Origin of the sequence: Bradyrhizobium elkanii USDA 76 (assembly GCF_023278185.1) — a bacterium.
GTDB classification, from domain to species: Bacteria; Pseudomonadota; Alphaproteobacteria; order Rhizobiales; family Xanthobacteraceae; genus Bradyrhizobium; species Bradyrhizobium elkanii.
In genome coordinates this window covers 5,972,783-6,028,619 of record NZ_CP066356.1, presented here as the reverse complement: position 1 = coordinate 6,028,619, position 55,837 = coordinate 5,972,783, and the positions used below count along the sequence as shown (strand labels likewise).

General features: G+C 65.5%; 54 protein-coding genes and 1 riboswitch (1 of these 55 only partly in view). Of the genes, 34 read left to right on the top strand and 20 right to left on the bottom strand.

The annotated features are described in order from the left end of the window. The first annotated feature begins 54 nt into the window (after nt 1-54). From chvE to mmsB, 3 genes are all read left to right on the top strand, one after another. Complete coding sequence (chvE, locus tag JEY66_RS29235) at nt 55-1,128, top strand: multiple monosaccharide ABC transporter substrate-binding protein (protein WP_018270798.1); 1,074 nt, start codon at nt 55-57, stop codon at nt 1,126-1,128. A 66-nt stretch (nt 1,129-1,194) separates the two neighbouring features. Continuing rightward, nucleotides 1,195-2,775 carry a multiple monosaccharide ABC transporter ATP-binding protein gene (gene mmsA, locus JEY66_RS29230; RefSeq protein WP_018270799.1) on the top strand — a complete coding sequence of 527 codons (1,581 nt, stop codon included), beginning with the start codon at nt 1,195-1,197 and terminating at the stop codon, nt 2,773-2,775. After that, on the top strand, nt 2,772-3,962 hold the full coding sequence (mmsB, locus tag JEY66_RS29225; protein ID WP_018270800.1) for a multiple monosaccharide ABC transporter permease: 1,191 nt from the start codon (nt 2,772-2,774) through the stop codon (nt 3,960-3,962). The genes mmsA and mmsB overlap by 4 nt, the downstream gene beginning before the upstream one ends. Nucleotides 3,963-4,072: 110 nt before the next feature. On the opposite strand, the gene JEY66_RS29220 is transcribed toward mmsB, so the two are convergent. Both JEY66_RS29220 and JEY66_RS29215 read right to left on the bottom strand, forming a co-directional pair. Next, nucleotides 4,073-5,476, bottom strand: coding sequence for a glycosyltransferase family 87 protein (locus JEY66_RS29220; RefSeq protein WP_157183444.1), 1,404 nt, complete (start codon nt 5,474-5,476; stop codon nt 4,073-4,075). A gap of 397 nt (nt 5,477-5,873) precedes the next feature. Next, a complete protein-coding gene (locus tag JEY66_RS29215; protein WP_018270802.1) occupies nt 5,874-6,800 on the bottom strand; it encodes a GlxA family transcriptional regulator in 927 nt (308 codons plus the stop codon). Between the two features lie 121 nt (nt 6,801-6,921). Between JEY66_RS29215 and JEY66_RS29210 the strand changes: the two genes are divergently transcribed. After that, complete coding sequence (locus JEY66_RS29210; RefSeq protein WP_016845663.1) at nt 6,922-7,749, top strand: dienelactone hydrolase family protein; 828 nt, start codon at nt 6,922-6,924, stop codon at nt 7,747-7,749. On the opposite strand, the gene JEY66_RS29205 is transcribed toward JEY66_RS29210, so the two are convergent. Genes JEY66_RS29205 through cobU form a run of 5 tightly spaced genes read right to left on the bottom strand, consistent with a single transcriptional unit; the run spans nt 7,732 to nt 10,185 of the window. Then, entirely contained in the window at nt 7,732-8,478 is a 747-nt protein-coding gene (locus tag JEY66_RS29205; protein WP_018270803.1) for a CbtA family protein, read from the bottom strand. The two genes, JEY66_RS29210 and JEY66_RS29205, sit on opposite strands and share 18 nt — an antisense overlap. Nucleotides 8,479-8,488: 10 nt before the next feature. Beyond that, complete coding sequence (locus JEY66_RS29200) at nt 8,489-8,698, bottom strand: CbtB domain-containing protein (protein ID WP_038376083.1); 210 nt, start codon at nt 8,696-8,698, stop codon at nt 8,489-8,491. Further along, nucleotides 8,695-9,039, bottom strand: a complete 345-nt coding sequence (locus tag JEY66_RS29195) for a hypothetical protein (RefSeq protein WP_051110090.1) — start codon at nt 9,037-9,039, stop codon at nt 8,695-8,697. Before JEY66_RS29195 ends, JEY66_RS29200 begins: the two co-directional genes overlap by 4 nt. After that, nucleotides 9,017-9,649 carry a 5,6-dimethylbenzimidazole synthase gene (gene bluB / locus JEY66_RS29190; protein ID WP_026192560.1) on the bottom strand — a complete coding sequence of 211 codons (633 nt, stop codon included), beginning with the start codon at nt 9,647-9,649 and terminating at the stop codon, nt 9,017-9,019. Before bluB ends, JEY66_RS29195 begins: the two co-directional genes overlap by 23 nt. A 32-nt stretch (nt 9,650-9,681) precedes the next feature. Next, entirely contained in the window at nt 9,682-10,185 is a 504-nt protein-coding gene (cobU, locus tag JEY66_RS29185) for a bifunctional adenosylcobinamide kinase/adenosylcobinamide-phosphate guanylyltransferase (protein WP_018270805.1), read from the bottom strand. 148 nt (nt 10,186-10,333) lie between these two features. On the opposite strand from cobU, the gene cbiB reads away from it, so the two are divergent. Continuing rightward, nucleotides 10,334-11,275: an adenosylcobinamide-phosphate synthase CbiB gene (cbiB, locus tag JEY66_RS29180; RefSeq protein WP_026192561.1), complete on the top strand. Its 942-nt coding sequence runs from the start codon at nt 10,334-10,336 to the stop codon at nt 11,273-11,275. A gap of 11 nt (nt 11,276-11,286) precedes the next feature. Beyond that, the gene (gene cobD / locus JEY66_RS29175) at nt 11,287-12,252 is read left to right on the top strand and encodes a threonine-phosphate decarboxylase CobD (protein ID WP_018270807.1); all 966 of its coding nucleotides are present in this window, start codon (nt 11,287-11,289) and stop codon (nt 12,250-12,252) included. On the opposite strand, the gene JEY66_RS29170 is transcribed toward cobD, so the two are convergent. Continuing rightward, complete coding sequence (locus JEY66_RS29170) at nt 12,249-13,697, bottom strand: cobyric acid synthase (RefSeq protein WP_018270808.1); 1,449 nt, start codon at nt 13,695-13,697, stop codon at nt 12,249-12,251. The two genes, cobD and JEY66_RS29170, sit on opposite strands and share 4 nt — an antisense overlap. Before the next feature lie 11 nt (nt 13,698-13,708). Further along, nucleotides 13,709-14,362: a cob(I)yrinic acid a,c-diamide adenosyltransferase gene (gene cobO, locus JEY66_RS29165; RefSeq protein WP_018270809.1), complete on the bottom strand. Its 654-nt coding sequence runs from the start codon at nt 14,360-14,362 to the stop codon at nt 13,709-13,711. Between the two features lie 36 nt (nt 14,363-14,398). Continuing rightward, nucleotides 14,399-14,613, top strand: a riboswitch (cobalamin riboswitch). Between the two features lie 93 nt (nt 14,614-14,706). Between cobO and JEY66_RS29160 the strand changes: the two genes are divergently transcribed. Genes JEY66_RS29160 through cobJ form a run of 7 tightly spaced genes read left to right on the top strand, consistent with a single transcriptional unit; the run spans nt 14,707 to nt 22,614 of the window. Next, complete coding sequence (locus tag JEY66_RS29160; protein ID WP_018270810.1) at nt 14,707-15,081, top strand: DUF1636 family protein; 375 nt, start codon at nt 14,707-14,709, stop codon at nt 15,079-15,081. After that, complete coding sequence (cobW, locus tag JEY66_RS29155) at nt 15,078-16,112, top strand: cobalamin biosynthesis protein CobW (protein ID WP_018270811.1); 1,035 nt, start codon at nt 15,078-15,080, stop codon at nt 16,110-16,112. Before JEY66_RS29160 ends, cobW begins: the two co-directional genes overlap by 4 nt. Continuing rightward, a complete protein-coding gene (gene cobN, locus JEY66_RS29150; RefSeq protein ID WP_018270812.1) occupies nt 16,112-19,360 on the top strand; it encodes a cobaltochelatase subunit CobN in 3,249 nt (1,082 codons plus the stop codon). Before cobW ends, cobN begins: the two co-directional genes overlap by 1 nt. Continuing rightward, nucleotides 19,357-20,520: a precorrin-3B synthase gene (gene cobG / locus JEY66_RS29145; RefSeq protein WP_018270813.1), complete on the top strand. Its 1,164-nt coding sequence runs from the start codon at nt 19,357-19,359 to the stop codon at nt 20,518-20,520. The genes cobN and cobG overlap by 4 nt, the downstream gene beginning before the upstream one ends. Next, nucleotides 20,520-21,149 carry a precorrin-8X methylmutase gene (locus JEY66_RS29140; protein WP_018270814.1) on the top strand — a complete coding sequence of 210 codons (630 nt, stop codon included), beginning with the start codon at nt 20,520-20,522 and terminating at the stop codon, nt 21,147-21,149. The genes cobG and JEY66_RS29140 overlap by 1 nt, the downstream gene beginning before the upstream one ends. 2 nt (nt 21,150-21,151) lie before the next feature. Next, nucleotides 21,152-21,883 (top strand): precorrin-2 C(20)-methyltransferase, encoded by a 732-nt coding sequence (locus tag JEY66_RS29135; RefSeq protein WP_018270815.1) that lies wholly within the window; start codon nt 21,152-21,154, stop codon nt 21,881-21,883. Next, entirely contained in the window at nt 21,880-22,614 is a 735-nt protein-coding gene (gene cobJ / locus JEY66_RS29130) for a precorrin-3B C(17)-methyltransferase (protein WP_018270816.1), read from the top strand. The genes JEY66_RS29135 and cobJ overlap by 4 nt, the downstream gene beginning before the upstream one ends. Here the strand turns inward: cobJ and JEY66_RS29125 are convergent. Next, nucleotides 22,590-23,339 (bottom strand): cobalt-precorrin-6A reductase, encoded by a 750-nt coding sequence (locus JEY66_RS29125; protein WP_016845679.1) that lies wholly within the window; start codon nt 23,337-23,339, stop codon nt 22,590-22,592. The genes cobJ and JEY66_RS29125 overlap by 25 nt on opposite strands. Here JEY66_RS29125 and JEY66_RS29120 point away from each other — a divergent pair. Genes JEY66_RS29120 through cobF form a run of 6 tightly spaced genes read left to right on the top strand, consistent with a single transcriptional unit; the run spans nt 23,338 to nt 28,467 of the window. After that, complete coding sequence (locus JEY66_RS29120) at nt 23,338-24,519, top strand: bifunctional cobalt-precorrin-7 (C(5))-methyltransferase/cobalt-precorrin-6B (C(15))-methyltransferase (RefSeq protein ID WP_018270817.1); 1,182 nt, start codon at nt 23,338-23,340, stop codon at nt 24,517-24,519. The two genes, JEY66_RS29125 and JEY66_RS29120, sit on opposite strands and share 2 nt — an antisense overlap. Further along, nucleotides 24,516-24,884 carry a cobalamin biosynthesis protein gene (locus JEY66_RS29115; RefSeq protein ID WP_026192563.1) on the top strand — a complete coding sequence of 123 codons (369 nt, stop codon included), beginning with the start codon at nt 24,516-24,518 and terminating at the stop codon, nt 24,882-24,884. Before JEY66_RS29120 ends, JEY66_RS29115 begins: the two co-directional genes overlap by 4 nt. Further along, nucleotides 24,881-25,678, top strand: coding sequence for a precorrin-4 C(11)-methyltransferase (gene cobM, locus JEY66_RS29110; RefSeq protein ID WP_018270818.1), 798 nt, complete (start codon nt 24,881-24,883; stop codon nt 25,676-25,678). The genes JEY66_RS29115 and cobM overlap by 4 nt, the downstream gene beginning before the upstream one ends. Further along, the gene (locus JEY66_RS29105; protein WP_018270819.1) at nt 25,675-26,985 is read left to right on the top strand and encodes a cobyrinic acid a,c-diamide synthase CobB; all 1,311 of its coding nucleotides are present in this window, start codon (nt 25,675-25,677) and stop codon (nt 26,983-26,985) included. Before cobM ends, JEY66_RS29105 begins: the two co-directional genes overlap by 4 nt. After that, complete coding sequence (gene cobA / locus JEY66_RS29100; protein WP_018270820.1) at nt 26,982-27,710, top strand: uroporphyrinogen-III C-methyltransferase; 729 nt, start codon at nt 26,982-26,984, stop codon at nt 27,708-27,710. Before JEY66_RS29105 ends, cobA begins: the two co-directional genes overlap by 4 nt. A 7-nt stretch (nt 27,711-27,717) precedes the next feature. Further along, nucleotides 27,718-28,467 (top strand): precorrin-6A synthase (deacetylating), encoded by a 750-nt coding sequence (gene cobF / locus JEY66_RS29095; protein WP_026192564.1) that lies wholly within the window; start codon nt 27,718-27,720, stop codon nt 28,465-28,467. A gap of 36 nt (nt 28,468-28,503) precedes the next feature. Here cobF and JEY66_RS29090 read toward each other — a convergent pair whose 3' ends face one another. The 3 genes from JEY66_RS29090 to JEY66_RS29080 form a co-directional block, all read right to left on the bottom strand. Then, on the bottom strand, nt 28,504-28,695 hold the full coding sequence (locus tag JEY66_RS29090; RefSeq protein WP_018270822.1) for a hypothetical protein: 192 nt from the start codon (nt 28,693-28,695) through the stop codon (nt 28,504-28,506). Nucleotides 28,696-29,039: 344 nt separating this feature from the next. Next, nucleotides 29,040-29,546 (bottom strand): YkgB family protein, encoded by a 507-nt coding sequence (locus tag JEY66_RS29085; RefSeq protein WP_026192565.1) that lies wholly within the window; start codon nt 29,544-29,546, stop codon nt 29,040-29,042. Between the two features lie 36 nt (nt 29,547-29,582). Further along, on the bottom strand, nt 29,583-30,119 hold the full coding sequence (locus JEY66_RS29080; RefSeq protein ID WP_016845688.1) for a carboxymuconolactone decarboxylase family protein: 537 nt from the start codon (nt 30,117-30,119) through the stop codon (nt 29,583-29,585). 130 nt (nt 30,120-30,249) lie between these two features. Here JEY66_RS29080 and JEY66_RS29075 point away from each other — a divergent pair, with 130 nt between their 5' ends. After that, nucleotides 30,250-31,245 carry an AraC family transcriptional regulator gene (locus JEY66_RS29075; RefSeq protein ID WP_018270824.1) on the top strand — a complete coding sequence of 332 codons (996 nt, stop codon included), beginning with the start codon at nt 30,250-30,252 and terminating at the stop codon, nt 31,243-31,245. Nucleotides 31,246-31,298: 53 nt separating this feature from the next. Here JEY66_RS29075 and JEY66_RS29070 read toward each other — a convergent pair whose 3' ends face one another. Together JEY66_RS29070 and JEY66_RS29065 are read right to left on the bottom strand one after the other, a co-directional pair. Then, on the bottom strand, nt 31,299-32,225 hold the full coding sequence (locus tag JEY66_RS29070; protein ID WP_018270825.1) for a response regulator: 927 nt from the start codon (nt 32,223-32,225) through the stop codon (nt 31,299-31,301). Continuing rightward, the gene (locus JEY66_RS29065; RefSeq protein WP_026192566.1) at nt 32,215-35,583 is read right to left on the bottom strand and encodes a hybrid sensor histidine kinase/response regulator; all 3,369 of its coding nucleotides are present in this window, start codon (nt 35,581-35,583) and stop codon (nt 32,215-32,217) included. The genes JEY66_RS29070 and JEY66_RS29065 overlap by 11 nt, the downstream gene beginning before the upstream one ends. A gap of 168 nt (nt 35,584-35,751) precedes the next feature. Between JEY66_RS29065 and urtA the strand changes: the two genes are divergently transcribed. The 7 genes from urtA (at nt 35,752) to JEY66_RS29030 (ending at nt 42,578) form a co-directional block, all read left to right on the top strand. After that, nucleotides 35,752-37,014 carry an urea ABC transporter substrate-binding protein gene (urtA, locus tag JEY66_RS29060; protein WP_026192567.1) on the top strand — a complete coding sequence of 421 codons (1,263 nt, stop codon included), beginning with the start codon at nt 35,752-35,754 and terminating at the stop codon, nt 37,012-37,014. Nucleotides 37,015-37,182: 168 nt separating this feature from the next. Continuing rightward, on the top strand, nt 37,183-38,109 hold the full coding sequence (gene urtB, locus JEY66_RS29055; RefSeq protein ID WP_026192568.1) for an urea ABC transporter permease subunit UrtB: 927 nt from the start codon (nt 37,183-37,185) through the stop codon (nt 38,107-38,109). Nucleotides 38,110-38,126: 17 nt separating this feature from the next. Further along, nucleotides 38,127-39,263 (top strand): urea ABC transporter permease subunit UrtC, encoded by a 1,137-nt coding sequence (gene urtC / locus JEY66_RS29050; RefSeq protein ID WP_016845694.1) that lies wholly within the window; start codon nt 38,127-38,129, stop codon nt 39,261-39,263. A 12-nt stretch (nt 39,264-39,275) separates the two neighbouring features. Then, nucleotides 39,276-40,031 (top strand): urea ABC transporter ATP-binding protein UrtD, encoded by a 756-nt coding sequence (gene urtD / locus JEY66_RS29045; RefSeq protein ID WP_016845695.1) that lies wholly within the window; start codon nt 39,276-39,278, stop codon nt 40,029-40,031. 94 nt (nt 40,032-40,125) lie between these two features. After that, entirely contained in the window at nt 40,126-40,815 is a 690-nt protein-coding gene (gene urtE, locus JEY66_RS29040; RefSeq protein WP_016845696.1) for an urea ABC transporter ATP-binding subunit UrtE, read from the top strand. An 87-nt stretch (nt 40,816-40,902) separates the two neighbouring features. Next, nucleotides 40,903-42,132, top strand: coding sequence for a formamidase (gene fmdA, locus JEY66_RS29035; RefSeq protein WP_016845697.1), 1,230 nt, complete (start codon nt 40,903-40,905; stop codon nt 42,130-42,132). 98 nt (nt 42,133-42,230) lie between these two features. Beyond that, entirely contained in the window at nt 42,231-42,578 is a 348-nt protein-coding gene (locus JEY66_RS29030) for an FmdB family zinc ribbon protein (RefSeq protein WP_016845698.1), read from the top strand. 143 nt (nt 42,579-42,721) lie between these two features. Here the strand turns inward: JEY66_RS29030 and JEY66_RS29025 are convergent, their stop codons facing one another. The 5 genes from JEY66_RS29025 to JEY66_RS29005 all read right to left on the bottom strand — a co-directional run bounded on the left by JEY66_RS29025 (nt 42,722) and on the right by JEY66_RS29005 (nt 47,533). Beyond that, nucleotides 42,722-43,507 carry an ABC transporter ATP-binding protein gene (locus JEY66_RS29025; protein ID WP_018270829.1) on the bottom strand — a complete coding sequence of 262 codons (786 nt, stop codon included), beginning with the start codon at nt 43,505-43,507 and terminating at the stop codon, nt 42,722-42,724. After that, nucleotides 43,504-44,277 carry an ABC transporter permease gene (locus tag JEY66_RS29020; protein ID WP_018270830.1) on the bottom strand — a complete coding sequence of 258 codons (774 nt, stop codon included), beginning with the start codon at nt 44,275-44,277 and terminating at the stop codon, nt 43,504-43,506. The genes JEY66_RS29025 and JEY66_RS29020 overlap by 4 nt, the downstream gene beginning before the upstream one ends. A 78-nt stretch (nt 44,278-44,355) precedes the next feature. Continuing rightward, a complete protein-coding gene (locus JEY66_RS29015) occupies nt 44,356-45,300 on the bottom strand; it encodes an ABC transporter substrate-binding protein (RefSeq protein ID WP_026192569.1) in 945 nt (314 codons plus the stop codon). Nucleotides 45,301-45,434: 134 nt separating this feature from the next. Beyond that, nucleotides 45,435-46,178: a histidine utilization repressor gene (hutC, locus tag JEY66_RS29010; protein ID WP_018270832.1), complete on the bottom strand. Its 744-nt coding sequence runs from the start codon at nt 46,176-46,178 to the stop codon at nt 45,435-45,437. Beyond that, complete coding sequence (locus JEY66_RS29005) at nt 46,175-47,533, bottom strand: formimidoylglutamate deiminase (protein WP_018270833.1); 1,359 nt, start codon at nt 47,531-47,533, stop codon at nt 46,175-46,177. Before JEY66_RS29005 ends, hutC begins: the two co-directional genes overlap by 4 nt. An 85-nt stretch (nt 47,534-47,618) precedes the next feature. Between JEY66_RS29005 and hutI the strand changes: the two genes are divergently transcribed. The 7 genes from hutI to urtB (JEY66_RS28970) form a co-directional block, all read left to right on the top strand. Continuing rightward, on the top strand, nt 47,619-48,833 hold the full coding sequence (gene hutI / locus JEY66_RS29000; RefSeq protein WP_018270834.1) for an imidazolonepropionase: 1,215 nt from the start codon (nt 47,619-47,621) through the stop codon (nt 48,831-48,833). Further along, a complete protein-coding gene (gene hutH, locus JEY66_RS28995) occupies nt 48,830-50,389 on the top strand; it encodes a histidine ammonia-lyase (protein WP_018270835.1) in 1,560 nt (519 codons plus the stop codon). Before hutI ends, hutH begins: the two co-directional genes overlap by 4 nt. A gap of 27 nt (nt 50,390-50,416) precedes the next feature. Next, nucleotides 50,417-52,084, top strand: coding sequence for a urocanate hydratase (gene hutU, locus JEY66_RS28990; protein WP_018270836.1), 1,668 nt, complete (start codon nt 50,417-50,419; stop codon nt 52,082-52,084). Nucleotides 52,085-52,458: 374 nt separating this feature from the next. Beyond that, nucleotides 52,459-53,613, top strand: a complete 1,155-nt coding sequence (locus JEY66_RS28985) for a transporter substrate-binding domain-containing protein (protein ID WP_038376092.1) — start codon at nt 52,459-52,461, stop codon at nt 53,611-53,613. Continuing rightward, complete coding sequence (locus JEY66_RS28980) at nt 53,610-54,251, top strand: ANTAR domain-containing response regulator (protein WP_016845707.1); 642 nt, start codon at nt 53,610-53,612, stop codon at nt 54,249-54,251. The genes JEY66_RS28985 and JEY66_RS28980 overlap by 4 nt, the downstream gene beginning before the upstream one ends. A gap of 128 nt (nt 54,252-54,379) precedes the next feature. Beyond that, nucleotides 54,380-55,630: a transporter substrate-binding domain-containing protein gene (locus JEY66_RS28975; protein ID WP_038376091.1), complete on the top strand. Its 1,251-nt coding sequence runs from the start codon at nt 54,380-54,382 to the stop codon at nt 55,628-55,630. A gap of 131 nt (nt 55,631-55,761) precedes the next feature. Continuing rightward, nucleotides 55,762-55,837, top strand: partial view of an urea ABC transporter permease subunit UrtB gene (gene urtB, locus JEY66_RS28970; RefSeq protein WP_016845709.1) — the start only. The gene runs 794 nt beyond the window's last position; 76 of the gene's 870 nt are visible here — the first part of the coding sequence; its start codon is at nt 55,762-55,764; the stop codon falls past the right edge of the window.

Sequence of the window (55,837 nt, the reverse complement as noted above, 5' to 3'; positions counted from 1 at the left end):
GACGCTGTCCACGGCAAACGGAATCGCAACTCAAAGAAAACGAGGGAGTGAAGCATGTTCAAATTGAAGACCAGCTTGTTTGCGCTCGCGCTGGCCGGCCTTGCCGCGACGGTGTCGGATCGCGACGCCATGGCCCAGAGCAAGCCGACCATCGGCATCGCGATGCCGACCAAATCCTCGGCACGCTGGATCGACGACGGCAACAACATGGTCAAGGTGCTGAAGGAGCGCGGCTACGGCACCGATCTGCAATATGCCGAAGACGACATTCCGAACCAGCTCTCCCAGGTCGAGAACATGGTGACCAAGGGTGCCAAGGTGCTGGTCATCGCCGCCATCGACGGCACCACCTTGTCCGATGTCTTGAAGCAGGCCAAGGCCCAGGGCATCACGGTGATTGCCTATGACCGTCTGATCCGCGACACCCCCAATGTCGACTATTACGCGACCTTCGACAATTTCCAGGTCGGCGTGTTGCAGGCCCAGTCGATCGAGAACGCGCTCGGGCTCAAGGAGGGCAAGGGGCCCTTCAACATCGAACTGTTCGGCGGTTCGCCCGACGACAACAATGCGTACTTCTTCTACGACGGCGCGATGTCGGTGTTGAAGCCCTATATCGACAGCGGCAAGCTCGTGGTCGGCAGCGGCCAGACGGGCATGAACAAGGTCGCGACGCTGCGCTGGGACGGCGCGACCGCGCAGGCGCGGATGGACAACCTGCTCAGTGCGTTCTACGGCAAGAAGCGCGTCGATGCGGTGCTGTCGCCCTATGACGGCCTGTCGATCGGCATCATCTCCTCGCTGAAGAGCGTTGGTTACGGCAGCAAGGACCAGCCGATGCCGTACATCAGCGGGCAGGATGCCGAAGTCCCCTCGATCAAGGCGATGCTGCGCGGCGAGCAATATTCGACCATCTTCAAGGATACCCGCGACCTCGCCAAGGTGACGGCCGACATGGTCGACGCCGTGTTGAGCAAGAAGGACGTCAGCGTCAACGATACCAAGACCTACAACAACGGGGTCAAGGTGGTTCCGTCCTATCTCCTCAAGCCGGTCGTGGTGGATAAGACCAATTGGGAGAAAGTCCTGATTGACAGCGGCTATTACAAGCGCTCGCAATTCGACTAGGGCTGACAGGCGGGTGAGCGGCGGCGAACCGCGCCGGGGACGATCGACGCTGCGGGACATGATCCGATGACGGCAATGCTTGAGATGCGCGGCGTCAGCAAGAGCTTTGCCGGCGTGCAGGCGCTGCGCGAGGTCAGCTTCACCGTCGAGGCCGGGCAGATCCATGCGCTGGTCGGCGAAAACGGCGCCGGCAAGTCGACCTTGATGAAGGTGCTGAGCGGGGTCTATCCGGCAGGAAGCTACGATGGATCGATCGTGTTCGACGGCGAGGAGCGGCGCTTCCGCGACATCAACGACAGCGAGGCGCTCGGGATCATCATCATCCATCAGGAGCTGGCGCTGATCCCGCTGATGTCGATTGCCGAGAACATCTTCCTGTCGCATCCGCCGTCGCGGTTCGGCGTCATCGACCGCAACGCGGTGCATAGGCGGACCGCCGAACTGTTGGCGCAGGTCGGCTTGCGGGAACCGCCGGACACGCTGGTCACCGACCTCGGCGTCGGCAAGCAGCAGCTTGTGGAGATCGCCAAGGCGCTGTCCAAGCGGGTGCGCCTCCTGATCCTCGACGAGCCGACCGCAAGCCTCAACGAGGCCGACAGCGCCGCCTTGCTCGAGCGGCTCCTGGCCTTCCGCGAGCAGGGCATTGCCTCGATCCTGATCTCGCACAAGCTGAACGAGGTTGCGCGCGTCGCCGACCGCATCACGGTGCTGCGCGACGGCCGCACCGTCGACAGCATCGACTGCCGGACCGAGCGCATCGAGGAGGACCGCATCATCCGCAGCATGGTCGACCGCGATCTCGCGCACCGCTTCCCCGAGCGGAAGGCGGAGATCGGCGAACCCGTGATGACGGTGGAGAACTGGTCGGTGTATCACCCGCTGCATCCCGAGCGGCAGGTGATCAAAAACGTCGACTTCACGCTACGCCGCGGCGAGGTGGTCGGCATCGCCGGCCTGATGGGCGCCGGCCGCACTGAGTTCGCGATGAGCTTGTTCGGCCGCGCCTGGGGTACCAACGTCTCTGGCAAGGTCCGCCTCGATGGACGCGAGGCCGATCTGTCCAGCGTGCCGGCCGCGATCGATGCCGGCATCGCCTATGTCACGGAAGACCGCAAGCAGCTCGGGCTGATCCTTGCCGCCGACGTCCGCAAGAACGTGACGGTGGCGAGCCTGCGCCAGGTGTCGGAGCGCGGCGTGATCGACGATGTCGCCGAGCTGAAAGCTGCGAGCGACTACCGCACCCGGATGCGGATCCGCTGTTCCGACGTCTACCAGGCGACCAGCGATCTCTCGGGCGGCAACCAGCAGAAGGTGGTGCTGTCGAAATGGCTGATGACCGATCCGAGGGTGCTGCTGCTGGACGAGCCGACGCGCGGGATCGACGTCGGGGCCAAATACGAGATCTACTCCATCATCAACGAGCTGGCGGAGGCCGGCAGGGGCGTCGTGGTGATCTCCTCGGAGATGCCCGAGCTGCTCGGCATCTGCGACCGGATCTGCGTGATGAATGACGGCGCCTTCGTCGGCGAGTTCGCAAGGCACGATGCGACGCAGGAGAAGATCATGCGCGCCATCATGCGCAATGTCAGAATGTCCGAACGCGGCGCCGACGAAGGGGCGGCACGCGCCGGAGGAGGGGCGCCATGACCGACAAGACGGTATCACTTTCCGAGACCCCCAGGCATTCCGGCTTCATCAAGAACAATCTGCGCAACTACGGCATGCTGCTGTCGCTGCTCGCGATCATGCTGTTCTTCGAGATCGTGACCGACGGCACGCTGTTGCAGCCGCTCAACCTCACCAATCTTGTGCTGCAGAACAGCTACATCGTCATCATGGCGCTCGGCATGCTGCTGGTGATCGTCACCGGGCACATCGATCTTTCGGTCGGCTCCGTCGCGGGCTTCGTCGGCGCCGTCGCGGCGGTGCTGATGGTGCGCTACCATGTCAGCTACCCGATCGCCTTCGTCGCCTGCCTTTTGGTCGGCGCCGCGATCGGCGCGGCCCAGGGCTATTGGGTGGCCTATTTCGGCATTCCGTCCTTCATCGTGACGCTGGCGGGCATGCTGGTGTTCAAGGGCCTCGCGCTTGCGGTGCTGCAGGGCCAGTCGGTCGGGCCGTTCCCGCCGACCTTCCAGAAGCTGTCGTCGGGCTTCATCCCCGAGCTGTTCCCGAGCGCCGGCACGCTCTATCCGACGTCGCTCGCGATCGGCATCGTGCTGGCGTTTGTCCTGGTCCTGGCCACCGCCAGGAGCCGGGCGCGCGAGCAGGCGCACGGCATCGCCGTCGAGCCCTACGCATTTTTCATCGTCAAGAGCATCGCGCTGGCGGGCGCGGTGCTCTACTTCACCTATCTGATCGCCTCGCATCGCGGCCTGCCCAACGTGCTCGTGATCATGACCGCCTTGATCGCGCTCTATGGCTTCGTCACGCGGCGGACGGTGATCGGGCGGCAGATCTACGCGGTGGGCGGCAATGCCAAGGCGGCGAAACTGTCGGGCGTCAAGACCGAACGGCTCACCTTCTTCACCTTCGTCAACATGGGCGTGCTGGCCGCGCTCGCCGGGCTGGTGTTCGCAGCCCGGCTCAACACCGCGACGCCGAAGGCCGGTCTCGGCTTCGAGCTCGATGTGATCGCCGCCTGCTTCATTGGCGGTGCGTCGGCCTATGGCGGTGTCGGCCGGGTCGGCGGCGCGGTGGTCGGTGCCATGATCATGGGCGTCATGAACAACGGCATGTCGATCCTCGGTATCGGCATCGATTATCAGCAAGTGATCAAGGGTCTCGTCCTGCTTGGCGCCGTCTGCATCGATGTCTACAACCAGCGCCGCTGACCGCCACGCAGTCACAATACCAGGGCAGGATGCCGGCGCATGTCAAACGGCTTGTTCGCTGTCGTCCTGGCTTTCGCCGGGACGACACTGACTCTCCCCACGGAGTTGCGCTATTTTTGCTGGGGGGCTTGCGCCGTCGGGCAAATCAGGGGTTGGCCGATTTCGGCCGGAGCATCGAGGAATGGCAGATGCCTGATGCGGCGCACGACGAGGATGGCAACTGCCGCAGCGGCGATCGGTGCCAGTTGCAGGCCGTTGGCGCCCGCAGGCACCATCGCGAACGGCGTCAAATAAAGCGCAGCGAGAGCGATGCGTTCGTAGGGCAGCCAGCCCTGCGCAAGCGCCTGCGCGATCAGCCACGCGCCCGGGATCGCCAGGATCACGACCTCATAGTTGCCGAGCGACGGCACGCACAGGCCGGTCATCGCCACCATCAGCGCGATCTCGGCGGCGCCGCCGGGACGTTTTCGCAGCACCAGGATCAGGACGGTGATCGCGATCGCGGCCGCGGTCACCTGGACGAACCAGGCCGTGCTGCTGGATCCGCCGGCCAGCCTGATCGCGGCATAGGGACTGGCGAACTTCTCGAAACCGGGGCCGCCGCCGAGGCTCCAGGCGCTCGCCTCCGGCAGAACCGCAACGAACTTGATCCACGGGTCGATCCCGAAGACGGCGGTGGCCGCCAGCACAAGCACGAGCGTCGTTGCGGCCGCTGCAGCGAGCGCGTGCCAGCGCCGCGCCAGGATCAGCACCAGCGGCGCAAGCAGGGCGATCTGCGGCTTGTAGCTGAAGCAGCCGAGCAGCACGCCGGCGATCACCGGATAGCGGTCCAGCGTGGCGGCCGATCCGCCGAGCAGGGCCGCCGAGAACAGCGAATTCTGTCCGAACAGCGCGCACACCCACACGGCGGGAAAGGCGAGCGCGGGAACGACGGAGCCGCGCTCGAGCATGGCTCTCACCGCGGCTGCATAGGCGGCGCCGGTCGTGACAATCCAGATGACGGCGGCCGTTGCAAAGGGAACCAGTGCGAAGGGCAGCCAGAACAGCAGCGACGTCGGCGGGTAGAAGAACGGTGCGTAGGTGTTCTGACCGAGCACGGCGGCTACGGCGGCGCGGCCCGTGTCGCCATAGGCGTCGCCGGCGCGGCCTTCGAGCGCGAGCTTTGCCGCCGTCCAGAACGCCGCGAAATCATGGCCGACATCCATCGTCGGCGCAGCCCATGGGATGATCGCGATGCAGCCGATGAACAGGACGAGAAATACGCGGGTGAAGGCGGTGACACGGTCAGCCGTGAGCCAGTCGGCCTCACGCAGCGCGGAGACCAGCGCGCCCGCGCCGGTCCGCGGTGAATGCGCGATTGCCGTTTGCGGCTGACTTGCGGACGCGCTTGACATCCGGCCGATAGTTGCGCGCGGCATCACAGCGCCACGATCCGCGTCATTCGCCGCGAGGTGACGCGCGGCGTCATCAGCGAAGGCCAGCCTGTGTCCCTCGAGGTCCGACTTCTGCGACATCGGCCGCTTCATCCCAATCGCGTCGTGCACGCGCAACATTTGGATCAAATCGTCTAAGGTTGCGTAAACCCGATCGTTGCAATTGGCCGCGGCGCGATCGGAACCGATGATCGACATTGCCCTTGTCCGCGGCCTGTCACGCCGGGCATGGTAAATGAACCCGCAACGCCGGCGGAGCGCGCGGCGTTGGATGCGGCGCCCGACGGTCAAGTTCCGCGTTGCCTTCACGGGCCGCCGCGCCGCGCGCGGCCTTGCAAAGGATTCTGGCGTGGCCCGCCGAAAAGGTGCTGATGGCCCATGGAACGCCAGTCGAAAAGGATGCGCCGGCATTCTTGCGCCGCGCATTCGCGTGGCTCTCGGCGTGATGATTTCATCGCGGATGCGGCATCGTTGCGGATCAACCGGCTGAGCGGAAATGCCGCGGCGAATGCCGCGTTTCGCGCCGGATCAGCCGGCGGAGGGTCGATGGCTCGGCATATCCAACCTTGCCCGCGATCTCTTCGACGGAAAGCCGCGTGGTCTCGAGCAGCGACCGCGCCGTCTCGATCCTGATGCGTTGCACGAATTGAATGGGCGACACGCCGCAGATCGACTCGAGCCGTCTGGCAAATGTCCGTGGCGCCAGCGCGACGGCAGCGGCGACGTCCCCGATCGTGAAGTCGCGCGCTATGTTGCTGCGCACCCATTTCTCGGCCCTGGCGACCTTGGGGTCCTGGCTGGCAAGATAATTGATCGCCATGAATGGCGCCTGCGAATGCCGCTCGCCGAGCAGCAGGTAATTGGCGCAGCCCTTGGCGAGCGCCGGGCTGCCGAAACGCGTGATCACCGCTAGCATCAGGTCCATCTGCGCCATCGCCGCGCCGGCGGTTGCGATCGGCCAGTCGGCCACCACCATCCGCTCCGTCATCAGCTCGACACTCGGATAGCGTTGCCGAAACAGCGGCGCGAACCACCATGTGGTTGTCGCTCGCTTGCCGTCGAGCAGGCCGGTCTCCGCCAGCAGGAAGCTGCTGGCGCATGACGCGGCGAGCATCGCGCCGTTCGCGAACGCCGTGACCAGCATGTCGCGGGCGTGCCGACATGCCGGTGTCGCCAGCTTCCGCTCCAGTTCGCTGGCCGATGCCGAGCCGAGTCCGGGAACGATGACGAGGTCGGCGCCGCGCAATCGGCCGGCGTGCCGCCTCGGCCCATAACGCAGCGTTGTCACCTCAAAGCGCGCGCGCTTCGTCGTGCTGATCCGGTTGGCGATGGCCAGCACGTCGTGGGTGATGGCGGCCGCCGACGCGAGGCAGCCGTCGATCTCGACAACCGCGACCTTGGTCATGTCGTAAAATTGGTCATGTCATAAAATCCGCGATCAATGTCATTTTTGACACTAGCTGCCGGGCCGGAAAATCGCAACTCTGACGCCGAGACGCTGCCGATCACGATCAGGAGGACCGCCGATGCCGAACCGGCCGATGACCCAGGACGATCCGCTCGAGGATTTCGAGCGCCGCCAGATTACCCTCGATGGTGCCGGCAAGACCGTCCATGTTGGCGGCGCAGGTCCTGCGGTGATCGTGATGGCGGAGATGCCGGGCATCAGCCCGCATGTGGCCCGCTTCGCCCGCTGGGTTCGCGATGCCGGATTCACCGTCTATATGCCGTCGCTGTTCGGCCGTGACGGCGCTATTGCAAGCGCGGAGGAGGGGGCCGCGGTGTTTCAGCGCGCCTGCGTCAGCGCGGAGTTTCGTGCGATGGCCGCAAACCAGTCGAGTCCCGTGACGCAATGGCTGCGTGCGCTGGCGCGATTTGCCCATGGCGAATGCGGCGGTCCCGGCGTCGGGGCCATCGGGATGTGCTTTACCGGCAATTTCGCGCTCACCATGATGCTGGAGCCGTCGATGCTGGCGCCGGTGCTTTCGCAGCCGTCATTGCCGTTGAACGATCCGGCGGGCATCGAGATCGCGCCGGAGCAGGTCAAAGCGGTGCGCGAGCGGCTGGAGCGCGAAGACCTGACCGTGCTGGCGTATCGCTTTGAGGGTGACAAGTTCTGCATGGCGCAGCGCTTTGCGGCCTATCGCGAGGCGCTCGGCGACCGATTCATCGGGCGAGTGCTTCCCGACAGCGCGGCAAACCGCGATGTGCCGCCGTTCTTCCGGCATTTCGTCACGACACCGCACAGCGTCGTGACGGTGCATCTGATTGACGAGGCCGGCCAGCCGACCATCGCGGCCCGCGATGAGATAACGGCGTTTTTCAGGCAGCGGCTGTCAACCGCGAGCGGATGAGCCCGGCCGATCGAAATAGGCGAATGCGGCGCTCGTCAGGCTGCCCAGCAGGGACCAGAACACCAGGCTGGTCAGCGTGACGGCGACCACGAACTGATGCGACAGGGACGAAGGCACGTTGGTCTCGACATGCTGCAGCTCGGGCGCGCCGATCAGATGCGGTAGCATGATCAGGACCACGCCGGCGATGGCGGCCGGCATCGAACGCCGGAACACGATCAGTCCGAGGCCGGCTGCGGTCGCCAGCACCGCCGTCACCCACCAGATCTGACGCGAGAGCAGCGGAGCGGTGGGGACGCCCGGCAATTCAGGCGGCAGTCCGAGGCCCGGAGCGATGGTGAAGACGGCAAAACCCGCAAGGCCCCACATCAAGCCTTCATGCCACGAGATCTGCTCGCCGGTCGCGCCGCTGCGAACCGCGAGGAAGCCGCCGAGCAGAAGCGCAAAGCCGATCGCGGTCAGGATGTTTGCCCCCGCGGTATAGACGTTGCGTTCCAGACCGTCGCGCGGCTCCCAGGCCTCCGCAGCATGATCATGATCCGCATGATCATGGACGAGGATCGCCTGCGGTGGCGCGGCGGCTTCGTGCTTGTGCGCGGCCGTCTTCTCATAGACCTCGGCCCTGAGGATCAGGGGAACGGTGCCGAATTGCTGGACCGCGGTGACGATCAGGCCGACGATGAACCCGGCAATGACTGACGAGAAGACGATCGAGCGAAACGTGCTCATGCAAAGGCGGTCAGTGGCAGGGGAAGGCGTTGGAATGGCGCACGTCATGCGCGGCGTTGTGGATCACGTCGATGTGCGAGAAGCCGACCACGCCGACGATGAACAGGCCGAGCGTCATGGCCATCAACGACTGCGCAAGCCGTCCGACCTGTCGGGTAGCGATCGGCAGCGTGACCTGAGCTTGAGTAACCTGGGTTTGCGCGGTCTGGGACTGGCTCATGGTCGTTCTCCACATTCGATTTGATCGGCTTCTAGCAGCTTTCGGGTGATGTCGCGACTGGTAAGATGCAAATTTGTTCCAAGGGGAATGCGCTTGCGCTCGATCTTGGCGCGTGCGGCTGCCTTGAAGGCTTGTTCAAATCGCCTGAAATGGGCGAGACATGCGTCCGCCGTCGGATCGGTGCCAAGCAGCGTGCGAAAGGCGCCCCGATGCACCGCGCAGATGGCGCGGTGCTCCGGGACGGGAAAGACCAGCGAGGCGATGTCGGCGCGCCAGTGCGCGTCACAGCTTGAGGTGCGGTCGCCGGCAGGGGCCCGGTCAGCGTCGGATGGTGAATTCATCCGGACCTCGCCGCGATTCCCACTTGGCCTGTTCGAGCTCCGGACGGTCGCATTCGGTCTGGGGGTAACCGATGCAGAGATAGCCGATAAATTTCCAGGAGTGCGGGATTTCCAGAACGTCATGAATGCGTTCTGGATTGAGGATCGATACCCAGCCGATGCCGATGCCTTCGGCGCGCGCGGCAAGCCACATCGAGCAGATCGCGGCCACCACGGAATATTCCGACGTCTCCGGCATCGTCGCGCGGCCGAGACCGGCGCCGATCTGGTCGGTCTTCTCGGCAAACACGGCGAGATGGCCCGGCGCTTCCTCCAGGCCTGATAATTTCAACGCGGCATATTTGGCGGCACGCTCGCCCGAATAGGACCGCAGCGCATCGGCGTTGCAGGCCCTGAAGTCGTCGATGACGGCGCGGCGTCGTGCCTCGTCGTCGACAATGACGAACCGCCAGGGCTGGCTCAGGCCGACCGAAGGCGACAGGCAGGCGATCTCGATCAGCCGCTCGATCGTGCCATCCGGCAGCGGATCGGCCCGGAACCGCCGCACGTCGCGCCGCCACACGAACAGTTCGTGCAGTTGGCGGCGAAACGTATCGTCGAATGAGACCATCGCGGGGCCTTTGGCAGGATCGATCTCGGACTTCATTTAAGCTTCATTGGCAGGCCCGCAACGACGAACTCGACCTCGTCCGCGATGCCGGCGATAGTCTGGTTCATGATTCCCGCGGCGTCGCGGAAAGTCCGCGCCAATGCATTGTCCGGCACGATGCCGAGACCGACCTCGTTGGTGACCAGTACGACCGGGCCGTGCTGGCGCGACAGCGCATCCGCCAGCCGCGTCACTTCCTGCGACCAGTCGCGCCCGGCATGCAGCAGATTGGATAGCCAGAGCGTCAGACAATCGACCAGCCTCGCGCCGCCGCCATCGGTCTCGGACAGCACTTCAACGAGATCGAGCGGCACCTCGCGCTCGATCCAGTCGCTGCCGCGCCGCGCGCGATGCTTGGCGATCCGCTCATTCATTTCCGCATCGAGTGCCTCGGCGGTCGCGATATAGACCGGCTGTCCCGGAAAGCTGCGCGCACGAAGTTCGGCGCGTCGGCTTTTGCCGGACCGGGCTCCCCCCGTGATCAGAATGACGGCCATATCATCTCCTGTGCGACCGGTACGCACGTCGTTCACAAACGCTCTAACCACCAATCGCGGAGAAAGACAAAGCCGAAATCCGTCCCGGAGGGCTTGCGCTCGGCCGATGTCTTGCGCATCAGGGGGATCGCGGCGAGGAGAGGGTTGCGTGGGTTTTGCGGGAGCGATGGCGGTGGCGATGGCGGTGGATGCCTTGATCGGCTGGCCGGCGTGGCTGTTTGCCCGCATCGGCCATCCCGTGAGCTGGCTCGGCCGGCTGATCCATCTTGTCGACAGCGCATGGAACCGCGCCTCCGATCCGCCGGCGTTTCGGCGCGGGGCTGGCATTGCGGCTGCGATCCTCGTGATCGCGCTGGTGATCGCGCTCGGTTGGACCGTTCAGTCCGTGCTCGCATCCGGATGGGTTCGCGTTGTCCTCGTCGGTGTCCTGGCATGGCCGCTGGTTGCCGCGCGTTCGCTGCATGACCATGTCGCCGCGGTGGCAAATCCTCTTCTATCCGGCGACATCACAGCCGCGCGTTCGGCGGTCGCGCAAATTGTCGGGCGTGATCCGGCGACGCTCGACGACGCCGGCATCGCGCGCGCCACCATCGAGAGCCTCGCCGAGAATGCATCCGACGGCATCGTGGCGCCGGTGTTCTGGGGCGCGCTGTTCGGCCTGCCGGGGATCCTTGGCTACAAGGCGATCAACACACTGGACTCCATGATCGGTCATCGCACCGAGCGGCACGAAGCCTTTGGCTGGGCGGCCGCCCGGATCGACGATCTCGCCAATCTCGTTCCAGCGCGGTTGACGGGTCTTCTGTTCGTGCTGCTCGCGCCGAACCGTTCGCAGGCGTGGTCATGCATGTTGCGCGATGCGCGGCGGCATCGCTCGCCGAATGCCGGCTGGCCGGAAGCCGCGATGGCCGGCGCGCTCGGCGTCCGGCTCAGCGGTCCCCGCATCTATCACGGTCACATCGCCGATGAGCCCTGGCTGAACGAGGGGGCGCGCGATCCGGCTGGTGCTGACGTCCTCACCGGGCTGAAACTCTATCGCTACGCCATGGTGCTGTTGGCTGCGGCGTTCGTCGCCCTGGCGCTGGCGTGAAGGAGCGACGCATGCGGGAGCACGGCGGGAATCTTGATGTCGCCCAGCAGCGCTTCGGCGGCGCCGCGGACGACTGGATCGACCTGTCGACCGGGATTAATCGGGTGCCGTATCCCCTGGTCGATGTCGAGCCGCGGCACTGGAGCGCGTTGCCGTCGCGATCCGATCTTGAATCGCTGCACGCCGCCGCGCGGCAGCCCTACGGCACCGACGCACCGATGGTGGCGATGGGCGGTGCGCAGGCCGCCATTCAGTTGCTGCCGCATCTGGCGCTCAAGGGGCGGGCGCGGATCCTGGCGCCGACCTACAATGAGTATGCCGCGGTGTTGTCGGCCGCCGGCTGGGACGTCGCCGAGATGTCCGATCTCGCCGCGCTCGCGGGAGCGGACATTGCCGTCGTCGTCAATCCGAACAATCCCGATGGACGACGCCACGACCGGCAGGAGTTGCTGGCGCTGTTGCCGCGCGTTGGCCGGCTCGTCATCGACGAGAGTTTTGTGGACGCCGTTCCTGACCTGTCTCTTGCACCGGAAGCAGGACGCGCCGGGCTCCTGATCCTGCGCTCATTCGGCAAGTTTTACGGACTTGCCGGCTTGCGGCTCGGCTTCGCTGTCGGCAGCGAGGCAGACATCGCCGCGCTTGCCGCGATGGCGGGCCCATGGCCGGTTTCGGGCGCCGCGATTGCGATCGGACGGCGCGCGTTGCTCGATCGCGACTGGGCCAAGGCCACGGCCGCGCGGCTCGCGGACGACTGCGTCAGGCTCGACGCGGCGGCGCGATCGCAGGGCTGGACGCTGCTCGGCGGCACGCTGTTGTTCCGGCTCTACGAGACCGGCGATGCGTTGGCCGCGCAGGCGAAGCTTGCGCGTGCACAGATCTGGTCGCGGGTTTTCCAGCAGAAACCGGGATGGCTGCGCCTCGGCTTGCCGGGCAGCGAGGCCGAATGGTCTCGTCTTTCCGCCGTGCTGCCCGTTTAACGCACCAGCGCGAGCAGGCCGTCGACATCGAGATGGGTCTCGATGTGCTTGGCAAGCGCATCGAGTGCGGTCTCGACCCTGGCGCCGTAGGGCTGATCAGCCGCCGCGATGTCGAGTTGCGCGAGGAAAGCCTTGCGAAATTCGTCCGAGGCGAACAGGCCGTGCAGATAGCTGCCGTGAACGCGCCCGTTGGCAGAAACCGCGCCCTCAGCCGTACCGTCGAGTGATGCAAAAGGCCGCGCGCGATCGGGGCCATCGGTGCGGCCGATATGGATCTCGTAGGCGCTGATCGGCTGGCTGGTCGCGGCATGCACCGCGCTGACGCGCGTCAGCGTCTTCTGTTCGGTCATGGTGGTCGTGACATCGAGCAGCCCGAGACCGCGCGTTTCGCCGGCAGGACCTTCGATCCCATCGGGATCGGCGACGCTGTGTCCGAGCATCTGGTAGCCGCCGCACAGGCCGAGGACATGGCCGCCGCGGCGATGATGCGCCAGGAGGTCGATGTCCCAGCCCTGCGCGCGCAGGAAGGCGAGATCGCCGCGGGTCGATTTCGAGCCGGGCAGGATGACGAGCTTCGCATCACCCGGGATGGCTTCGCCTGGACGTACCATCACGAGATCGACGCCGGGCTCGAGCTTCAGCGGATCGAGGTCGTCGAAATTGGCGATCCGCGACAGCGCCAGGAACGCGATCTTGCACTGACCGGGCTTGCGTGCCTCGCCGAGCCCGAGCGCATCTTCGGCCGGAAGTTCGCCGGCACGGACGAACCAGGGCAGCACGCCAAAGCCGCGCCAGGCGGTGCGGGCTTCGATCAGGCGGTAGCCGTCGTCGAACAATGTCGGATCGCCGCGGAATTTGTTGATGACAAAGCCCTGGATCATCGCGGCATCATCAGGATCGATCACCGTCTTGATGCCGACGAGCTGCGCGATCACGCCGCCGCGGTCGATGTCGCCGACCAGCACCACCGGCACGTCGGCCCGGCGTGCAAAGCCCATATTGGCGATGTCGGCTTTGCGTAAGTTGACCTCGGCGGGGCTGCCGGCGCCCTCCACCAGCACCAGATCGGCGCGCTGCTTCAGGCGCGCAAAACTCTCCAGCACCGCGCCCATCAGCGACGGTTTCATGCCGGCATATTCGCGCGCGCGTGCGGTGGCGATCCGTTTGCCGTGCACGATGATCTGGGCGCCGACATCGCTCTCGGGCTTGAGCAGCACCGGGTTCATGTCGGTGTGCGGCTCGACGCCGGCGGCAAGCGCCTGCACGGCCTGCGCGCGGCCGATCTCGCCGCCGTCGACGGTCACGGCCGCATTGTTCGACATGTTCTGCGGCTTGAACGGCAGCACGCGCAGGCCGCGCCGTCTGGCCGCGCGCGCAAGGCCGGCGACGATGAGCGATTTGCCCACGTCCGAGCCGGCTCCCTGGATCATCAATGCGCGCCCCATGGTGCTGTCTGTCAGAACTCGACGCCTGGCTGGGCCTTGATGCCGGAGCGGAACGGATGCTTCACCAGCGTCATCTCGGTGACGAGATCGGCGATCTCGATCAGTTCGTCCTTGGCGTTGCGCCCGGTGAGCACGACATGGGTCATCGGCGGCTTCGACGTCGTCAGGAAGTCGACGACATCGGCGATCGCGAGATAATCGTAGCGTAGCGCGATGTTGATCTCGTCGAGCACGACCATGCGCAGGCTCGGGTCTGCGATCAGCTGCTTGGCCTTCTCCCAGCCCGCTTGCGCTGCCGCGATGTCGCGGGCGCGATCCTGCGTCTCCCAGGTAAAGCCTTCGCCCATCGCGTGAAACTGACAGAGATCGCCGAAATGCCCGGTAAGCAGGCGGCGCTCGCCGGTATCCCAGGCGCCCTTGATGAACTGCACCACGGCGCAGGGAAAGCCGTGCGCCACGCAGCGCACGATCATGCCGAAGGCGGAGGAGGATTTTCCTTTGCCGGCGCCGGTATGGACGATGATCAGACCCTTTTCGCCGCTCTTGGTCGCCATGATGCGGTCGCGGGCGGCCTTCTTTTTCGCCATCTTGTCCGCGTGGCGCGCATCCAGCGAAGAATCGGTGCCGATGGCGCCGTCCGCAGCGTCGTTTCCATCTGAAGTCATTACGTTCCTTCGGCTTGACAAGTGCGAGGCTTGGACGAATGGTGGTCCTGCGTTGGTTCCTGTCCTACGACAGGCGAAGAGGGAATGCGATAGGGCGATGACCGCAAGGTTCGCCCGAAGCGCAGCCGCCCCCGCGACCGTGACCGGAGAGATGCCCAAGCCACTGATTCCATATGGAGTCGGGAAGGCGGGCATCGAAGGGTAAAACCTGCTCCGCAAGCCGGGAGACCTGCCAACGCAGCATGTTGTGAGACCGGCGGACGGGGTGTTCCGCGACGGGGAACGAACCTGTCCAAAATCGGTTCGTGTGCCTCATCGCTCCCGCCGTCAATCCAGGAAGGGCGATGAGCGTTACACTCCATGTCTGCATCACCTGCCGCGCCGGCCAGACGCCGGCGGAAGGTGAGCTCGCGCCCGGTGCGCGCCTGCATGCCGCGCTCGTCGAGGCCGGCGTGCCCGATGACGTCAATCTGGTTCCCGTCGCATGCCTGTCGGCCTGCAGCCAGGGTTGCTCGGTCGCGCTCAGCGCGCCGGGGCGATGGTCCTATGTCTACGGCCGACTGTCCGCTGATAATGCCGCGGATGTGATCGCCGGTGCCTCCGCCTATGCGGCGGCGCCTGACGGCATCGTGCCGTGGCGCAGCCGTCCGGATATCTTCCGCAAGCAATCGCTCGCCCGCATTCCACCTCTTCCCGTCGTGCCGGAGGCCGCAGAATGACCACGCTCGCCAAAATTCCGGTCACCGTCGTGACCGGCTTTCTCGGCTCCGGCAAGACGACGCTGATCCAGCATCTGATCCGCAATGCCAACGGCAAGAAACTCGCAGTGCTGGTCAACGAATTCGGCAGCGAAGGCGTCGATGGCGACATCCTGAAGTCGTGCGCCGACGCCAATTGCCCGGCCGAGAACATCGTCGAGCTCGCCAATGGCTGCATCTGCTGCACGGTCGCCGACGATTTCATCCCGGCGATGGAGCAGTTGCTGGCGCGGAACGTGAAGCCCGATCATATCGTGATCGAGACCTCGGGGCTCGCCCTGCCGAAGCCGCTGTTGAAAGCGTTCGACTGGCCGGAGATCCGCTCGCGGATCACGGTCGACGGCGTGATCGCGCTGGCCGATGCGGAGGCTGTCGCCGCCGGCCGGTTTGCGCCTGATCCGGCCGCGGTGGACGCGCAGCGCGCAGCGGACGACAATCTCGACCACGAGACGCCGCTGTCCGAAGTGTTCGAGGACCAGATTGCCTGCGCCGATCTCGTGCTGCTGACCAAGGCCGACCTTGCCGGGGCGGAGGGGATCAAGGCAGCGAAAGCGGTGATCGGGGCCGAGATGCCGCGCGAGGTGCCGATGCTGCCCGTCGTCGACGGCACGATCGACGCGCGCGTGATCCTCGGCCTCGAGGCGGCGGCGGAAAACGATCTCGCGGCGCGGCCGTCGCATCACGATGGCGAGGAGGAACACGAGCACGACGATTTCAATTCCGTCGTGATCGATCTTCCGGAAGTTTCGGATGTCGACGCGCTGGTCGCCTCGATCAAGGGACTGGCGCGTGAGCAGAACGTGCTGCGCGCCAAGGGCTACATCGCGGTCGAAGGCAAGCCGATGCGGCTGCTGGTGCAATCGGTCGGCGAACGGGTGCGGCATCAGTTCGACATGCCCTGGGGCGCACGGGCGCGGCAGTCGAAGCTCGTCGTGATCGGCGAACATGCGGACATCGATGAAGCCGCGATCAGGGCACGGCTTGGTGTCTGATGCACGTCGTCTTCCGCGAGAGCCGCGGCCTTGAGGAGACCGCGACGCCTAGGGACCTCGGCCAGGATCCGGCCGATCTCGTGGTGTTGTCGTTTTCCGACAGCGATCTTGCTGCCTTCGCGGCCGGCTGGCGGCGCGGCCGCGCTGCGTTGCCGTCGCTGCGGCTCGCCAATCTCGCGGAGCTGCGCCATCCGCTGTCGGTCGATACCTATATCGAGCGGACGCTCTCGCACGCCCGCGGCATTTTGGTGCGGCTGATCGGCGGCGAGCCCTATTGGTCATACGGGCTGGCTGCGGTGCATCGGCTGGCGAAGGAGCGCGGCATTGCCTTGGTCGTGCTGCCGGCCGATGGTCGCGACGATTTGCGGCTGGATGGATTCTCGACCTTGCCGGTCTCGACGCTGCGCCGTCTCAAGGTGCTGTGCGACAAGGGCGGCCCCGTTGCCGCGCAGGCCGTGATCGCGCAACTGGCGCTGGCGTCCGGACTTTATGCCGGGCCTGTGGTCGGCGAGATCGATCTTCCGGAGATCGGCGTCTACGATTCCCGGCGCGGTGCCATCGCGGCGTTGCCGGCACCGGACGGCCGGCCGCGCGTGCTGGTGACGTTTTATCGTTCTTATCTCGCGGCCGGCGACACGGCGCCGGTCGATGCCTTGATCGATGCACTGCGCGACAGGGGTTTTGATGCGCACGGCGTGTTCGTCACCTCGCTGAAGGCGGCGGGCGTGGCCGATTGGCTGCGTGTCCAGTTCGCGCAATGCGTTCCAGCGGCCATCGTCAATGCGACCGCGTTCTCCGCGGCCGGTGACGACGGCACGACGCCGTTCGACGCTGCATCGTGCCCGGTGTTCCAGGTCGCTTTGTCGACGGCGCGGCGCGAGGACTGGGCCTTGTCGCTCCGCGGGCTCTCGCCCGGCGATCTCGCGATGCATGTGGTGCTGCCGGAGGTCGACGGCCGCCTGTTCGCGGGCGTCGTGAGCTTCAAATCGCCTGGTGAGCGCGATCCCGAGCTGCAATTCGCGCATCTTGCGCATCGACCGGACGCCGAGCGCGTCGCTGCAATTGCCGCGCGCGTCGCAGCCTGGCATCGGCTTGCCAGCAAACCGGCGCAAAAGAAGCAGCTTGCGCTGGTGCTCTCGAACTACCCGGGCCGTCCGCATCAGATCGCGCATGCCGTCGGCCTCGATGCGCTGGCTTCGGTCGAGGCGCTGCTGGCCGATCTCGCGGGCGCGGGGTTTGATCTGGCGCCGGTGAGGTCGCTTGGCGACGTCCTTCTGCACCGGAGGCTGACATGGGACGTAGCCGAGTATCGCACGGCGCTCTCCAGTCTTCCGCTGCAGCTCCAGGACGATCTTGCGCGCGCATGGGGCACCCCGGAGGACGATCCCGAATGCCGTGACGGCGCGTTTCATTTCTCGGCGGTTCAAAGCGGCAAGTCGATCATCGCCGTTCAGCCGGAGCGCGGCGAGGTCACTCATCGCGATGCCGACTATCACGATCTGTCGCGCACGCCGCGCCATGCCTATGTCGCGTTCTATCTGTGGCTCAGGCAGCAGGGCATCGATGCCGTGGTCCACATGGGCGCGCACGGAACGCTGGAATGGCTGCCCGGCAAGTCGGTTGCGCTATCGTCAGCATGCTGGCCGGAAGCGCTGACCGGCGATCTGCCCGTCGTCTATCCCTTCATCGTCAACGATCCCGGCGAGGCGGCTCAGGCCAAGCGCCGGATCGGTGCCGTGACGATCGGCCATCTGCCGCCGCCGCTGGCGCAGGCCGCGGTGCCGGAAGGCCTGCGCAGTCTCGAACGCTTGCTCGATGAGTATTCGACTGCCGACGGCCTCGATCCGGCGCGGCGGCAGCGCCTGATCGCCGCGATCCGCGACGAAGCCCGCATCGCCGGGCTGGAAGACGATCTCGGTCTCGCCGCGTCGGTCTCCGCGGCCGAGGCCATTCCGCAGATCGATCGTTTCGTCTGCGATCTCAAGGAAAGCCAGTTCGGCGACGGCCTGCATATATTCGGGCAGGGCGCCTGCGGCGAGGCGGAGAGGGCGGCGCTGCGCGATGCGCTCGCGGGGCGGCGCGTCGCGCCGGGGCCGTCGGGCTCGCCCTGGCGTGGACGGGGCGACGTGCTGCCGACCGGACGCAATCTGTTTGCGGTCGATCCGCGCGCGGTGCCAACGCCGTCGGCACATGCGCAGGGTGTGAAGCTCGCCGAGGAGCTGCTGCGCCGTCATTTGCAGGATCACGGCGACTGGCCGAAGGGACTCGTGGTCGACCTCTGGGGCTCCTCGACGATGCGCACTGCCGGCGAGGACTTTGCGATGGCCCTGCACCTCGCGGGCATCGCGCCGCGCTGGGATCACGGATCGGGGCGGGTGTCGGGCTACGACATCATCGCGCCCGCGGAGCTCGGCCGGCCGCGCATCGACGTGACGTTGCGCGTGTCGGGGCTGTTCCGCGACGTCTTCTCAGGGCTGGCCCAGTTGTTCGAAGCGGCGGCGGAGGCGTTGTCCGAACGCTGTGATGAGGCGGACGAGAATCCTTACCGAGAGCGCATCTCGCGCGTGTTCGGTCCTCGCCCCGGATATTATGGCGTTGGCATTGCGTCGATGCCGGATGTCTTCACCGAGGCGGCACGTGAGGCAGCCGGCGAAGCCTGGCTGTCTGCATCGTCATGGGCTCTCGCAGCCGACGGCGAGATGCGGCCCGATCGCGCCGGCATCGAGGCGCGGCTCGCGGCCGCGGACAGTTTTGTTCACACCCAGGATCTGCCGGAGACCGATCTGCTGCTGGCGGCGGACTATGCCGCGCACGAGGCCGGCATCGCGGCGGCGGCCCGGCGCCTTGGCACAAAAATCCCGGCGCTCTATCACCTCGATGCGACGCGGCCGGATCGGCCGCATGCCCGCGCGTTGACCGAGGAAATCTCGCGAGTGGTGCGGGTGCGCGCGGTCAACCCTGCATGGATCGCGGGCATGATGCGCCATGGCTTCCGTGGTGCCGCCGAGATCTCGGCGACGCTGGAGCACATGGCGGCGTTCGCCCATCTCGCCGGCGCGGTGCCGCCGCACCTGTTCGATCTCTACTACGATGCGACGCTCGGCAATGACGAGGTTCGCTGCTTCATGGCGCGCGAGAATCCGGCGGCACTGGCGGCGATCGAGACCTGCTTCACGAGATTGCATGAAGCCTCGCTCTGGCAGACGCGGCGCAATTCGATTGCGGCTGCGTTGCAGGAGGCCTCATGAGCGCGGTTGCGGTCAAGGGCTGGTGTCCCGGCGCGCTGCGGCCGATGCTATCGGGCGACGGCCTCGTGGTGCGCATTCGCCCGCGCGCCGGACGGCTGGACGCCGCGCAGGCGGCGGGAATCGCCGAGCTGGCGGCGCGATACGGCAACGGCCTGATCGACCTGACCAGCCGCGCCAATCTCCAGATCCGCGGCGTCAGCGATGAAGGTTATCCGCCCCTGGTCGACGGGCTCGCTGAGCTCGGGTTGCTGGACGCAGACTCGAATGCCGAGGCACAGCGCAACATTCTGGTGACGCCGTTCTGGACTGCCGCCGACGAGACGCGCTCGCTTGCGACCGAGCTTGAGCAGGGGCTTGCCAGTGCCTCGCTTGATCTTCCAACCAAGTTCGGCTTCGCAATCGATGACGGCAATGCGCGGATGCTGGCGGGTGCATCCGCCGATATCAGGATCGAGCGCGATCGCAGCGGCGGACTGCTGGTACGTGCCGATGGCGCACAGCGCGGGCTTTCGGTCAGGCGGAGCGAGGTTGTGCAGGCGGCGCTGGCACTGGCCGAGTGGTTCGTCGCCTCCGGCGGAGTCAGGGGTGAAAAACGGCGGATGGCGGCTCATCTGGCCGGCGGTGCGAGCGTTCCCGAGACACTTCGCGGCGATGCCGAGCCCGTGGTCCGATCGGCGGACCCTGCGCCTGGCCTCTATCCGGCGGGCGCGATGGTTGGCGTCGTCTTCGGGCAGATGCCGCACCAGACGCTCGGCGATCTTGCCGGGTGCGCGCAGGCTCTTCGCATGACGCCGTGGCGGATGATGCTGGTGGAGGGGATGTGCGAGATGCCCCGTGGGACGGACCTCGTGACTGATGCCGGCGACCCCAGGCTGCGCGTGGTCGCCTGCAGCGGTGCGCCGCGCTGCGGCGAGGCGCATGCGGATACGCGTATGCTGGCATCGGCGCTCGCGCGGCATATCCCACCCGATGCGCGGCTTCACGTCTCCGGCTGCGCCAAGGGCTGCGCCCATTCCGGTTCTGCGGATGTTACCCTCGTTGCAACAGACGACGGCTTTGATCTGATCCGCCGCGGCACGACGCGGGATGCGCCGGTCATCCGAGGGCTGGCCAGTTCGTACCTCGTCGCAAATCCCTCCGTGCTGACGGGAGGCCATTGATGCCGCACGTCTACGAGACCGACGGCGCGGCGATCTATCGCCAGTCCTTTGCCACCATTCGCTCCGAGGCCGACCTTGCCCGCTTCACGCCAGACGAAGAGCCGGTGGTCGTGCGCATGATCCATGCCGCCGGCATGGTGGGCCTGGAAGCGCATGTCCGCTTCACATCAGGCATGGCTGCGCGCGCGCGAGCCGCCTTGCAGGAGGGCGCGCCGATCCTCTGCGACGCGCGCATGGTGTCGGAAGGAATTACGCGCGCGCGGCTGCCGGCCGGCAATGCCGTCCTCTGCACGCTTGGTGACGTCAAGGTACCTGCACTCGCGCGATCGATGCGCAACACGCGGTCCGCGGCGGCGCTCGAACTGTGGCGGCCGCATCTGGGCGGCGCCATCGTCGCGATCGGCAATGCGCCGACGGCGCTGTTTCATCTGCTCAACATGCTGGAAGACGCCAATTGCCCAAGGCCGGCGGCGATCATCGGCTGTCCGGTCGGCTTTGTCGGCGCGGCGGAATCCAAGGCGGCATTGATGGCTGAGCCCCCGGTGCCGGCGCTGACGATCGAGGGACGGCTCGGTGGTTCGGCGATCACGGTTGCCGCCGTCAATGCGCTGGCGAGCCGGAGCGAATAGCGATGGGACGTATCATCTGCTGCGGCCTCGGCCCAGGCGATCCGGATCTGATGAGCGTGCGCGCTGGCCGCATGGTGCGTGCCGCGAAGCATGTCGCCTATTTCCGCAAAAAAGGGCAGCCGGGGCAGGCGCGCCGCATCGTCGAAGGCTTGCTCGCCGCTGACGTCAGCGAATATCCGATGGAATATCCGGTCACCACGGAAATCGCGTTCGATAGTCCGGACTACGCGCGGCTGCTGGCTGACTTCTATGACGAATGGGCCGAGCGCCTGGCGCGATTTGCGCGCGCGATCGACATCGTCGTGCTCTGCGAGGGCGATCCCTATTTCTATGGCTCGTTCATGCATCTGCATGCGCGGCTGCAGGGACGTGTCGAGATCGAGGTGATCGCCGGCATTCCCGGCATGGTCGGCTGCTGGAATTCGGTGGGCCAGCCGATTGCGCTGGCCGACGATGTGACGACTGTTCTGATGGGGACGCTGCCGGAGCCGGAACTCGCCGAGCGGATGCGCAGCTCCGACGCGCTGGTCGTGATGAAGACCGGTCGCAATCTTCCGAAGATCCGCCGCGCGCTGGCTTCCGCGGGGCGCCTCGATGATGCGTGGCTCGTCGAACGCGGCACCATGCCGGATCAGCGCGTCGCCCGGCTTGCGGATATCGGCGAGGCCGAGTGTCCGTATTTTGCGATCGTGCTGGTGCATGGGCAGGGGCGGCGCAGGGAGGCCGCGCAATGACCGGCACGCTGACCATCGCGGGGCTCGGACCGGGCGATGAGGCGCTGATCACGCCGGAGGTCTCTGCTGCGCTCGCGGCTGCGACCGACATCGTCGGCTATGCGCCCTATGTGACGCGCGTACCGCCGCGCGCCGGGCTCACGCTGCACTCCTCGGACAATCGCGTGGAGTTGCAGCGCGCCGCCGACGCGCTGCGGCTCGCGTCGGAAGGGGGCCACGTCGTCGTGGTGTCCTCGGGCGATCCCGGCGTGTTCGCGATGGCATCCGCCGTGTTCGAAGCGCTCGAGGACGCGCCGCAATGGCACGACCTGCCGATCCGCGTTCTGCCCGGCGTGACGGCGATGCTGGCGGCGGCGGCAAGCGCCGGTGCGCCGCTCGGTCATGATTTCTGTGCGATCAACCTCTCCGACAATCTCAAGCCATGGCCGCTGATCGAGAAACGCCTGCGGCTTGCGGCCGAGGCGGACTTCGCGATCGCGATGTACAATCCGCGCTCGGCCAGCCGGCCGGAAGGTTTTGGGTGCGCGCTCGAAATCTTGCGCGAGGCGGGCTGCGACGAGCGCATCGTGGTGTTCGCGCGCGCCGTCAGCACGCCCGAGCAGCGGATCGTGACGGTCGAACTGCGCGACGCGCGGCCGGAGATGGCCGACATGCGGACGCTCGTGATCGTCGGCAATTCGGCGACACGGCGGGTCGGCCGCTGGGTCTATGCGCCGAGGCAGGTCCGATGACCGAGCCATTGCATCACCCCGCGCACGCTTTCCACCCGCGGTCTGTCGGGCAGAGACGGCCGTGTGATCATGATCACGGGAAGGCCGAGCACGCGGGCGGCGTCGATCTTGGCGCGCGCGCCGGTTCCGCCGGAGTTGCGGGCGACGATCCACTCGATCGCGCGCGCGCGCATCATCGCGAGTTCGCCCTCGAGCGTGAAGGGGCCGCGCGATACGATGACGTCCGCGTTGGGCAACGACAGCGTTTCGTCGGGCGGGTCGACGAAACGCAACGTATAGGCATGCTGCGGCCGTGCGCCGAACGGCGCGATGTGCTGGCGGCCGATCGCGAGGAATACGCGGGCGGGGTTGTCCTGCAACGCCGTGGCCGCGGAGACGACGTCCGCGACCTCGATCCAGCGATCGCCGGAGGCTTTGTCCCAGGGCGCGCGTTCGAGCGCGACCAGCGGCGTTGCGGTCTGCGCACATGCAGCGATCGCGTTGCGGCTCATCTCGGCCGCGAAAGGATGCGTCGCATCGATCACATGCGTGATGGCTTCGCGACGCAGATAATCGGCAAGACCGCTGACGCCGCCGAAACCGCCGCTGCGGACCGGCAAGGGCTGGTCGGCCGGCGCGCGGGTGCGGCCGCCGTAGGAATAGACCGCGTCGATGCCCGCGCGAGCGATCGCAACGGCAAGCAAATTGGCGTCGGCCGTTCCGCCCAGGATCAGGGCGCGCATCATGGGTAATCCCTGGTTGACCATCATCGGTATCGGCGAAGATGGCCTTGCCGGCCTCTCCGACGCAAGCCGAAAGGCGCTTTCCGAAGCCGAAACGGTTTTCGGCGGCGAGCGGCACCTCGCGCTCGCCGGCATCGCCGACCGCGGCCGTGCCTGGCCGGTGCCGTTCGATGCCAACATCGTGCTTGAAAGCCGGGGTCGTCCGACGGTGGTGCTCGCGTCCGGCGATCCGTTCTGGCATGGCGCCGGCGGAAGCCTTGTCGAGAAGCTACGGCCCGGTGAATGGGTCGCGTACTCCGCACCGTCGACGTTCTCACTGGCTGCCGCTCGTTTGGGCTGGCGTATCGAGCATGCTGTCTGTCTCGGTCTTCATGCCGCACCGTTCGAACGGCTGTTAGCGCATTTAGCGCGCGATGCACGGATCATATGCCTGCTGCGCGACGGCAAGGCGGCGTCCGATCTCGCGCGCTGGCTGACGGAGCGTGGTTGGGGGGCGTCGGCAATATGGACGCTTGCTGCGCTTGGCGGACCGCGTGAATCCATCACGCAGCATCGCGCCGACAATTATTTGGAGGAGTCGGGCGACAGCCTCGTCACGGTTGCGCTGGAGGCGAAGGGAGGACAAGGGATCGCACGCAGCTCGGGTCTTGCCGATGCGCTCTTTGTGCATGACGGGCAACTGACAAAGCGGCCGGTCCGCGCGCTTGCGCTGTCGGCGCTTGCGCCGCGGCCCGGTGAGCGGCTGTGGGATGTCGGCGCGGGCTCGGGCTCGATCTCGATCGAATGGGCGCTGTGTGGTGGGACGGCGATCGCTGTCGAAGCCCGCAGCGAACGCGCCGCCAACATCCGAAGCAACGCGGCGAGCTTCGGCTTGACACACCGCATCTCCGTCATCGAGGGCGAGGCGCCCGGCATCTTATCGGGCCTCGAAGCCCCCGATGCCGTGTTCATCGGTGGCGGTCTCGATGCCGCAAGGTTCGAAGCGATCTGGTCGCGGATCGCGCCGGGAACGCGGTTGGTTGCGCATGCGGTAACCCTGGAGACCGAGGCGCTGCTCTCCGATCTGCACCAGCGTCATGGCGGCGAGTTGATGCGCCTCGAAGTCGCGCAGGCCGAGCCGTTGGGGCGGTACCGCGCCTGGAAGGCCGCGCGGCCGATCGTGCAATGGAGCGCGCTCCGATGAAGGTCGCTGGTCTCGGATTCAGGCGCGATGCCGGCGTCGCATCCTTGCGCGACGCACTCGACGCGGCCGGCGGTTCCGACGGCCTTGCGGCAATTGCAACGGTGAGTGACAAGGCCGATGCGGCGGCATTGAGAGACTTGGCGCGGGAACTGGGGTTGCCGGTCCGGAGCATTCCCGCCGGGATCCTGGCTGAGATAAAGACTGCAACGCAATCCGGGTTCATCAAGGCGAGGTTCGGAACGGGCTCGGTCGCCGAAGCTGCGGCGATCGCTGCGGCGGGGCGCGGTGCGCGCCTGATCTCGGCCAGGGCCGCGTCACAGGATCGGATGGCCATTGCGGCGATCGCGGAAGGAGACGGCGAATGACGGTGCATTTCATCGGCGCAGGACCCGGTGCTGGCGATCTCCTGACCCTGCGCGGGCGCGATCTGATCGCCTCTTGCCCGGTTTGTCTCTATGCCGGATCGCTGGTGCCAGCAGGTGTGTTGGCGCATTGCCCGCCGGATGCGCGCATCGTCAACACCGCGCCGCTCTCGCTCGACGAGATCATCGCCGAGATCGCTGCCGCGCATGCGGAGGGCAAGGACGTCGCGCGGCTGCATTCGGGCGATCTCTCGATCTGGTCGGCGATGGGCGAGCAACTGCGCCGGCTGCTCGCGTTGCAGATTCCGTATTCGGTCACGCCCGGGGTGCCGGCTTTCTCGGCGGCCGCGGCGGCGCTGGAGGCCGAGCTTACGCTGCCGGGCCTTGCGCAATCGGTGGTGCTGACGCGCACGCCGGGCCGGGCGAGCGCGATGCCTGATGGCGAGACACTCGCAGCGTTTGCCGCGACCGGCGCGGTGCTGGCGATCCATCTTTCGATCCATCTGCTCGACAAGGTCATGGCCGAGCTCACGCCGCACTACGGCGCGGATTGCCCGGTTGCGATCGTCTGGCGCGCGAGCTGGCCGGACCAGCGCATCGTGCGCGCCACGCTCGCGACGCTCGATACCGCCGTCGGCCCCGAGCTCGAACGCACTGCGCTCATTCTGGTCGGCAAGACGCTCGGGGCGGACGAGTTCGCCGAGAGCCGGCTCTATGCAGCCGACTACGACCGCCGCTACCGTCCGGTTGGGGCGGCGCCGCGCTTTCCGGAATCGTCGCCGGAATCATCGCAATGACCGCGGGGCTCGTCATCTCTGCGCCGGCATCCGGTGTCGGCAAGACGACGCTAACGCTGGCGTTGGCGCGCGCCTATCGCAATCGCGGCGTGAGGGTGCAATGCCTCAAGAGCGGGCCTGATTACATCGATCCCGCCTTTCACGCGGTCGCCACGGGACGCGCGTCGGTCAACATCGACAGCTGGGCGATGGCGCGCGAAGCCATCGCACATTTGGCAGGCCGCGGCGCGGATGCCGATCTCGTGCTGGCGGAAGGCTCGATGGGACTGTTCGACGGCGTCGCCGCACGTGGCGTCTCGGGGACCGGCGCCACCGCCGACATTGCCGAGATGATGGAATGGCCGGTGCTGCTGGTGATCGATCCCTCCGGTCAGGCGCAGACGGCGGCGGCGGTCGCGGCGGGATTGCGTGATTTTCGCGCCGGCGTACGGCTTGCCGGCGTCGTCCTCAATCGCGTCGCGAGCGCACGGCATGAAGCCCTGGTGCGCAATGCCATGGCGGGCGCGGGCGTTCCGGTATTGGGGGCGCTGCCGCGCCACGCCGAGATCGCCTTGCCGAAGCGTCACCTCGGCCTGGTACAGGCCGAAGAGCAGGCTCAAATTGACGGTCTGATTGACGAAGCCGCACGCTTCGTCGCCGAGCATGTCGATCTCGACGCCGTGCTGCGATCGGCGCGCGTTTGGTCGCCGCGATCCGCCGTGCGCAGCCTGGACATCACGCCGCCCGGTCAGCGCATCGCGCTGGCACGCGACGCGGCGTTCTCCTTTGTCTACCCGCATATGCTGGAAGCCTGGCGCGCGGCCGGCGCAGAGATCGTGCCGTTCTCGCCGCTTGCCGACGAAGGCCCCGATCCGGACGCCGATGTGTGCTGGCTGCCCGGCGGTTATCCCGAACTGCATGCCGGCCGGCTTGCGGCCAACAGACGATTTCTTGCGCAGCTCCGCGCCTTCACCGAAACGCGGCCGGTGCATGGCGAATGCGGGGGCTACATGGTGCTGGGCGCCGCGTTGACCGATGCCGACGGCGTGCGCCATGAGATGGCAGGCTTGCTCGGCCTCGAGACGAGCTATGCCAAGCGCCGCATGCATCTGGGCTACCGGCTCGCCGAGCTTGCCGCACCGATGCCCGGCCGCGGCCCGGGCGCACGCCTGCGCGGCCACGAGTTTCACTATTCGACGATCATCGCGCAGCCCGATACGCCGCTCGCGGTGGTGCGTGATGCGACCGGCGCGATCGTTGCAGAAACCGGATCGCGGCGCGGCTGTGCGACGGGAACATTCTTCCATCTGATTGTGGAGGACCGGTGAGCGGATTCGTATCCTTCGTCTCGGCCGGTCCGGGCGATCCCGAACTCCTGACGGTGAAAGGCACCGCGCGGCTGCGCGAGGCCGATGTGGTGCTCTATGACGATCTTGCCTCGGGCGCGATTCTCGATCTCGCGCGCGCCGGCGCCAATCTCGTCGCGGTCGGCAAGCGCGCCGGCCGCCTGTCGGCGAAGCAGCACCATGTCAGCCGGCTGCTGGTCGATTATGCTGCCGCCGGCGTGCGGGTGGTGCGGCTGAAATCCGGCGACGCCGGCATTTTTGGACGGCTCGAGGAGGAGATCGAAGCGCTGCGCGCGGCCGGCATCGGCTACGAGATCATTCCCGGCGTGACCTCGGCCTCGGTTGCCGCCGCGCAGGCCGGCATTCCGCTGACGCGACGACTGACCTCGCGCCGGGTCCAGTTCGTCACCGGCGCCGATGTGACGGGCGAATTGCCCGCGGACCTGAACTGGGCGGCGCTGGCCGATCCGGAAGCGACCACCGTCGTCTATATGGGGCGGCGGACCTTCCCGGCATTGGCCGCAAAGCTGATCGCGCACGGCCTCGCGTCCGACACGCCCGCGCTGCTGGCGGAATCGCTCGGCCACGCCGACGAACGGCTGCTTCGCACCACGGTCGCAGCGCTGGCCGAACAGCTCGCGCAAGCCGGCGCGGCCACGGCGGCTGCCGTGATCCTGTTCGGTGCGCTGGCGCCGGAACGAGGGTGACGCGGCCATGTTGACGCTGTCCCTGATCGGCATCGGTTGTGGTGATCCCCGGCAGCTCACTTTTGCTGCGACCGCCGCCATCAATGCCGCCGACCTGATCCTGATCCCGCGCAAGGGGACTGCGAAGTCGGATCTCGCCGAGTTGCGTCGCACCATCTGCGCGGACGCGTTGAGCAATGACCGCACACGCATTGCCGAGTTCGACCTGCCGGTGCGTGACGCCGGTGAAGAGGATTATCGCAAGGGTGTGGACGATTGGCATGATGCGATCGCCGCGTCCTGGTCGCAGGAAATCGCGCGCAACCTCGGCGGGGAGGGACGGGTCGCCCTGCTGATCTGGGGCGATCCCTCGCTCTACGATTCGAGCCTGCGGATTGCGCGGCGGCTCGATCCGTTGCCATCGATCGAGGTGATCCCGGGCATCACGTCGATCCAGGCGCTGTGCGCGGCACATGCGCTGCCGCTCAATGAGATCGGCGAGCCGTTCCTCGTGACGACCGGCCGACGGCTGCGCGAGGCTGGCTGGCCGCCAGGCGTCGACACCGTGGTCGTGATGCTCGACGGCGGCGCCGCCTTCCAGACCCTGGATGCTGCCGGGCTGCAAATCTGGTGGGGCGCCTATCTCGGCATGCCCGATCAGATCGTCATGGCGGGCGAGCTGGCGGAGGTCGGCCCTCGCATCGTCGCCGCGCGACGAGAGGCACGTCAGCGGCACGGCTGGATCATGGACAGCTATGTCCTGAAGCGGAAATCGTGATCCGGATTTTGCTCCGGCATTCTGTGCAGATGGCTGCTAGGTCTTCAATCCGCGAATCGAAGGTTGGATGGTCAGGCGGTAGGCGACGAGCCTGTCGCCATCGAAATGCTCGAGGGTCGTCTCGCAGACCGGGCAGCGATACTCGCCCTTGCTTCCAGATCCGGACGCCAGCTCAAGGCGTCGGAATCCGGCCCCGCAACGCGGGCATGTGACGTCGTCCTTCTTCATCAACTCACCCCAGAACAACACCGGCGTTCCTTCTTAGCGCAGACCGCGCGGCGGAACTATGTTCATGGCCGGAGAGCCAGGGATCATTCGTGCATGCATGGAAGCGCGGTGCGTCGTCGTCGAGCGGGCGGCCGCGCAGCCGATCGCGCGGAGCGGGGGGCCGATTCCAACGCATTGTGCAAGTTCGGCAATGGGTTATGGCTCGGCCTTAAAGAGCAAGGGCTGCCGGACCCCCGCAACAACAGTGACTGCCATGTCGCTGTGTTCGAGAGATGCTGCGTCTGCTCGGTCCCATGCGCGATCGCCGGTGCGCCCGAGGCCCACCGGCGATCAATCACGATCAGCTATTGCCTGATCAGACGGACCACGTCCTGGCGCAGCAGGTAGAGCGAGACGGCGAGCAGAACGACGTCCTTCATCAGGAACGGCACATTGCCGGTCATCGCGGGGAAGCCACCGGCGGCAGCGTCCCAACCATCAGGCATGAACGGAATGATGGTGACTGTCGCGATGAAGGTTCCGGTCGAGCCGAGGGCGCCGAGCACGCCAAGCCGCTTGTCCCAGAAGCCCGCGAGCAGCAGCGAACCGAACGTCCATTCCGAGGCGCCAAGGAAATAGCTGGCGCCGGCATGGCCGAACGCTGGATAGAGCCACCAGATCAGCGGCCCGTTGCTGATGAACGGGACCAGCCGTTCGAATTCGTACGGAAACCACTTCTGGTAACCGAAGAACAGGAACATGATCACCATCGCGGCTCGGACGATGTGATAGTCGAGATCCTCCGCCAGCAGGCCGGACCTGTCGAGCGCGCGGGCAAGCGGATTGTGTGTGGTATTGGCAAGCGTGGTCATGGGCGTGATCCTTTCGCGTGACATCGCCCGGTCGCTTCACGCGACTGCCGGGAAGTCGATGTCGGTGTCGTTGATGCGGTTGAAGACGTTGGTGAAGACTGTGGTCGCAAACGCCAGGCTGATCTCGACCAGCTGCGCGTCGCTGTAGCCGGCGGACTTGATCGCGGCGAAATCCTCGTCGCTGACGGTGCCGCTCGACTGCGCGAGCTTGCGCACGAAATGCACGAGCGCATCGCGCTTGGCATCACCGGTCGGCGCGCCGTCGCGGATCTGCTTGAGCACATCCGCATTCACGCCGGCGAGCCTGGCGAGATGCGAGTGCGCGGCGACACAATAGTCGCAGCCGCCGGCGGCGCTGATCACGAGCTTCACGACCTCCAGATCGCGCCGGGGCAGGCTGCCGCCAGTCAGCACGGCATCGGCCGCGAGGATCGACTTGAGCGCGGCCGGACCGTGGGCCGCAATTGCCGCGTAGGTGTTCGGGACGGCGCCGATCGCCTTCTTGATCTGGGCGTAGATCTGGCCGGACGGGCCGGTATCGGCTTCGAGGTTGGGGGTTGAGAGACGAGACATGGTGGCACTCCTTGTTCGGGGTGGTGAACGATTACGGAGTGACAATAGGATCGAGGTTTGAGACATTGAATGTTCATCTTACTCGTTTATATGCTCGATCGTCTCATGTGCTGCGTCAGGGGGATTGGCCATGGATTGGCTCAGCCGGCTGTTCGAGATGATGCCGGTGCGCGGGCGGCTCGACCTGCGCTGCAGCTACAGCGTGCCCTGGCGTATCGAGCAGGGACCGGGTGTGACCAACGAGATCCCCTATCATGCGGTGCTTGCCGGCTCGGCGATCCTGGACGACGCCGCGGGCGGACAGCCGTTGCTGCTGAAGCCCGGCGACATCCTCCTGCTTCCCGGCAACCCGCGACACGTGATGCACGACGGAAGCGGGGCAACACCGCTGCCGGCGCGCAACCGGGCGGCGGAGAATTTCACGATCAGCGAAAACCTCGGATCGGACGAACGGCTTGACCTGTTGTGCGGGCACTTCGCGATTGCACCCCCACACGACCGTCTGTTGCGCAATTATCTCCCGCCGCGTCTTGTCGTGCATGCCGGCACGCGTGCGGGAAAGGGAACGGCTGCGCAGCTCGCCGGGCTCGTGTCGCTGATGCGCAGCGAAACGGCCGACGATCATCTGGGCGGCCTCGCCATGCTGAATGCGCTGTCCACGGCAATGTTCGCGCTTGTGCTGCGGCTTGCGAGCGAGACCGATGCAACGTCGCGGGGACTTCTCGCTCTGGCCGGTGATCCCAGGCTCGCGCCGGCCGTGGCCGCCATGTTCAAGGAGCCCGCGCGCGCGTGGTCGCTGCCGGAGCTCGCACGGCTCTGCAACATGTCGCGCGCCACGCTGGCGCGCCAGTTCCAGGACAAGCTCGGGCGATCGGCCAGCGATCTGCTCACCGATATCAGGATGACGCTTGCGGCGAACGAATTGAAGGGATCATCGCTTTCGACCGGCGCCGTGGCAGAGATGGTCGGGTATCAATCGGAGGCCGCCTTTCAGCGCGCCTTCAAGAGCCACATGGGCGTGACGCCGGCGCAGTGGCGAAAGACGCGGCCGCCGGAACAGGAGGTGTCGCTGGGATCTGCTGCACCGGCTGATCGGAATGGCAGTTCGCCGACCGTGGGTGCGTAGCGTCCCCCGCGCCTTGCGCACGTTTCGGTGCGCGGGGCGCAGCGTGCGTTCGATCAAGACTTGCGATGCCTTGCGTCGACCGCGATCGCGGCGGCGGCGGTGCGGTTCTCGACCCCGAGCTTGGCGTAGATCTGCTCGAGGTGCTTGTCGACGGTGCGCGGGCTGAGGCCGAGGATCTGCGCGATGTCGCGGTTGGTCTTGCCCTTGGAGAGCCAGGACAGCACCTCGCCCTCGCGGGTGGTCAGGCCGAGCTCGCTGGAGAACTCGGCCGGCATGTCGCCGCTGGTGTCCTTGGCAAGCCGTAATAGGAATTCATCGGGCCCGAGCTTGCCCATATATTGCAGCCGAAGCTGCTCGTTGCCGGGGAATGACGCCACGGTCGCTGTCTTCTTTCCTGTGCCGCCCTTCTGCGCCTGCTCGAGCCATTGCGGCATCGGGTCCGGCAGCGCGAAATTGTCGGCGGCGTCGGCGAGCGTATCCGACAGCAGTCGCTGTGCCTGCGGCGTCGCCCACAGCAGCGCGCCGGCGCTGTTCACGGCGAGCAGATAGCGGCCGGAGACGTCGAGCGCCGCGCGGGCACTCTGCGTCATCCGCGCATTGGCGAGATGGACCCGGATGCGCGCCAGCATCTCCTCGACCACGATCGGCTTCGTCACATAGTCGACGCCGCCGGCCTCCAGCCCGCGCACGATGTGCTCGGTTTCGGCGAGGCCCGTCATGAAGATGATCGGCACGCCGTCGAGCCCTGCGTCGCGCTTCAGCCGCCGGCAGGTCTCGAAACCGTCCATGCCGGGCATCACGGCATCGAGCAGCACGATATCGGGCGTGATCTGGTCGACGATGCGCATCGCCGAGGCGCCGTCGAGCGCCACCATCACGGTCATGCCGGCGCCGTCGAGCGCGTCGGTCAGCAGGCGCAACGTCTCGGGCGAGTCGTCGACGACGAGCGCAACGTCGCGCTTCTTCTGTTCAATGGTCATAGCTGTGCAATGTCTTCAACGTCGCCATATATTGATCGAAATCGAACCGGTCGATCAGCGTGCGCATCTGGCCGACGAAATCGGCATGTTCGGGACACTCATTGCCGATCTCGTCGAGCTTGAGCTGAATCGCCCTGACATAGCCGAGCTGGCCGAGGCTGATCAGCTCTTCGACATATTTCACCGGCGGCCGCGAACCGCTCTCGGGCTTCCATTGCGGAGGCGGGGCCGGCTCGGCCTCATACTGCCACTCGATCTTGAGCAACTGGCGGATGGTTTCGAGCAGCCGCGGAATGTCGATCGGCTTCATCAGGTAGCCGTCGTGGAACGGTTGCGCCAGCGGCGCGCCATGGGCCTCTAGCGCGCTGGCCGAGATCATCAGGATGCGTGCCTGGTGATGGCCTTCGGCGCGCAAGGTTTCGGCGACCGTCCAGCCGTCCATGCCCGCCATCGAGATATCGAGCAGGAACAGGTCCGGCCGGCAATGCTGCGCGAGGGCAAGACAGCCTGGCCCGTCCGGCGCGCTGAGCAGGATGAAGCCGAGCGGCGTCAGGATCTCGCGCAACAGGTCGCGGTGGGTCGGGTCGTCGTCGGTGATCAGGATGGTCTTGCGCGGACCGTGATAGCCGTACACGGGAGCATCGACCGGCGCATCGCGGCGTGGATTGGTGACCTCCGACAGCAGCAGCTTGACGCGGAACGTGCTGCCGGTGCCGACCGTGCTCAGGACCTTGATGTCGCCGCCCATCACACCCGCGAGCAGGCGGCTGATGGTGAGCCCGAGCCCGGTGCCGGTCTGCGGCTGGGTGACGCCAAGCGCGCCACGCTCGAACGGGGCGAAGATCCGCTCGAGATCGTCGGGCTGGATGCCGGGTCCCGTATCGATCACCTCGAACTCGGCGACCGGGCTGCGGTAATGCACCACGAACTGCACCTGGCCGGATTGCGTGAACTTGATCGCATTCGACAGCAGGTTGATCAGGATCTGCCGCAGCCGCTTCTCGTCGGCATAGACCACGACCGGCAGCACGGCCGGCCGTTTGAACACGAAGTCGATGCCCTTTGCTGCCGCCTGCAGGCGGAACATGCCGACCAGCTGCTCGAGGAAATCGTTCAGCCGAACCTCGTCGCGCGACAGGTAGAGACGGCCGGCCTCGATCTTGGAGATATCGAGGATGCCGTCGATCAGGCCCGAGAGATGATCGGCGCTGCGGCGGACGACGCGCACCTGCTCGCGCGGCCGCACCTGGAGGCTGTCGTCCTGCTCCAATAGCTGCGCGTAGCCGGAGATCGCATTCAGCGGCGAACGAAGTTCGTGACTGAGGCCCACGACGTATCGGCTCTTGGCGAGATTGGCTGACTCCGCGACCTCCTTGGCGCGCTGCAGTTCGGCATCGGTGCGCTTGTGGGCGTCGATTTCCTGGATCAGCAGCGTGGTCTGCCGGCGTGTTTCCGCTTCCGCGGCGCGCCGGCTCTGTTGCGCCAGCACGAACAGCCAGGCGACGACGCCGATGATCAGGGTCAGCGCAAAAAACACCTTCCAGAGCACGTCGGCCAGCAATTCGTTGGCATGCACCGCGGCCGTGGTCTGCAGGTAGATCAGGCCGAGCACCAGCGCCACGAGGCCGGCCGAGACCGCGAACACGCCGAGGTAATGCCCGAGCTGCGAGTTGATGCGAGCGTTGATCGGCTGCGGCATCACCTTGCCCAGCGCGTCCGCGACCTGTGCGCCGATCCGGCCATGCGGCTTGCAGAGGTCATGGCAACGTGCGTCGAGCGAGCAGCACAGCGAGCAGATCGGGCCGGCATAAGCGGGGCAGGAAGCCATGTCCTCGGGCTCGAACGCATGCTCGCAGATGCAGCACTGGATCGACTCGATGTTCTGCCAGCTCCGCTTCGGCTTGCGCGCGATGTAGTACTTGCCGTCGGTGGCCCAGGCGATCAGGGGAGCCGTGACGAACGCGACCGCAAGCGCCACGAAGGCGGACAGCGCCTTCGCGGTCGGGCCGAACAGGCCGTAGAACGCGCTGATCGAGACCACGGTCGCGATCGTCATCGCGCCGACGCCGACCGGATTGATATCGCAGAGATGGGCGCGCTTGAACTCGATGTGCTGCGGCCGCAAGCCGAGCGGCTTGTTGATGACGAGATCGGCCACCAGCGCGCCGACCCAGGCGATCGCGACGTTGGAGTAGAGCGCGAGCGTCTGCTCCAGCGCCTTGTAGACGCCGATCTCCATCAGCAGCAGCGCGACGACGACGTTGAACACCAGCCACACCACGCGGCCGGGATGCGAGTGGGTGAGGCGGGAGAAGAAATTCGACCAGGCGATCGAGCCGGCATAGGCGTTGGTGACGTTGATCTTGACCTGCGACAGGATCACGAATGTCCCGGTCAGCGCCATCGCCAGATCCGGCTGCGACAGCACGTAGCGGAACGCCTCGAGGTACATGTTGGCGGGCTCGGCGGCGTGCTCGGCGGAGACGCCGTGGCTGAGCGCGAAGAAGGCGAGGAACGAACCGGCCAGCAGCTTGAGAGCGCCGAGCACGATCCAGCCCGGACCGGCGCTCAGCAGCGCGATCCACCAGGCCTTGCGCGAGGTGCGGCGGTCGCGCGGCAGAAAGCGCAGGAAGTCGACCTGCTCGCCGATCTGCGCCACCAGCGCAAACACGACGGAGGCCGCGGTGCCGAACAGCAGCAGATCGAGATTACCTGCGGGATCGCCGTGATCGCCGGCGAATTTGCGCCACTCGGTGAACGAATGCGGATTGGCCCAGGCGATCGCCGCGAACGGCATGATGTGCAGGATGATCCACAGCGGCTGGGTCCAGAGCTGGAAGCGGCTGATCAGCGTGATGCCGTAGATGACAAGCGGAATGATCACGACTGCGCTGATCAGATAGCCGATCGGCCGCGGGATGCCGAAGCACATGTCGAGCGCGCTGGCGAGGATCACGGCCTCGATCGCGAAGAAGATGAAGGTGAAGGAGGCGTAGATCAGCGACGTGATGGTCGAGCCGATATAGCCGAAGCCGGCGCCGCGGGTGAGCAGATCGATGTCGATACCGCTTTTCGCGGCATGGTAGGCGATCGGCAGTCCGCAGAGGAAGATGATGACGCTGACGACCAGGATCGCGGCGGAGGCATTCATTGCGCCGTAGTTCAGCGTGATGGTGCCGCCGATCGCCTCCAGCGCAAGGAACGAGATCGCCCCGAGCGCGGTGTTGGCAACCCGGGCGGCTGACCAGCGCCGCGCGCTCTTGGCGGTGAAGCGCAGCGCGTAGTCTTCCAGCGTCTGGTTGGCGACCCATTGATTGTATTGGCGCCTGACGCGGTCTATCCGCTGCCGCCCTGCCACTCGTTTGAACTCCTGGTCCACGATGCTCTGATCGCGGGCAAATCCCGTACCAAAAACCTACGTCGCTATTTTGCGGTGCAGTATACGCGATCTCACGTATCAGTGCGCTGCACAAAAGTGAGCAATCCTAGCCTCATCAATAAGCGTTCTCGAACCAATGGGGTGCTCATGTCAGACGATACAAAACCAGGACTGCCGTCTCCGCTCCGCCGCAAGCTCTTGATGGGAATGGCCGCTTTGCCGGCCATGTCGATGCTGGGCCGTCCGGCATTTGCCGACGTCCCTGCAACCTCTGCGGTCAATGCCACGGGTCTTGCAGTCACTGATAGCGAAGTCACGGTCGGCATCCTGCATTCCGTGACCGGCACCATGGCGATCTCCGAGACCGGGTCGGTCGAGGCCGAGAAGCTCGCGATCGAACAGATCAACGCCGCCGGCGGCGTGCTCGGCCGCAAGATCAAGTTCATCCAGGAGGACGGCGCTAGCGACTGGCCGACCTTCGCGGAAAAGGCCAAGAAACTGCTGGTCAACGACAAATGCGCGGCAGTGATGGGCTGCTGGACCTCGGCCTCTCGCAAGGCGGTGCTGCCGGTGTTCGAGCAGTACAACGGCATGCTGTACTACCCGACCTTCTATGAAGGCCTTGAGCAGTCCAAGAACGTCATCTACACCGGCCAGGAGGCGACGCAGCAGATCATCGCCGGCCTCGACTGGGTCAACAAGACCAAGGGCGCCAAGAGCTTCTACCTGCTCGGCTCGGACTACATCTGGCCGCGCACCTCGAACAAGATCGCGCGCAAGCACATCGAGAACCATCTGCAAGGCTGCAAGGTGGTCGGCGAGGAATACTTCCCGCTCGGCTCTACCCAGTTCAATTCGGTCATCAACAAGATCAAGCTGACCAAGCCGGACGTGATCTACGCGATCATCGTCGGCGGCTCCAACGTCGCATTCTACAAGCAGCTCAAGGCGGCCGGCATCGACCTGTCCAAGCAGACGCTGCTGACGATCTCGGTCACCGAGGACGAGATCGACGGTATCGGCGGCGAGAACATCGCCGGCGCTTATGCCTGCATGAAGTACTTCCAGTCGCTCGACAATCCGAACAACAAGGCTTTCGTGCCCGCCTTCAAGAAAATGTGGGGCGAGAAGACCGTGATCGGCGACGTCACGCAGGCCGCCTATCTCGGCCCGTGGCTGTGGAAATTGACGGTGGAGAAGGCGCAGAGCTTCGACATCGACAAGATCGCGGCGGCTTCCCCTGGCGTCGAGTTCAAGGGCGCGCCGGAAGGTTACGTCCGGATCCACGAGAACCATCACCTCTGGTCGAAGACCCGCGTCGGGCGCGCCAAGGCCGACGGCCAGTATGAGCTGATCTACGAGACCGCCGATCTCGTCGAGCCGGATCCGTTCCCCAAGGGCTATCAGTGAGCCAGTAGCCCGCATGAGCGGAGCGATATGCGGGATCGCCCCGGGTATCGCTGCCGCTCACCCGGGCTACGAAGCTCCACAACGCATCGTGGCGTGGACGTCATCGTCCACGCCACGGAACGAGCGTCGCTTGGCCGGCGGCGCGTGCCCCTTGGACTGGAGGACATCATGTTCGGCGACTATTCGATCAGCGATCTCGGCGCCATCCTTGCGATGCAGGGATTTGCCGGGCTCATTCTGTTCTCCGTCTACGTGCTGATGGCGCTGGGACTCGCCATCATCTTCGGCCAGATGGGCGTCATCAACATGGCCCATGGCGAGTTCATGATCCTCGGCGCCTACGTCACCTGGATGACGTCGAACGCCGTGCAGCACGTCGCGCCCTGGCTGTTCCCCGGCTACTTCTTCATCGCAATGATCTTGGCGTTCATCGCCTCCGGCGCGCTCGGCATGCTGGTCGAGTGGGCGCTGATACGCCATCTCTACAAGCGTCCGCTCGACACCCTGCTGGCGACCTGGGGTCTCAGCCTGATCCTGCAACAGGCCTATCGCTCGATCTTCGGCGCGCGCGAGGTCGGCGTCGAACTGCCGGAATGGATGATGGGCTCCTGGCAGGCGACCGACTCCATTCAGATCCCGATCAACGGCATGTTCGTGATGGGATTGACCATCCTGATCACGATCGCGGTCGCCTATGTGCTGTTCTGGTCAAGCTGGGGCAAGCAGGTGCGCGCCGTGGTGCAGAACCGCGTGATGGCGGGCGCCGTCGGCATCAATACCGAGAAGGTCGATCGCTACACCTTTGGCCTCGGCTGCGGCATCGCCGGCATCGCGGGCTCGGCCTTCACCATGATCGGCTCGACCGGACCGACCGCCGGCCAGCTCTACATCGTCGACACCTTCCTGGTCGTCGTGTTCGGCGGCGCCGCTTCGCTGTTCGGCACCATCGCCTCCGCCTTCTCGATCTCGCAGACCCAATCGACGCTGGAATTCTTTCTGTCGGGATCGATGGCCAAGGTGATCACGCTGCTGACGATCGTCGCCATCCTGATGGTGCGTCCGCAGGGGCTCTTCGCGCTCAAGGTCCGCAAATAAGAACAAGCAGGCTGGTCATGATCATCAACTCGCGCTTTTTCAATCGCTCCGAACTGCTCGGCTTCCTTGCGCTCGCGGTGCTGCTGTTTCTCGTCCTGCCGCTGTCGCTCGATATCTTCCGCCTCAACCTGGTCGCCAAATATCTGACCTATGCCTTCGTCGGGATCGGCCTCGTGCTGTGCTGGGGCTATGGCGGCATCCTGAGCCTGGGGCAGGGCGTGTTCTTCGGCCTCGGCGGCTACTGCATGGCGATGTACCTCAAGCTCGAGGCGTCTTCGGTCGCGAACACCAAGATCCAGTCGACGCCGGGCATCCCCGATTTCATGGATTGGAACCAGCTCACCTCGCTGCCTTTCTTCTGGAAGCCGTTCCACAGCTTCCCGGTAGCGCTGATCGCGATCATCCTGGTGCCGGCGATCTTCTCCTTCATCATCGGCGCTGCGATGTTCAAGCGCCGGGTCGGCGGCGTCTATTTCGCGATCATCACGCAGGCGATCGCCGCGATCATGACCATCCTGATCGTGGGCCAGCAGGGCTACACCGGCGGCATCAACGGGATCACCGACCTGCGAACGCTGCATGGCTGGGATATCCGGACCGATCATGCCAAGTACATCCTCTATTTCGTGGAGGTGGTATTGTTGTTCGGCTGCATCTGCGCCGCGCAGTTCATCCGCCTGACAAAACTCGGGCGCATCCTGGTGGCGATGAGAGAGCAGGAGGATCGCGTGCGCTTCTCCGGTTACAGCGTCGCCAACTTCAAGATCTTCGCGTTCTGTGCCGCGGCCGTGTTCGCTGCGATCGGCGGCGCCATGTTCACGCTCGAGGTCGGCTTCATGTCGCCGTCCTTCGTCGGCATCGTGCCGTCGATCGAGATGGTGATCTACACCGCGGTCGGCGGCCGGATGTCGATCTTCGGCGCAGTCTGGGGCGCGCTGCTGGTCAATTTCGCCAAGACCAGCCTCTCGGAGTCCTTCCCGCAGCTCTGGCTGTTCGGCCTCGGCGCGCTGTTTATCGCGGTCGTGCTCGCCTTCCCGAACGGCCTCTCCGGCATCTGGGCGGACCACGTCCAGCCGCGCATCGATCGCCTGTTGGCATCACGCAAATCGAAATCGGCGGCCGGCCTGATCGCCGACGGCGCACCGGCCGAGTGAGGAGGGATCATCATGCTCGTCGGCCATCAGCCCAAGGACTTCCTGCTCGCGGTCTCCGGTCTCACCGTGTCCTTTGACGGCTTCAAGGCCGTCAACGATCTCTCCTTCTATGTCGAGGAGAACGAGATCCGCGTCATCATCGGCCCGAACGGCGCCGGCAAGACCACGGTGCTCGACCTGATCTGCGGCAAGACCAGGGCGACGTCAGGCTCGATCCAGTTCCGCGGCCAGGAGCTGACCAGGCTGCGCGAGAACGAGATCGTGCAGGCCGGGGTGGGGCGCAAGTTCCAGACGCCGTCGGTGTTCGAGGATCTCACCGTGTTCGAGAACCTCGAGATTTCCTTTCCGCGCGGCCGCACCGTGTTCGGCTCGCTGACCTTCCAGCGCGACGACACCGTCAGGCAGCGGGTCGAGGGGGTCGCCGAGATGATCTTCCTGAAGGACAAGCTCAACACCTATGCCGACCAGCTGAGCCACGGCCAGAAGCAGTGGCTCGAGATCGGTATGCTGCTGATCCAGGATCCGGACCTCTTGATGCTCGACGAGCCGGTCGCCGGCATGAGCGTCTCCGAGCGCGCCAAGACGGCCGAGCTGCTCAACCGCATCATCAAGGATCGTTCGGTCCTGGTGATCGAGCACGACATGAAGTTCGTCGAGGACATCGCGCACAAGGTCACGGTGCTGCACCAGGGACAGATCCTGTCCGAGGGGACGATGGAGCACGTCAAGAACGATCCGAAGGTCATTGAAGTCTATTTGGGGCACTGACGCATGCTTACGACGGATCGAACCGCGAACCCTCGGTTCACCTCTCGCCGCCGGGGAGAGATGAAGAGAAGCTACCCTCTGTAGGAGACCTTCGATGCTGGCAATCAATGATCTTCACGTCGCCTACGGCCAGAGCGAGGTGCTGCACGGCCTCAATGTCTCGGTCGCGCCCAACGAGATCGTCGCGATCATGGGCCGCAACGGCATGGGCAAGACCACGCTGATGAAATCGCTGATGGGTATCCTGCCGGCCAAGAGCGGCAAGGTGACCATGGACGGCACCGAGCTCGGCGCGATGAAGAGCTATGAGCGGGTGGCGAAGGGGCTCGCCTACGTCCCTCAAGGCCGCATGATCTTCTCCACCATGACGGTCAAGGAGAACATCGAGACCGGGCTCGTGGTGTCAGGCGGTTCCGAGGTGCCCGGCGATATCTACGAATTGTTCCCGGTGCTGCTCGAGATGAAGGGCCGCCGCGGCGGCAATCTCTCGGGCGGACAACAGCAGCAGCTCGCGATCGCCCGCGCGCTGGCGACCAAGCCCAAGGTGCTGCTGCTTGACGAGCCGACCGAAGGCATCCAGCCGTCGATCATCAAGGACATGGCGCGCACATTGAAGCGGATCCGCGATGAGCGGGGATTGTCGATCGTCGTCTCCGAACAGGTTCTCAGCTTCGCGCTCGACATCGCCGACCGCGTCCTCGTCATCGAGAACGGCGAGATCGTCCGCGACGAACCGCGCGCCGGCGTCGATGCCGCACAGATCTCGAAATATTTGTCCGTCTAACAGAGCATGATCCGGAAGGGTGTGAGGCGGTTTTCCGACAAGATCACGCTCAAACTTTCAACTGTGTAACCCAAGGGGAGCATCGCGATGCCAGATACACTGATCAAGGTCGATCTCAGCAAGTCGGCCTATGAAAACGACAAGATCCATAACCGCTGGCATCCGGAGGTTCCGATCGTCGAGTGGGTCAGCCCCGGCGACGACTTCATCATCGAGACCGTCGACTGGACCGGCGGCTTCATCAAGAACAACGATTCCGCCGACGACGTGCGCGACATCGATCTGTCGATCGTGCACTTCCTGTCCGGCCCGATCGGTGTCAAGGGCGCCGAGCCCGGCGATCTCCTCGTCGTCGACCTGCTCGACGTCGGTCCGTTGAAGGAGAGCCTGTGGGGCTTCAACGGCTTCTTCTCCAAGCAGAATGGCGGCGGCTTCCTCACCGACCATTTCCCGCTGGCGCAGAAGTCGATCTGGGACATCAAGGGCCTCTACACCTCGTCGCGTCACGTTCCCGGCGTGAACTTCGCCGGCCTGATCCATCCCGGCCTGATCGGCTGTCTGCCCGATGCCAAGATGCTGGCGGCCTGGAACAAGCGCGAAGCCGAGCTGATCGCGACCAACCCGACCCGGGTGCCGGGCCTCGCCAACCCGCCGTTCGCGCCGACCGCGCATGCCGGCCAGGCGAAGGGCGACGTCAAGGCCAAGATCGGCCTCGAGGGCGCCCGCACCGTGCCGCCGCGCGAGCATGGCGGCAATTGCGACATCAAGGATCTGTCGCGCGGCTCGAAGATCTACTTCCCGGTTTATGTGCCGGGCGGCGGGCTCTCGATGGGCGATCTGCATTTCAGCCAGGGCGACGGCGAGATCACCTTCTGCGGCGCCATCGAAATGGCCGGCTGGCTGCACATCAAGGTCGATCTCATCAAGGACGGCGTCTCGAAATACGGCATCAAGAATCCCGTGTTCAAGCCGTCCCCGATCACGCCGAACTACAAGGACTATCTGATCTTCGAGGGCATCTCGGTCGACGAGGCCGGCAAGCAGCATTATCTCGACGTTCACATCGCCTATCGCCAGGCCTGCCTGAACGCGATCGAATATCTGAAGAAGTTCGGCTATTCCGGCGCCCAGGCCTATTCGATCCTCGGCACCGCGCCGTGCCAGGGCCACATCTCCGGCGTGGTCGACGTCCCGAATGCCTGCGCCACGCTGTGGCTGCCGACGGAGATCTTCGACTTCGACGTCATGCCGTCGTCGGCAGGTCCGATCAAGCATATCAAGGGCGACGTGCAGATGCCGATCTCGCCCGACAAATGATCCCTGAGTGATCCCTGCGCGAAGGGTGCGGGACGGCTGCGTATCGGCCGCCCCGCATCCATCGCCGGATGTCACACGACTGCGCAAGGATTAAGGAAATGCCGATCTACGAATATCTCTGCAACGGTTGCGGTCCGTTCACTGACATGCGGCCGATGGCGGAATGCGACCTGCCGCAGGATTGCCCGCAATGCGAGGCGACTTCGCCGCGCGTGATCCTCACCGCGCCGGCGTTCTTCTGCATGCCCTCCGACAAGCGCAAGGCGCACGCCACCAACGAGCAGAGCCGGCATGCGCCGAAGACGCTCGATCAGTACAAGGCGGCGCACGGCCCGGGCTGCGGCTGCTGCTCCACCGGAAAGAAGAAGCCGGCGCGGCTGATGACCAGGACCAAGAGCGGCGCCAAGGGCTTTCCGACCGCGCGGCCCTGGATGATCAGCCACTGACCGCGCAGCCTATCGTCGGTTTTCCTCAAACTGGCGCTGCATCGTCATGGCCGGGCTTGTCCCGGCCATCCACGTCTTTTGCCCGATTGATGCAAAGACGTGGATGCCCGGCACAAGGCCGGGCATGACGGAGAAGCAGGCTCTCAGGCCTGCTCGGCGACTTTCAGGGCCTCGGTGCGGATCTCTTCCACGAGCCGTTCTTTCAGGGCGACAAATTCGGGCGTCGTCTTGATCTTGTAGGAGCGGGGATGCGGCAGATCGACCGTGATCTCGGCCTTGATGCGGCCGGGCCGCGCGCTCATCACGATGACGCGGCTGCCGAGGAAGATCGCTTCCTCGATATCGTGTGTGACGAACAGCACCGTTTTCTGGTCGCGTTCCCAGATCCCGAGCAGCATCTCCTGCATCAGCGCGCGCGTCTGGTTGTCGAGCGCGCCGAACGGCTCGTCGAGCAGCAGGATCTTTGGATCGTTGGCCAGCGCCCGGGCGATCGCGGTGCGCTGCTGCATGCCGCCGGACAGCTGCTTGGGCCAGTGATTTTCGAAGCCCGACAGCCCGACCCGACGAATGAAGGCATCGGCGATGTCACGGCGCTCGCCTTGCGCAACGCCGCGCTCGCGCAGGCCGAAGGCGATGTTCTCCCGCACCGTCAGCCAGGGAAACAGGGTGTAGGACTGAAACACCATGCCGCGGTCGGCGCCGGGGCCGGTGACCTCGCGCCCGTCGAGCGTGACGCGTCCGCTGGTCGGCCGGTCGAGCCCGGCGATGATCCGGAGCAAAGTGGATTTTCCGCAGCCGGAGGGGCCGAGGATGGTGACGAAGTCGTTGTCGCCGACGTCGAGCGTGGTCGGCTCGAGCGCTCTCGTCGGCGCGTTGCCGGCACGGGCGGGGAAGGTTCGGGAGACCTGATCGATCCTGAGCGCGGTCATGCAAGCTTCCACGGGAACAGCCAGGCGTTGAAGGCCTTGAACAGGAAATCGGAGATCAGGCCGATCAGCCCGATCACGATGATGCCGAAGATGATCTGGCCGGTGTTGAGCAGCGCCTGGCTGTCGGTGATCATGTGCCCGATGCCGGATGACGAGCCGATCAGTTCGGCCACGATGACGTAGGTCCAGGCCCAGCCCAGCACCAGCCGGAGGATTTCGGCAATCTCGGGCGCGGCGGAGGGCAGCAGCACCCGGCGGATGATGCCGCGGTCGCGGGCGCCGAGCGTGTAGGCGGCCTCGACCAGATCGCGCCGTGTGGCACCGACGGTGACCGCGACCATCAGGATGATCTGAAACACCGCGCCGATGAAGATCACCAGCAGCTTCTGCAACTCGCCGATACCCGCCCACAGGATCAGCAGCGGGATGAAGGCGGATGCCGGCAGATAGCGTGCAAAGGACACAAACGGCTCGAGAAAAGCCTCGATTGGCTTGTAGGCTCCCATCAGAACGCCGAGCGGCACCGCGATGACGGCAGCAAGCACAAACCCGCCGATCACGCGCCAGATCGTCATCCCGATGTCGAACAGAAAGCCTTGCTTGGCGAGCAGCTCATAGCCTTCCTGCACCATGGTGAGCGGATTGGCGAGGAAAGTCTTCGACACGTGGCCGCCGAACGTCGCCCAGGACCAGAGGGCGACGAACAGCACGAAGAAGGCGAGGCCATAGGCCACGCGCTGCTTCGATGTCGTGGGCTCGAGAGGACGCATCAATTGATCCAGGCGTATCTTATGCGCCGGTCCCGCCCGCTGTGTCGCGAGGCGGGACCGGCCGAAATGGTTGCTGCGTTACTTGATGAAGCTGGCGTCGTAGATGTCCTCGACCTTCGGCGCGGCCTTGATGATGCCGACCTCGAGCAGGAGCTCGGCAGCGTCCTTGTTGAAGGTGAGGAAGTCGCCGGCGAAGAATTTCTGGTTGGCGGCCTTGTCCTGCCAGCGCAGGTACTTTGCCGAGTTGCCGAACTGCTCGCCGCTCTGCTTTACGTCGGCGCCCATGATCTCGTAGGACTTGGCCTGATCCTTGGCGATCATGTCGAGCGCCTCGAAATAGCTGTCGGCAAGCGCCTGCGCCGCTTTCGGATTGTCGGTCAGGAATTTTGGCGTGCAGCCGAAGGTATCCATCACGATCGGGTAGTCGAGCGTGGTCGCGATGATCTTGCCCTTGTCGGGAGCGGCGCGCACCGTCGACAGATAGGGCTCGTAGGTCATCGCGGCATCGTTCTGGCCGGAGACGAAAGCCTGCGCCGCGGCAGCCGGCTCCAGATTCACCACGGTAACGTCCTTCACCGAGAGGCCGTTCTTCTTCAGCATCCAGGCCAGCGCGAAATAGGGCGAGGTGCCCGGCGCCGATGCCGCGACGGTCTTGCCCTTCAGGTCCTTGATCGCGGCGACGTCGTTGCGCACGGCCATGCCGTCGGCGCCATAGCTCTTGTCGAGCTGGAAGATCTGCTTGGTCGCGACGCCGTTGGCGTTCCAGGAGATCCAGGTCTCGACCGTGGTCGCCGCGCACTGGATGTCGCCCGAGGCGATCGCGAGATGGCGGTCCTTTTGCGGGATTTTCTTCAAGGTTACGTCGAGGCCGTTCTTCTTGAAGATGCCGGCTTCCTTGGCGAGCGTCAGCGGCGCGAATCCGGTCCATCCGGAGATGCCGACGCCGACCTTGACGTCATCCGCTGACGCGGCGGTGGACGCGAGCAACACTGCGATTGCGGAAAATAGCTTGAAAGAACGCATGATTGTCGACCTCTTGAACGATGGATTGAACCCGGTTGATGTCTTGACGTCAGTCGCGGCGGATTGCCGCATGAAGCATGTCGGCGGACGATGGCCCATGATGCATTGCATGAAATATGCCGCGCAAGGCGTCCTCAGCCTCCCTTGAAGCGGGCGACCAGGCGATGCGTCTCGCCTGGGTAATGCAGCCGCACCGCCGTCACCGTGCGCGCGCTGCGCCAGGTGTAGCGGTCGATCACGAGGCAGGGCGCGCCGACCGCGATGTCGAGCGCCTTTGCCGTGCGATCGTCCGCAACAATCGCGCTGATCGTATGCTCGGCTTCCGTCCACGGTACATGATGCAGCAGCCATGATCCCGGCGGTTCGCGCGCAAAGTCGGCCGTCGCGGCCTCAGGCACGGTGGAGAGATCGATCAGCCTGTCCTCGACGGCAAATGGCACGTTGTCGGCGCTGTGCCGGCAGGCGATCGCGATCACCTTGCCGGTCTTGTCCATGCCGAGCCGAGCCCGATCGGCCGATGTTGCGGTACGGCGCCGGCAATCGATCAGCTGATAGCCATAGCTGCGGCCGAGCGCGGTGATCTCGGCGCGGATGTCGGCGATCTTGAGCACCGCCGACAGATGCTGTGGACGGCGCACGAAGGTGCCGGCACGGCGCCGCCGCTCGATCAGGTCGGCCTGCGCCAGTTCCGACAGCGCCTTGTTCACCGTCATGCGCGAGCAGCGATAGCGCGCCATCAATTGGTGCTCGAACGGGATGCGATGCCCGGGCGGCCATTCGCCGGTCAGGATCCGGGTCTCGATGTCGAGCCGGATCCGCTTGTAGAGCGTCGGCTTGCCGGCTGCATTCGGCTTGGCCTGGTCGGAGGCGAGACTCATGCGACGAGCCTCCGCACGCTGGCATTGAACTGCTCGCGCGCCTTGTCGCGCAACCGGTGCCGTCCGCCCGCGACGACCCTGTCGCCGCCGGCCCAGACGCAATCGATCGCGTCGCTGCCGGTTGCAAACAGCCAGCCGTCGAGAACCGCATCGCCTGACCGTCCCGCGAGGGACGGGTGCGCGGTGTCGAGAGACACGATGTCGGCGCGCGCGCCGGGCGCGAGCCCGGCCTTGGTCTGTGCCAGAGCTTGCGCGCCGCCCGCGAGTGCGTGGTCGAACAGGGCGCGGCCGGTGGATGCGCCGGGACGCCCCGAAAGCACGTTGCGCTCGCGGTGCTTCAGCCGCTGTCCGTATTCGAGCTGACGCAGCTCGTCGGCGACCCCGACCAGTACGTTGGAATCGGTTCCGATGCCGAACCGGCCGCCCGCCGCGAGGAATTCGCGCGCGGAAAAGATGCCGTCGCCGAGACTTGCTTCGGTGACGGGGCAAAGGCCGGCAACCGCGCCGCTGCGGGCGAGCGCTGTGACTTCCTGCTCCGTCATGTGGGTCGCGTGAATGAGGCACCAGCGTTGATCGACGGGCGCATGTTCGAGCAGCCATTGCACCGGCCGCTGTCCCGACCAGGCGAGGCAATCTTCGACCTCGCGCACCTGCTCGGCGGCGTGGATTTGGATCGGGTCCGCCTTGGCAAGCGGAATGATGGCTGCGAGCTCGTCGGGTGCTACTGCCCGCAGGCTATGCGGAGCGATGCCGATGTTGGCGCCAGGTAGATCTCGGATTGCCTCGCGCGAGGCAGTCATCAGCGTGGCGAACTGATCGACCGAGCAAATGAAGCGGCGCTGCCCGGCATGCGGTGCGGCGCCGCCGAACGTGCTGTGGGCATAGAAACTTGGCAGCAGCGTGAGCCCGATGCCGGAGGCGCTGGCGGCCTCCGCGATGCGCACGGCCATCTCGGCGAGATTGGCGTAGGGCGCGCCGTCGCGATCATGGTGCAGATAGTGGAACTCGCCGACGCGGGTAAAGCCCCGCTCGAGCATCTCGACATAGAGCAGGGTTGCGACGGCGGCGACGTCGTCCGGTGTCATGGTCAGCGCGAAGCGATACATCGTCTCGCGCCAGGTCCAGAACGTATCGGTCATGTCGCCGCGCAGTTCGGCAAGGCCGGCCATGCCGCGTTGAAAGGCGTGGCTGTGCAGGCTCGCCAATCCCGGAACCGCCAGTTGGTGACGTTCGTCGCCGGCGCTAGGCGCGACGCCCGCCGTCACCGACGCGATCGCGCCATCGGCAACGACGACCTGCACGTCATTGGCCCAGCCCGAAGGCAGCAGCGCGAATGCGAAATGCAGTCGTGTCATTTTTTCACGCCGGCTGGACAGAACCCGGACACGATTATATGTCTAGACATATAAGTCAAGCATCCCACATCGAGGGGACGATCGCATGGCAGAGCGCTTCGACCGTATCTGGCACAACGCCCGGCTCGCCACGATGCGCAGCGACCGCACTCATCTCGGCGAGATCGAGCGGGGCCTGATCGCGGCGCGCGACGGCCGCATCGTCTATGCTGGTGTGCAGTCGGATTTTCCTGTGGATGCGGACGCCGTTGAACGGATCGATTGCGCCGGCCGCTGGATCACGCCCGGGCTGGTCGATTGCCACACCCATCTCGTCTTCGGCGGCAACCGCGCGCACGAGTTCGAGCTGCGCCTGAAAGGCGCGAGCTATGAGGAGATCGCGCGGGCGGGCGGCGGCATCGTCTCGACCGTCGCGGCAACGCGCAAGGCGACCGAGGCCGAGCTCGTCGCCGGTGCGCTGCCGCGACTCGACGCGCTGATCGGCGAGGGCGCAACCACCGTCGAGATCAAGTCCGGCTATGGCCTCAATGCCGAGACCGAGATGCGGCAGCTTGCGGCGGCACGCAGCCTCGCCCGCCTGCGGCAGGTTGCGATCCGCACGTCGTTCCTCGGAGCGCATGCGTTGCCGCCTGAGGCCAATGGCGACAAGGACCGCTACATCGATCTGGTCTGCAACGAGATGCTGCCGGCCGTGGCCAAGGCCGGCCTTGCCGATGCCGTCGACGGCTTCATGGAGGGGATCGCGTTTTCCGGAGAGCAGACGGCGCGGGTATTCGAGGCGGCGCGGGCGTTGGGACTGCCCGTCAAGCTGCATGCGGATCAGCTGTCCAATCTCGGCGGCGCGGCGCTGGCCGCAAAGTTTTCGGCACTGTCAGCGGATCATCTCGAGCACACCGACGAAGCCGGCGCCGCGGCGATGGCGAAGGCCGGAACCGTCGCGGTCCTGCTGCCCGGCGCGTTCTATTTCATTCGTGAGACGCACAAGCCGCCGGTCGAGCTGTTTCGTAGCCACGGTGTGAACATGGCGCTGGCGACCGATTGCAATCCGGGCAGCTCACCGCTCACCTCGCTCCTGCTGGCGATGAACATGGGTGCAACGCTGTTCCGGATGACGGTCGCCGAATGCCTCACAGGGGTGACGCGGGAAGGGGCGCGCGCGCTCGGCATGCTGGCCGAGACCGGTACGTTAGAGGCCGGCAAGTGGTGCGATCTGGCGATCTGGGACATCGAGCGTCCGGCCGAACTGGTCTACCGCATCGGCTTCAACCCGCTGCACAGCCGGGTGTGGAGGGGGCAATGAGCGATCGGGATGCGCCTGTCGTCGTGACGCCCGGAACCGTCGGCCTCGACGTCCTGGCGCGCGTGCTCGCCGGCGCACCCATCGTGCTCGATCCATCATGCTGGCCGCGCGTCGAGGCGGCCGCGGAGATCGTGGCGAAGGCGGCGCGTATTGACGTTCCCGTCTACGGCATCAATACCGGCTTCGGGAAGCTGGCATCGACGCGCATCGCGCCCGACCAGACCGCGCTGCTTCAGCGCAACCTCATCCTGTCGCATTGCTGCGGAGTCGGTCCGAGCACGCCCGAGCCGATCGTGCGCCTGATGATGGCGTTGAAAGTGATTTCGCTCGGTCGCGGCGCATCCGGCGTGCGCCGCGATGTGATCGAGCAGTTGCAGGGCATGCTGGCGCGCGGCGTCACTCCGCTGGTGCCGCAGCAGGGCTCGGTCGGTGCCTCCGGCGATCTCGCGCCACTCGCCCATATGACCGCGGTCATGATCGGGGAGGGGCAGGCAATCCTTGATGGCAGGCTGGTGTCGGGGAGCGAAGCGCTTGCCGCTGCCGGCCTCGCGCCGTTGACGCTCGGCCCCAAGGAGGGACTCGCGCTGATCAACGGCACGCAGTTTTCCACCGCCTATGCCATCTCCGGCCTGCTGCGTGCGCATCGCCTGGCGTGTGCCGCGCTGGTGACAGGTGCGCTGTCGGTCGATGCGGCGATGGCGTCGACGGTGCCGTTTCGTCCCGAGATACAATCGCTGCGTGGCCATGACGGCCAGATCGCTGCGGCCGCCGCCCTGACCGCGCTGCTCGACGGCAGCGACATCAGGCAATCGCATCTCGAAGGCGACGAGCGCGTGCAGGACCCTTATTGTCTGCGCTGCCAGCCGCAGGTCGCGGGCGCCGTGCTCGACCTGCTCGCGCAAGCCGCGCGTGGGCTGACCATTGAGGCCAATGCAGTGACGGACAACCCGCTGGTGCTGGTGGAGACCGGCGAGATCGTGTCAGGCGGCAATTTCCACGCTGAGCCGGTGGCGTTCGCCGCCGACCAGATCGCGCTGGCGCTCGCGGAGATCGGCGCGACTAGCGAGCGCCGGATCGCGACCCTCGTCGATCCCGCCTTGAACTTCGGCCTGCCGCCGTTCCTGACGCCTGACCCCGGCATCAACTCCGGATTCATGATCGCCGAGGTGACGGCGGCGGCGCTCTATGCCGAGAACAAGCAGCGCGCCTTGCCTTGCTCGATCGACTCGACGCCAACCAGCGCCAATCAGGAAGATCACGTCTCGATGGCCGCCCATGCCGCGCGCCGGCTGTCCGACATGGCCGACAATCTCGCCGCCATCCTCGGCATCGAGCTTTTGGTCGCGGCGCAAGGTATTACGCTGCGCGCGCCGCATGCGACCAGCGCACCGCTCGCGGCGGTCATTGCCGCGCTGCGGCAGCACGTTCCCGCTCTCGCCGCCGACCGCTACATGGCGCAAGATCTCGCCAGCGCAGCCGCGCTGATCGAAGCCGACGCGTTGCCGGCCGCTGCGATCGCGGTGCTTCCGACCGATCCATTTCCAAGACTGACTTAGAAGGCTTGCTTAGCAGGGACATCCGTCATGAACCGCCGACTGGACAACGAACGCATCATCCGTGCTCCCCGCGGCACCGGCATCAGCGCCAAGAGCTGGCTGACGGAAGCACCGCTGCGCATGCTGATGAACAATCTGGACCCTGACGTCGCCGAGCGCCCGAGCGAGCTCGTGGTCTATGGCGGCATCGGCCGTGCGGCGCGCGACTGGGAGAGCTTTGACCGGATTGCCGCCTCGTTGCGCAAGCTCGAAAATGACCAGACGCTGCTGGTGCAATCCGGCAAGCCGGTCGGCATTTTCCGGACCCATGCCGACGCGCCGCGCGTTCTGATCGCGAATTCCAACCTGGTGCCGCATTGGGCGACGCTCGATCATTTCAACGAGCTCGACCGGCAGGGCCTGATGATGTTTGGCCAGATGACGGCAGGCTCATGGATCTATATCGGCAGCCAGGGCATCGTACAGGGGACCTATGAGACGTTCGTCGAGGTCGGCCGCCGGCATTATGGCGGCAGTCTCGCCGGCAAATGGATCCTGACGGCAGGTCTCGGCGGCATGGGCGGCGCCCAGCCACTGGCCGCCACGATGGCCGGTGCCTCGATGCTCGCCGTCGAATGCCAGCCGAGCCGCATCGAGATGCGGCTGCGCACGGGTTATCTCGACCGCCAGGCGACGACGCTCGACGAAGCGCTGGCGATCATTGCTGAAGCGGTCAAGAGCCAGAAGCCGGTGTCGGTCGGCCTGCTCGGCAATGCGGCCGAGATCTTTCCCGAGCTGGTGCGCCGCGGCGTGCGCCCGGACATCGTCACCGACCAGACCAGCGCGCATGATCCGATCAATGGCTATTTGCCGAAGGGATGGACGCTCGCCGATTGGGAAGCCAAACGCGCGGCCGACCCGAAGGCCGTCGAGACGGCGGCCAAGACCTCGATGGTCGATCACGTCCAGGCCATGCTGGATTTTCACGCGCAGGGAATCCCGACGCTAGATTACGGCAACAACATCCGCCAGATGGCCAAGGACATGGGCCTGAACCAGGCGTTCGATTTCCCGGGATTCGTTCCGGCCTATATCCGTCCGCTGTTCTGCCGCGGCGTGGGACCGTTCCGCTGGGCGGCGCTGTCGGGCGATCCCGAGGACATCTTCAAGACCGATGCCAAGGTCAAGGAGCTGATGCCCAACGACAGCCATCTGCACAATTGGCTCGACATGGCCAAGGCGCGCATCAAGTTCCAGGGGCTGCCGGCGCGGATTTGCTGGGTCGGGCTCGGCGACCGCCATCGGCTTGGCCTTGCCTTCAACGAGATGGTGGCGCGCGGCGAGCTCAAGGCGCCGATCGTGATCGGGCGCGATCATCTCGACAGCGGCTCGGTGGCGAGCCCGAACCGCGAGACCGAGGCGATGCGCGACGGCTCCGACGCGGTGTCCGACTGGCCGCTGCTCAATGCTTTGCTCAACTGCGCGAGCGGCGCCACCTGGGTGTCGCTGCATCACGGTGGCGGCGTCGGCATCGGCTATTCGCAGCACGCCGGCATGGTGATCGTCGCTGACGGCACGCCGGAGGCGGCGCGCAGGCTCGAGCGCGTGCTGTGGAACGACCCGGCGACGGGCGTCATGCGCCACGCCGACGCCGGCTATGACACGGCGATCGAATGCGCCCGCGCCAACGGGCTCGATCTGCCCAGCCTGCGCTGAGGGGACTCCTGATCGGGAGTTGTTCGCGGGTTCAGCGGCATCTCCCGGTCGCGGCGCAGGTTAACGAGCAATCTCGTCGCAGCTCTCAACCTTCCGGTTGATGTACGCGAGGTGACCGGCCGGACATGCCTTGATACGGGAAATCGGTGGTGCAGCTACCGGAGATAGGTGGCCCGTGGAGCGCTGCACCTGTGATCCGTCGCGGGTGATACATTAATCTGCCTGCTTTCACGTCAGCTTCGCTGACAGGATGAGCGGCCAGGGTCCTTGTCTCGTGGCAGATGGCATGCAATCTTCCGCAGCCGGCAACGCTGTTCGAGAGCAACAAGAACAATAATCCCTCTCGTCCCTCCAATTCTGTCGAGGGCCTGATCATGTCGAACCTTACCCAGACGACATCCGCTCCGTGGCGGATAGGAGTGCTGTTCTCGCGAACCGGCTTCATGTCGGTGATCGAGGAGACCCAGTATCAGGGCACGCAACTCGCGATCGAAGAGGTGAATGAAGCGGGCGGCGTCTGCGGCCGCGAGCTGGTTCCCGTTGCCTATGACCCCGGATCGGACTCGGCCGCCTATGGCCATTACGCCAAGCGGCTGATGATCGAGGATCAGGTCAGCACGATCTTCGGCTGCTACACCTCGTCGAGCCGCAAGGCGGTGCTGCCGGTGGTCGAACGGCTGAACGGTCTGCTCTGGTATCCGACGCTTTACGAAGGGTTCGAGGCGTCGCCCAACGTCATCTACACCGGCGCCTCGCCGAACCAGAACAGCCTCGCGCTGTGCCGCTATTTGATGGATACGTTCGGAACACGGTTCTATTTCGTGGGGTCGGATTACATCTATCCGCGCGAGTCCAACCGGGTGATGCGGGAGCTGCTCAAGAGCAATGGCGGCTCGGTCGTTGGCGAACGCTATGTCAATGTCTATGCGCGCTGGCAGGATTTTGTACCGATCATCCAGGATATCAAGCGTGTCAGGCCCGACGTGATCTTCTCGACCGTCGTTGGCGAGGGCACGGTGTTCCTCTATCAGGCCTATGCGAATGTCGGGCTCGATCCAAAGCAGGTGCCGATCGCCAGCCTGACCACGACGGAAGCCGAAATCGCCGCCATGGGGTTCGATGTCGGCGAGGGACACGTCACGGCGGCATCGTACTTTCAGGGCGTCGAGGGCAGCGCCAACAATGCGTTTGTGCAGCGCTTCAAGAAGCGGTTCGGCGCCGATATCTCGACCAACATGTGCGCCGAGGCGTCGTACTTCCAGCTGCATCTGTTCGCGAAGGCGCTCCAGCAGGTCAATTCGCTCGACACCGAAGTGCTCCGCTCGATGGTGTTCGGCACCAGCTTCGATGCACCGCAAGGTGCGGTCACCGTCAACCCGATGTCGGGCCATACCGACCTCTGGACCCGCATCGGGCGCGCCAACCGCCAGGGGCAGTTCGATGTCGTCAGCCAGTCGAAGGAGCCGGTGCATGCGGATCCGTTCCTGATCGGATATGGTCGTGCAACGCAAACAGGAAGCGTCCAATGAACGAAATGTCGCGTAAGCCGTCGCTGAGCCGAGACGTCGGCGGACGCAAGACCATGGTTCAGGAACTTGCCGACCTGTCGGCGGTGGTGGTCGCGCCGGTCGACGATCAGGTCGGCATGTTGCTGCGCGAGTTGCAGCGGTTCCGGATGCGCGTGCGGCAGGTCTGGCCGATGCCGGAGAGCGTGCCGGCCGATGCCGACGTGGTGTACTGCGAATATTCTCCTGACCTGGCGCGGCGCCTGCCGTGGATTCCCGGCGATGCGCGCTCGGCGCTGGTCGTGATCCTGCCGGCGACGGAAACCGTGCACGCCGACGCGTTGTGTCATGCGACGCCGAACGCCGTTCTGCCGCGGCCGTTCACGCAGAATGCAGTGCTGTCCAGCCTGGTGCTGGCGCGCAGTCAATTTGGTTATGAACGGCGGCTTCGCAGCAAGATCGAGAAGCTCGATGACAATCTGCGCTCGATGCGCACGGTGGAACGCGCCAAGGCGATCCTGATGGCGACGCGGCAGATGCCGGAAACCGAGGCCTATGGCTTCATCAGACGACAGGCGATGGATCGTCGCGTGTCGGCAAGTGCCGTCGCCGCGGCGATTGTTGACTCGTTCGAACTGCTTGGCTACGATCATCAACAGTAAGCCCCAATAGCGGGGCCGGCGGCGACAGCGCCGCCTTCGACACAACCGGCAACAAAGCCCTCCCAATGCTCGCGTAAGCGCGCATCGGGAGGGCTTTTTGTTTTTTCAGTCCTGAAGGGAGCTTAAGGATGAGCATTTCACGGCGGACTTTGCTGAGGAACACCGCGGCGCTTGGCGCATTTGCCGGCGCCGGACTGCCGCACATCTGGATCAAGAACGCCGACCTTGCTTACGCCGCCGGCGGCGAGATCAAGGTCGGCGTGCTGTTCTCGCTGACCGGAACGACCGCGATCATCGAGGAATCGCTCAACAAGGCGACGCTGCTCGCCATCGAGGAGATCAACGCCACAGGCGGCATCAAGGGCAGCAAGATCGTCCCGATCGTCGAGGACCCCGCGTCCGATCCGGCGACCTTCTCGGAGAAGGCCCGCAAGCTCGTCGTCGGCGACAAATGCGTGAGTGTGTTCGGCTCCTACACTTCGGCAAGCCGCAAGGCGGTGCTCCCGGTGTTCGAGCGGCAGAACAATCTCTATTGGTATCCGACGCTCTATGAAGGCCGCGAGTGCTCGAAGAACGTCATCTACACCGGCGCGGTGCCGAACCAGCAGCAGGACGAGTTCGTGCCCTGGCTGGTCAAGAAGTTCGGCAAGAAGTTCTACCTGATCGGCTCCAACTACATCTATCCGAAGGAAGAGAACAACTACTGCAAGAAGCTGCTTGAAAAACTCGGCGGCGAGGTCGTGGCGGAAGAATATGTGCCGCTCGGCCACTCCGAATTCTCTTCCGTCATCAACAAGATCCGCTCGACGCAGCCGAACGTGATCTTCTCCACCGTGGTCGGCGATTCCGTGGTCGCGCTGCATCGCCAGTACAAGGCGGCCGGCCTCGATCCCGAAAAGATGCCGATGGCGAGCCTGACGACCTCCGAGAACGAGGTCGCTGCGATGGGCGGCGAGGCAGCCGCCGGTCACTTCACCTCGGCGCCTTACTTCATGGTGCACAAGTCGCCGGAGAACGAGAAGTTCGTCGAGGCCTACAAGAAGCGTTGGGGCGCCGACAAGGTGACGCATTTCGTGTCGGAGGCCTGCTACTTCCAGACCTACCTGTTCAAGCAGGCGGTCGAGAAGCTTGCGACCAGCGACCTCACGCCGCCGAATATCCGCGACGCGGTCAAGGGCCAGGAAGTGATTGCACCGCAGGGCAAGGTCCGGATCGAGCCGGAGAACCTGCACACCTGGCTGTGGCCCAAGATCGCGCAGGCGAAGTCGAACGGACAGTTCGAGATTCTTGTCGAGGCCAAGGAGTGGCTGAAGCCGGTGCCTTACGCGGCCTATCCCGGACAGTCATGTACCGAGAAGGGCCTGGTCGAGAAGAGCTGACGACGGGGGCTGACGAAGGCCGTCGGCGTGCGGCGCCGGCGGCCTGCATCCCCAAAACGAATGCGGCCTCTCGCACGAACGGGTGGGAGGGGCAGGGCGCACAAAACGATTATCGAAAAGCGGATCCCGACGTGGACCAATTCATCGAACAAATCGTCACCGGCCTCAGCATCGGATCGATCCTGCTGCTGGTCGCGCTGGGCCTGT

Coding starts and splice junctions, on each gene's coding strand:
- chvE (WP_018270798.1), top strand. CDS start 55: ATGTTCAAATTGAAGACCAGCTTGTTTGCGCTCGCGCTGGCCGGCCTT.
- mmsA (WP_018270799.1), top strand. CDS start 1,195: ATGACGGCAATGCTTGAGATGCGCGGCGTCAGCAAGAGCTTTGCCGGC.
- mmsB (WP_018270800.1), top strand. CDS start 2,772: ATGACCGACAAGACGGTATCACTTTCCGAGACCCCCAGGCATTCCGGC.
- JEY66_RS29220 (WP_157183444.1), bottom strand. CDS start 5,476: ATGTCGCAGAAGTCGGACCTCGAGGGACACAGGCTGGCCTTCGCTGAT.
- JEY66_RS29215 (WP_018270802.1), bottom strand. CDS start 6,800: ATGACCAAGGTCGCGGTTGTCGAGATCGACGGCTGCCTCGCGTCGGCG.
- JEY66_RS29210 (WP_016845663.1), top strand. CDS start 6,922: ATGCCGAACCGGCCGATGACCCAGGACGATCCGCTCGAGGATTTCGAG.
- JEY66_RS29205 (WP_018270803.1), bottom strand. CDS start 8,478: ATGAGCACGTTTCGCTCGATCGTCTTCTCGTCAGTCATTGCCGGGTTC.
- JEY66_RS29200 (WP_038376083.1), bottom strand. CDS start 8,698: ATGAGCCAGTCCCAGACCGCGCAAACCCAGGTTACTCAAGCTCAGGTC.
- JEY66_RS29195 (WP_051110090.1), bottom strand. CDS start 9,039: ATGAATTCACCATCCGACGCTGACCGGGCCCCTGCCGGCGACCGCACC.
- bluB (WP_026192560.1), bottom strand. CDS start 9,649: ATGGTCTCATTCGACGATACGTTTCGCCGCCAACTGCACGAACTGTTC.
- cobU (WP_018270805.1), bottom strand. CDS start 10,185: ATGGCCGTCATTCTGATCACGGGGGGAGCCCGGTCCGGCAAAAGCCGA.
- cobD (WP_018270807.1), top strand. CDS start 11,287: ATGCGGGAGCACGGCGGGAATCTTGATGTCGCCCAGCAGCGCTTCGGC.
- JEY66_RS29170 (WP_018270808.1), bottom strand. CDS start 13,697: ATGGGGCGCGCATTGATGATCCAGGGAGCCGGCTCGGACGTGGGCAAA.
- cobO (WP_018270809.1), bottom strand. CDS start 14,362: ATGACTTCAGATGGAAACGACGCTGCGGACGGCGCCATCGGCACCGAT.
- JEY66_RS29160 (WP_018270810.1), top strand. CDS start 14,707: ATGAGCGTTACACTCCATGTCTGCATCACCTGCCGCGCCGGCCAGACG.
- cobW (WP_018270811.1), top strand. CDS start 15,078: ATGACCACGCTCGCCAAAATTCCGGTCACCGTCGTGACCGGCTTTCTC.
- cobN (WP_018270812.1), top strand. CDS start 16,112: ATGCACGTCGTCTTCCGCGAGAGCCGCGGCCTTGAGGAGACCGCGACG.
- cobG (WP_018270813.1), top strand. CDS start 19,357: ATGAGCGCGGTTGCGGTCAAGGGCTGGTGTCCCGGCGCGCTGCGGCCG.
- JEY66_RS29140 (WP_018270814.1), top strand. CDS start 20,520: ATGCCGCACGTCTACGAGACCGACGGCGCGGCGATCTATCGCCAGTCC.
- JEY66_RS29135 (WP_018270815.1), top strand. CDS start 21,152: ATGGGACGTATCATCTGCTGCGGCCTCGGCCCAGGCGATCCGGATCTG.
- cobJ (WP_018270816.1), top strand. CDS start 21,880: ATGACCGGCACGCTGACCATCGCGGGGCTCGGACCGGGCGATGAGGCG.
- JEY66_RS29120 (WP_018270817.1), top strand. CDS start 23,338: ATGGGTAATCCCTGGTTGACCATCATCGGTATCGGCGAAGATGGCCTT.
- JEY66_RS29125 (WP_016845679.1), bottom strand. CDS start 23,339: ATGATGCGCGCCCTGATCCTGGGCGGAACGGCCGACGCCAATTTGCTT.
- JEY66_RS29115 (WP_026192563.1), top strand. CDS start 24,516: ATGAAGGTCGCTGGTCTCGGATTCAGGCGCGATGCCGGCGTCGCATCC.
- cobM (WP_018270818.1), top strand. CDS start 24,881: ATGACGGTGCATTTCATCGGCGCAGGACCCGGTGCTGGCGATCTCCTG.
- JEY66_RS29105 (WP_018270819.1), top strand. CDS start 25,675: ATGACCGCGGGGCTCGTCATCTCTGCGCCGGCATCCGGTGTCGGCAAG.
- cobF (WP_026192564.1), top strand. CDS start 27,718: ATGTTGACGCTGTCCCTGATCGGCATCGGTTGTGGTGATCCCCGGCAG.
- JEY66_RS29090 (WP_018270822.1), bottom strand. CDS start 28,695: ATGAAGAAGGACGACGTCACATGCCCGCGTTGCGGGGCCGGATTCCGA.
- JEY66_RS29085 (WP_026192565.1), bottom strand. CDS start 29,546: ATGACCACGCTTGCCAATACCACACACAATCCGCTTGCCCGCGCGCTC.
- JEY66_RS29080 (WP_016845688.1), bottom strand. CDS start 30,119: ATGTCTCGTCTCTCAACCCCCAACCTCGAAGCCGATACCGGCCCGTCC.
- JEY66_RS29075 (WP_018270824.1), top strand. CDS start 30,250: ATGGATTGGCTCAGCCGGCTGTTCGAGATGATGCCGGTGCGCGGGCGG.
- JEY66_RS29070 (WP_018270825.1), bottom strand. CDS start 32,225: ATGACCATTGAACAGAAGAAGCGCGACGTTGCGCTCGTCGTCGACGAC.
- urtA (WP_026192567.1), top strand. CDS start 35,752: ATGTCAGACGATACAAAACCAGGACTGCCGTCTCCGCTCCGCCGCAAG.
- urtB (WP_026192568.1), top strand. CDS start 37,183: ATGTTCGGCGACTATTCGATCAGCGATCTCGGCGCCATCCTTGCGATG.
- urtC (WP_016845694.1), top strand. CDS start 38,127: ATGATCATCAACTCGCGCTTTTTCAATCGCTCCGAACTGCTCGGCTTC.
- urtD (WP_016845695.1), top strand. CDS start 39,276: ATGCTCGTCGGCCATCAGCCCAAGGACTTCCTGCTCGCGGTCTCCGGT.
- urtE (WP_016845696.1), top strand. CDS start 40,126: ATGCTGGCAATCAATGATCTTCACGTCGCCTACGGCCAGAGCGAGGTG.
- fmdA (WP_016845697.1), top strand. CDS start 40,903: ATGCCAGATACACTGATCAAGGTCGATCTCAGCAAGTCGGCCTATGAA.
- JEY66_RS29030 (WP_016845698.1), top strand. CDS start 42,231: ATGCCGATCTACGAATATCTCTGCAACGGTTGCGGTCCGTTCACTGAC.
- JEY66_RS29025 (WP_018270829.1), bottom strand. CDS start 43,507: ATGACCGCGCTCAGGATCGATCAGGTCTCCCGAACCTTCCCCGCCCGT.
- JEY66_RS29020 (WP_018270830.1), bottom strand. CDS start 44,277: ATGCGTCCTCTCGAGCCCACGACATCGAAGCAGCGCGTGGCCTATGGC.
- JEY66_RS29015 (WP_026192569.1), bottom strand. CDS start 45,300: ATGCGTTCTTTCAAGCTATTTTCCGCAATCGCAGTGTTGCTCGCGTCC.
- hutC (WP_018270832.1), bottom strand. CDS start 46,178: ATGAGTCTCGCCTCCGACCAGGCCAAGCCGAATGCAGCCGGCAAGCCG.
- JEY66_RS29005 (WP_018270833.1), bottom strand. CDS start 47,533: ATGACACGACTGCATTTCGCATTCGCGCTGCTGCCTTCGGGCTGGGCC.
- hutI (WP_018270834.1), top strand. CDS start 47,619: ATGGCAGAGCGCTTCGACCGTATCTGGCACAACGCCCGGCTCGCCACG.
- hutH (WP_018270835.1), top strand. CDS start 48,830: ATGAGCGATCGGGATGCGCCTGTCGTCGTGACGCCCGGAACCGTCGGC.
- hutU (WP_018270836.1), top strand. CDS start 50,417: ATGAACCGCCGACTGGACAACGAACGCATCATCCGTGCTCCCCGCGGC.
- JEY66_RS28985 (WP_038376092.1), top strand. CDS start 52,459: ATGTCGAACCTTACCCAGACGACATCCGCTCCGTGGCGGATAGGAGTG.
- JEY66_RS28980 (WP_016845707.1), top strand. CDS start 53,610: ATGAACGAAATGTCGCGTAAGCCGTCGCTGAGCCGAGACGTCGGCGGA.
- JEY66_RS28975 (WP_038376091.1), top strand. CDS start 54,380: ATGAGCATTTCACGGCGGACTTTGCTGAGGAACACCGCGGCGCTTGGC.